38 protein-coding genes (2 of these 38 only partly in view) are annotated in these 57,671 nt (G+C 71.5%); 5 read left to right on the top strand and 33 right to left on the bottom strand.

The window, feature by feature from the left end; genetic code table 11:
• The 5 genes from BLV05_RS15820 to BLV05_RS15800 form a co-directional block, all read right to left on the bottom strand.
• On the bottom strand, window positions 1–900 hold the 5' portion of the coding sequence (locus tag BLV05_RS15820; protein WP_046769810.1) for a Gfo/Idh/MocA family protein. It extends 306 nt beyond the left edge of the window; only the first 900 of its 1,206 coding nucleotides appear in the window; it begins with the start codon at window positions 898–900; its stop codon lies beyond the left edge, outside the window.
• An 84-nt stretch (window positions 901–984) separates the two neighbouring features.
• The gene (locus tag BLV05_RS15815) at window positions 985–2,058 is read right to left on the bottom strand and encodes a substrate-binding domain-containing protein (RefSeq protein WP_046769811.1); all 1,074 of its coding nucleotides are present in this window, start codon (window positions 2,056–2,058) and stop codon (window positions 985–987) included.
• A gap of 119 nt (window positions 2,059–2,177) precedes the next feature.
• The gene (locus BLV05_RS15810; protein ID WP_197683673.1) at window positions 2,178–3,248 is read right to left on the bottom strand and encodes an ABC transporter permease; all 1,071 of its coding nucleotides are present in this window, start codon (window positions 3,246–3,248) and stop codon (window positions 2,178–2,180) included.
• On the bottom strand, window positions 3,245–4,735 hold the full coding sequence (locus BLV05_RS15805; RefSeq protein WP_046769940.1) for a sugar ABC transporter ATP-binding protein: 1,491 nt from the start codon (window positions 4,733–4,735) through the stop codon (window positions 3,245–3,247). The genes BLV05_RS15810 and BLV05_RS15805 overlap by 4 nt, the downstream gene beginning before the upstream one ends.
• Window positions 4,736–4,752: 17 nt before the next feature.
• Complete coding sequence (locus tag BLV05_RS15800) at window positions 4,753–6,018, bottom strand: ROK family transcriptional regulator (protein WP_046769812.1); 1,266 nt, start codon at window positions 6,016–6,018, stop codon at window positions 4,753–4,755.
• A gap of 685 nt (window positions 6,019–6,703) precedes the next feature.
• Here BLV05_RS15800 and BLV05_RS15795 point away from each other — a divergent pair.
• Window positions 6,704–7,087: a VOC family protein gene (locus BLV05_RS15795; RefSeq protein ID WP_046769813.1), complete on the top strand. Its 384-nt coding sequence runs from the start codon at window positions 6,704–6,706 to the stop codon at window positions 7,085–7,087.
• Window positions 7,088–7,168: 81 nt separating this feature from the next.
• Here the strand turns inward: BLV05_RS15795 and BLV05_RS15790 are convergent, their stop codons facing one another.
• The 13 genes from BLV05_RS15790 to BLV05_RS15730 all read right to left on the bottom strand — a co-directional run bounded on the left by BLV05_RS15790 (window position 7,169) and on the right by BLV05_RS15730 (window position 34,375).
• Window positions 7,169–9,301 carry a PQQ-dependent sugar dehydrogenase gene (locus BLV05_RS15790; RefSeq protein WP_046769814.1) on the bottom strand — a complete coding sequence of 711 codons (2,133 nt, stop codon included), beginning with the start codon at window positions 9,299–9,301 and terminating at the stop codon, window positions 7,169–7,171.
• A gap of 210 nt (window positions 9,302–9,511) precedes the next feature.
• Window positions 9,512–12,841: a PQQ-dependent sugar dehydrogenase gene (locus BLV05_RS15785; protein WP_046769815.1), complete on the bottom strand. Its 3,330-nt coding sequence runs from the start codon at window positions 12,839–12,841 to the stop codon at window positions 9,512–9,514.
• Window positions 12,842–12,855: 14 nt separating this feature from the next.
• On the bottom strand, window positions 12,856–13,803 hold the full coding sequence (locus tag BLV05_RS15780; RefSeq protein ID WP_046769816.1) for a sugar phosphate isomerase/epimerase family protein: 948 nt from the start codon (window positions 13,801–13,803) through the stop codon (window positions 12,856–12,858).
• Window positions 13,804–14,071: 268 nt separating this feature from the next.
• The gene (locus BLV05_RS15775; RefSeq protein WP_046769817.1) at window positions 14,072–15,265 is read right to left on the bottom strand and encodes an ROK family transcriptional regulator; all 1,194 of its coding nucleotides are present in this window, start codon (window positions 15,263–15,265) and stop codon (window positions 14,072–14,074) included.
• Between the two features lie 578 nt (window positions 15,266–15,843).
• Window positions 15,844–16,608, bottom strand: a complete 765-nt coding sequence (locus BLV05_RS15770) for a hypothetical protein (protein ID WP_052762640.1) — start codon at window positions 16,606–16,608, stop codon at window positions 15,844–15,846.
• A 93-nt stretch (window positions 16,609–16,701) separates the two neighbouring features.
• A complete protein-coding gene (locus tag BLV05_RS15765; protein ID WP_172860657.1) occupies window positions 16,702–21,381 on the bottom strand; it encodes a ThuA domain-containing protein in 4,680 nt (1,559 codons plus the stop codon).
• Window positions 21,382–21,513: 132 nt separating this feature from the next.
• Entirely contained in the window at window positions 21,514–27,246 is a 5,733-nt protein-coding gene (locus tag BLV05_RS15760; protein WP_052762641.1) for a ThuA domain-containing protein, read from the bottom strand.
• Window positions 27,247–27,368: 122 nt separating this feature from the next.
• On the bottom strand, window positions 27,369–28,232 hold the full coding sequence (locus BLV05_RS15755) for a sugar phosphate isomerase/epimerase family protein (protein ID WP_046769818.1): 864 nt from the start codon (window positions 28,230–28,232) through the stop codon (window positions 27,369–27,371).
• A gap of 90 nt (window positions 28,233–28,322) precedes the next feature.
• Window positions 28,323–29,546, bottom strand: a complete 1,224-nt coding sequence (locus BLV05_RS15750; protein WP_046769819.1) for a substrate-binding domain-containing protein — start codon at window positions 29,544–29,546, stop codon at window positions 28,323–28,325.
• A 29-nt stretch (window positions 29,547–29,575) separates the two neighbouring features.
• The gene (locus BLV05_RS15745; protein WP_046769820.1) at window positions 29,576–30,640 is read right to left on the bottom strand and encodes an ABC transporter permease; all 1,065 of its coding nucleotides are present in this window, start codon (window positions 30,638–30,640) and stop codon (window positions 29,576–29,578) included.
• Complete coding sequence (locus tag BLV05_RS15740) at window positions 30,637–31,719, bottom strand: ABC transporter permease (protein ID WP_046769821.1); 1,083 nt, start codon at window positions 31,717–31,719, stop codon at window positions 30,637–30,639. Before BLV05_RS15740 ends, BLV05_RS15745 begins: the two co-directional genes overlap by 4 nt.
• Window positions 31,716–33,239, bottom strand: coding sequence for a sugar ABC transporter ATP-binding protein (locus BLV05_RS15735; RefSeq protein WP_046769822.1), 1,524 nt, complete (start codon window positions 33,237–33,239; stop codon window positions 31,716–31,718). The genes BLV05_RS15740 and BLV05_RS15735 overlap by 4 nt, the downstream gene beginning before the upstream one ends.
• Window positions 33,236–34,375: a Gfo/Idh/MocA family protein gene (locus tag BLV05_RS15730; RefSeq protein ID WP_046769823.1), complete on the bottom strand. Its 1,140-nt coding sequence runs from the start codon at window positions 34,373–34,375 to the stop codon at window positions 33,236–33,238. Before BLV05_RS15730 ends, BLV05_RS15735 begins: the two co-directional genes overlap by 4 nt.
• Before the next feature lie 174 nt (window positions 34,376–34,549).
• On the opposite strand from BLV05_RS15730, the gene BLV05_RS15725 reads away from it, so the two are divergent.
• Entirely contained in the window at window positions 34,550–35,722 is a 1,173-nt protein-coding gene (locus BLV05_RS15725; RefSeq protein ID WP_152690846.1) for an ROK family transcriptional regulator, read from the top strand.
• A gap of 15 nt (window positions 35,723–35,737) precedes the next feature.
• Here the strand turns inward: BLV05_RS15725 and BLV05_RS15720 are convergent, their stop codons facing one another.
• The 7 genes from BLV05_RS15720 to BLV05_RS35820 form a co-directional block, all read right to left on the bottom strand.
• Window positions 35,738–36,871 carry a hypothetical protein gene (locus tag BLV05_RS15720; RefSeq protein ID WP_046769825.1) on the bottom strand — a complete coding sequence of 378 codons (1,134 nt, stop codon included), beginning with the start codon at window positions 36,869–36,871 and terminating at the stop codon, window positions 35,738–35,740.
• Window positions 36,868–37,389: a SigE family RNA polymerase sigma factor gene (locus tag BLV05_RS15715; RefSeq protein ID WP_046769826.1), complete on the bottom strand. Its 522-nt coding sequence runs from the start codon at window positions 37,387–37,389 to the stop codon at window positions 36,868–36,870. The genes BLV05_RS15720 and BLV05_RS15715 overlap by 4 nt, the downstream gene beginning before the upstream one ends.
• Before the next feature lie 60 nt (window positions 37,390–37,449).
• Window positions 37,450–38,106, bottom strand: a complete 657-nt coding sequence (locus BLV05_RS15710) for an FMN reductase (protein WP_046769827.1) — start codon at window positions 38,104–38,106, stop codon at window positions 37,450–37,452.
• A complete protein-coding gene (locus tag BLV05_RS15705) occupies window positions 38,103–39,272 on the bottom strand; it encodes an LLM class flavin-dependent oxidoreductase (protein ID WP_046769828.1) in 1,170 nt (389 codons plus the stop codon). Before BLV05_RS15705 ends, BLV05_RS15710 begins: the two co-directional genes overlap by 4 nt.
• A 373-nt stretch (window positions 39,273–39,645) precedes the next feature.
• The gene (gene xylB, locus BLV05_RS15700) at window positions 39,646–41,025 is read right to left on the bottom strand and encodes a xylulokinase (RefSeq protein ID WP_046769829.1); all 1,380 of its coding nucleotides are present in this window, start codon (window positions 41,023–41,025) and stop codon (window positions 39,646–39,648) included.
• Between the two features lie 48 nt (window positions 41,026–41,073).
• Window positions 41,074–41,724 carry a DsbA family oxidoreductase gene (locus tag BLV05_RS15695; RefSeq protein ID WP_046769830.1) on the bottom strand — a complete coding sequence of 217 codons (651 nt, stop codon included), beginning with the start codon at window positions 41,722–41,724 and terminating at the stop codon, window positions 41,074–41,076.
• 28 nt (window positions 41,725–41,752) lie between these two features.
• A complete protein-coding gene (locus BLV05_RS35820) occupies window positions 41,753–41,893 on the bottom strand; it encodes a hypothetical protein (RefSeq protein WP_157524259.1) in 141 nt (46 codons plus the stop codon).
• 66 nt (window positions 41,894–41,959) lie between these two features.
• Between BLV05_RS35820 and BLV05_RS15690 the strand changes: the two genes are divergently transcribed.
• Window positions 41,960–42,631 (top strand): RraA family protein, encoded by a 672-nt coding sequence (locus BLV05_RS15690; protein WP_082155377.1) that lies wholly within the window; start codon window positions 41,960–41,962, stop codon window positions 42,629–42,631.
• 125 nt (window positions 42,632–42,756) lie between these two features.
• Window positions 42,757–43,128, top strand: coding sequence for a hypothetical protein (locus BLV05_RS15685; RefSeq protein WP_046769831.1), 372 nt, complete (start codon window positions 42,757–42,759; stop codon window positions 43,126–43,128).
• A gap of 26 nt (window positions 43,129–43,154) precedes the next feature.
• Here the strand turns inward: BLV05_RS15685 and dnaG are convergent, their stop codons facing one another.
• Both dnaG and BLV05_RS15675 read right to left on the bottom strand, forming a co-directional pair.
• Entirely contained in the window at window positions 43,155–45,086 is a 1,932-nt protein-coding gene (gene dnaG, locus BLV05_RS15680) for a DNA primase (protein WP_046769832.1), read from the bottom strand.
• 60 nt (window positions 45,087–45,146) lie between these two features.
• A complete protein-coding gene (locus BLV05_RS15675) occupies window positions 45,147–46,373 on the bottom strand; it encodes a deoxyguanosinetriphosphate triphosphohydrolase (RefSeq protein WP_046769833.1) in 1,227 nt (408 codons plus the stop codon).
• Between the two features lie 79 nt (window positions 46,374–46,452).
• On the opposite strand from BLV05_RS15675, the gene lhgO reads away from it, so the two are divergent.
• Window positions 46,453–47,655 (top strand): L-2-hydroxyglutarate oxidase, encoded by a 1,203-nt coding sequence (gene lhgO / locus BLV05_RS15670; RefSeq protein WP_046769834.1) that lies wholly within the window; start codon window positions 46,453–46,455, stop codon window positions 47,653–47,655.
• A 77-nt stretch (window positions 47,656–47,732) separates the two neighbouring features.
• On the opposite strand, the gene BLV05_RS15665 is transcribed toward lhgO, so the two are convergent.
• The 6 genes from BLV05_RS15665 to BLV05_RS15640 form a co-directional block, all read right to left on the bottom strand.
• A complete protein-coding gene (locus BLV05_RS15665) occupies window positions 47,733–48,494 on the bottom strand; it encodes an LPXTG cell wall anchor domain-containing protein (RefSeq protein WP_152690840.1) in 762 nt (253 codons plus the stop codon).
• Window positions 48,495–48,648: 154 nt separating this feature from the next.
• The gene (locus BLV05_RS37025; protein ID WP_046769835.1) at window positions 48,649–49,359 is read right to left on the bottom strand and encodes an LPXTG cell wall anchor domain-containing protein; all 711 of its coding nucleotides are present in this window, start codon (window positions 49,357–49,359) and stop codon (window positions 48,649–48,651) included.
• A 142-nt stretch (window positions 49,360–49,501) separates the two neighbouring features.
• A complete protein-coding gene (ppdK, locus tag BLV05_RS15655; protein WP_046769836.1) occupies window positions 49,502–52,249 on the bottom strand; it encodes a pyruvate, phosphate dikinase in 2,748 nt (915 codons plus the stop codon).
• Window positions 52,250–52,475: 226 nt separating this feature from the next.
• The gene (locus tag BLV05_RS15650; protein ID WP_046769837.1) at window positions 52,476–52,724 is read right to left on the bottom strand and encodes a hypothetical protein; all 249 of its coding nucleotides are present in this window, start codon (window positions 52,722–52,724) and stop codon (window positions 52,476–52,478) included.
• Between the two features lie 81 nt (window positions 52,725–52,805).
• Window positions 52,806–54,308: a glucoamylase family protein gene (locus tag BLV05_RS15645; protein WP_046769838.1), complete on the bottom strand. Its 1,503-nt coding sequence runs from the start codon at window positions 54,306–54,308 to the stop codon at window positions 52,806–52,808.
• Window positions 54,309–54,336: 28 nt separating this feature from the next.
• Window positions 54,337–57,671: the 3' portion of a ThuA domain-containing protein gene (locus tag BLV05_RS15640; RefSeq protein ID WP_063932578.1), read on the bottom strand. It continues 994 nt past the right edge of the window; 3,335 of the gene's 4,329 nt are visible here — the last part of the coding sequence; the start codon falls outside the window, past its right edge — the gene reads right to left on this strand; the stop codon is at window positions 54,337–54,339.

The following is a 57,671-nucleotide window of genomic DNA, read 5'->3' as shown; positions in this document are numbered from 1 at the left end:
GTCGAACGCGAGGCTGCCCTTCGCCCCGTTGATCTCGATGCGGATCGCGTTCTTCCGGCCGGTGGCGAACCGGGTGGCCTCGAACGTGGCCACCGCCCCGCCGGTGAACCGGGCCAGGAACAGCGCGGTGTCGTCGACGGTGACCTGGCCCAGGCGTGCCGCGACCGGCGCGTTCCCGGCAAGTCCGGTGAACGACTCAGGGATCGGCCGCTCCTTCACGAAGGTCTCGAGCATGGCGCTGACGCCGGTGATGCGCTCGCCGGTGATGTACTGCGTCAGGTCGATGATGTGCGCGCCGATGTCGCCGAGCGCGCCGGAGCCGGCCTTGTCCTTCTGCAGCCGCCACGACAGCGGCGCGTCCGGGTCGGCGATCCAGTCCTGCAGGTACTGGGCACGGACGTGGTGCAACTGCCCGAGGCGTCCCTCGGCCACCAGCTGCCGAGCCAGCGCGATGGCGGGCACCCGGCGGTAGGTGAAGCCGACCATGCTGCGCACGCCCGCCTCCGCGGCCTTCTCCGCCGCCTCCACCATGGCCTCGGCCTCGGCCACGCTGTTGGCCAGCGGCTTCTCGCAGAGCACGTGCTTGCCGGCCTCGAGGGCCGCGATCGCGATCTCGGCGTGCGTGTCGCCGGGCGTGCAGACGTCGACCAGCCCCACGTCGTCGCGGGCGACGAGCCGCCGCCAGTCCGTCTCGACGCTCTCCCACCCGAAGCGTCTGGCGACGTCGCCTGCTGCTTCGACGTTCCGGCCGCCCAGCGCCACCAGGCGCGGGACGACCGGTACTGCGAAGAAGCTCGGCGCGTTGCGCCAGGCCTGGGAGTGGGCCGCCCCCATGAACGCGTAGCCCACCATCCCGATGCCCAGTGACGTGTCCTGAGTCGGCGTGTCGTCAACCGTCATGTGCTGTGCCTTCCTTGTCTGCCCCCGTGGTGACGCGGTGGTTCCGGGTTCGGGCGCCCGAACCCGGAACCACGCGTCCTGTCGTCAGGAGTCGAAGCCCAGGTGCAGGTAGTCCTCGACGTTGTCGGCGTTGACGACCGGCGCGTTCAGCACGATCCGGCGCGGCACCTCGACCTGGACCAGGTCAGACATCCCCTTGTTCTGCGCCAGCAGCCGGGCGAGCCGGATGCCGTCGGCGGCCTGGGTCGGCGGGTAGAGGATGGTGGCCTCCATCTCGCCGTCCTGGATCCACTGCATCGCGTTCGACGAACCGGCGCCACCGATGAAGAAGAACTCGTCGCGGCCGGCGTTGTCGAACGCCTGCTTGACGCCGACGCCCTGGTCGTCGTCGTGGTTCCAGATGATGTCGATCTGCGGCGCGGCCTGCAGCAGGTTCGCGGCCTGCTCCTCGCCGGACTCGACGGTGAACTCGGCGGCCACGCGGTTGTCGACGGTCTGACCACAGGCCTCCAGCGCCTGGGCGAAGCCGTCCGAGCGGTCCTGGGTCAGCGGCAGCGAGTCGATGCCGGCGATCTCGGCGATCACCGGGTCGGCGATGCCGTTGTCCTCGATGAGCCCGCAGGCATAGGTGCCGGCCGACACGCCCATGCCGAAGTTGTCGCCGAGGATCGTGGTGCGGGCGGCGAACGGCGTGGAGAACTCGCGGTCGACGTTGACGACCGGGATGCCGGCGTCCATCGCCCGGGTGGCCACCTCGGTGAGCTGCGCGCCGTCGGTCGGGAGCAGCACGATCGCGTCGACGCCCTCGTTGATGAACGTCTCGATCTGGCTGATCTGCAGGCTGGCGTCGTTGGTGCCCTCAGCGGTGCGCAGCTCGACGTCGTCGTAGGACTCCGCCTCGGCGATGGCGGAGTCGTTGACGGCGGCCAGCCAGCCGTGGTCGGCCTCCGGACCGGAGAACCCGATGACGACGGTCTCGCCCGGCTCGTCGTTGCTGTTGCCGCCGGATCCTTCGTCACCGCCGGTCTCGGCCGCCGGCGCGTTGTCCTCCTCCTCGGGCTCGTTGCTGGTGCAGCCCACTACGAAGGCCCCGGCCGCGAACACGGCGGCCATGGAGGTCAGCAACCGGCGTCGCGGCCGATTCGTGTGTACGGACATGGGTCTCTCCTCGTCATTGATTCGGTTCCCGGACTGTCCGTCCGGAGGTGCGCTCTTGGGGTGGGTCAGTGTTTCGGGGGTGAGGTCGGGGGGTGAAAGGCGGGGCCGGCGGCCCCTGGCTAGCTCGAGTCGGTGCTCCGGACGGCGACCCGCTGCTGCAGGAACACGGCGATCACGATGATCGCGCCCTTGGCGACGTTCTGGGTCGAGCTGTCGAGGTTGTTCAGCGTGAACACGTTCGTCAGCGTGGTGAAGATCAGGACGCCGATGATCGTGCCGACGATGGTGCCGCGGCCGCCCGACAGCAGCGTCCCGCCGATGACGACGGCGGCGATCGCGTCCAGCTCGTACAGCGAACCGTGCTGAGCGGTGCCGGTGCCGGTGCGGGCGGTCAGCATGATCCCGGCGATGCCGCAGGCAAGCCCCAGCACCACGTACAGCAGGACGGTGTGCCGCTTGACCGAGATGCCGGCCAGCCTCGCGGCCGTCGAGTTGCCGCCGACGGCGATGGTGCGGCGCCCGAACGTGGTGCGGTTCAGCAGCACCCAGCCGATGGCGCTGACGATGGCGAAGATCCAGATCAGCACCGAGATGCCGAGGAGGTCGCCGTTGATGGCGTCGACCAGCCCGCGGACGTCGACGAGCTGGTTGCGCCGATCAGAGATGATCTCGGCCAGGCCGCGGGCGGCGGCGAGCATCGCCAGCGTGACGATGAACGGCGCCATCCGCCCGTACGCCACGAGTATGCCGTTGACCAGCCCGCAACCGACGCCGACGGCGCAGGCGACGAAGACCATGAAGAGCCAGTGGATGTCCTCGGCCATCGTCTGCGTGGCCAGGGTGGTGGCCCAGACCGACGAGAGCGCGACGATGGCGCCGACCGACAGGTCGATGCCGCCGCCGATGATCACGAAGGTCATGCCGATGCTGATGACACCGATGATGGAGGCGAACCGCAGGATCGTCACCATGTTGTCGGCGTCGACGAAGCGGTCGCCGGCGGTGATGGCGCCCACGGCGCACAGCACGAGCAGCGCGATCACCAGGCCGAGGTTCCGGCCGAACGGACTGCTCATGAACCGGACGAAGCCGGACTGGGTCTCGCCCTCGGCCGCGGCGGCCGCCTCGATGCGGCGGTGTTCGTCGGCAGGTGGGGTGGTCGGCGGTGCGGCCGGAGTCTGGTCGCTCACGCTGCGCTCCCTTCCATCACCAGGTCGAGGACCCGGTGCTCGTCGATGTCGTCGGCCGGCCCGGTGTGCACGACGACGCCTTCCCGCAGGACCAGCACCCGGTCGGCCAGGCCGAGTACCTCGGGAACCTCACTACTGACCAGGACGACGGCCACGCCCTCGTCGGCGAGCCGGCGGACGAGCGCGTAGATCTCGCTGCGCGCCCCCACGTCGACCCCTCGGGTCGGCTCGTCGAGCAGCAGCACCCGGCACTCCCGGAGCAGCCACCTGGCGAGCACGATCTTCTGCTGGTTGCCGCCCGACAGCGTGCGGACGGCGCGGTCGACGTCGGGCGGGCGCACGTCGAGCGACTTCACGTGCTCGGTGGCGGCGCGCTTCTCGTCGCCGCGGTTGATGAAGCCGCCACGGGAGAACCGGCCCATGGTGGCGAGGCTGACGTTGCGGTAGACGGCCTCGTCGAGCAGCAGGCCCTGGCTCTTGCGCTCCTCCGGGCAGAGCCCGACGCCGGCGCCGACGGCCGCGCGAACGTGCCCGTTGCGCAACTGCTTCCCGTCGACGGTGACGGTGCCGGTGGTCGCCTTGCGGGCGCCGTAGATGGTCTCGAGGATCTCCGAGCGGCCGGAGCCGACCAGCCCGGCCAGCCCGACGATCTCGCCGGCCCGGACCTCGAAGTCGACGCCGCTGAACCGCTTGCCGCCGGAGAGCTCGCGGACCGACAGCACGACCGTGCCGTCACCGTCGCCGTTGTGGGAGGTGCGCTGCGGGAACACGTACTCGATGTCGCGGCCGGTCATCCGGCGGGTCAGCTCGCGGGTCGGGGTGTCTCGGGCCGGCAGGCCGGTGGCGACGGTGCGGCCGTCCTTGAGGACGGTGACGCGGTCGCCGATCTCGCGGATCTCCTCCAGCCGGTGCGAGATGTAGACGACGGCGACGCCCTCGGCCTGCAGGTCGCGGATGACCTTGAACAGCCGGCCGACCTCCTCCTGGTCGAGGACCGCCGACGGCTCGTCCATGATGATCAGCTTGACGTCGTGGGACAGCGCCCGCGCCATGCTGACGATCTGCTTGCCGGCCGCCGACAGCGTGCCGACCTCGCGCCGCGGCGAGATCTCCGGGTGGCCGAGCCGGGCCAGCAGCTGCGCGGCCTCCTTCTGGGTCTCGCCGCGGTGGGCGAACCCGCCCGAGGACAGCTCGTGGCCGAGGTAGATGTTCTCCGCGACGGAGAGGCCGTCGACGAGGTCGAGCTCCTGGTAGATGGTCGCGATGCCGTTCTTCATGGCCGCCAGCGGCGTGCTGAGCCGCAGCTCCTCGCCCTGCCACCGGATGACGCCCTCGTCGGGCTGGTGGGCGCCGGACAGCACCTTGATCAGCGTCGACTTGCCGGCGCCGTTCTGGCCGAGCAGGCAGTGCACCTCGCCGGCGCGCACCTCGAGGTCGACGCCGTCGAGGGCCCGCACGCCCGGGAAGACCTTGACGATGCCGTTCATCTGCAGCAGCGCGTCGCTCACGCCACACCTCCGGAGAGTGGGGTCGGAATCGAGGACGCGGCCGCCACGCCCACAGTCGCGGGGTCGGTGAAGACGGCCTCGAGCGCGACATGCGCGCCGCCGCGGCAGGCCGCGGTGAACCCGAGCGCGGACAGCTCGATGCGGCAGCCGCCGCGCGCCGGCGCGACGACCCGCTCGTCCAGCTCGGTCTCCATGGCCGGCAGGAAGAACTCACCGAGGGCCGCGAAGTAGCCGCCGAGCACGATCACCCGCGGGTTGAACAGGTTGACCAGGATGGCCGCGCCGAGCCCGAGCGCGGTGCCGACCGCCTCGATGCCGCGCAGCGTCCGCCCGTCGCCGAGCGAGGCGCGGCGGCGGATCTCGGCCAGCCGGACCTCGAGGTCGACCGCGGGGTCGGTGACCGGGTCGTCCTTGTCGGCCACCTCGCGCAGCAGCGCCGCGAGGCCGACCGACGCCTCCCAGCAGCCGAGCTTGCCGCAGCCGCAGCGGTGCGCGGGGTCGCCGATCGGCATGTGCCCGATCTCGCCGCCGTAGCCCTCGGTGCCGCGCAGCAGCACGCCGTCGGAGATGACGCCGCCGCCGACGCCGGTCTCGCCGGTGACGTAGACGAGGTCGGTGGTGCCGGCCGACGAGCCCATCGCGTACTCGGCCAGCGCGCTGAGGTTGGCGTCGTTGTCGACCCTGATGATGGTGCCCGGGCCGGCCAGCCGCGCGGCCAGCTCGTCGGCGATGCGCACCTCGCGCCAGCCGATGTTCGGCGCGTGCCGCAGCACGCCGGGCGCGGTCTCGACCATGCCGGGGATGCCGACGGTGATGCCCGCGACGTGGTGCCCCTTCGCCGCGGCGTCGTCGACGGCGGCCGCGATGGCGGCGGCCAGCTCGTCCAGCGTCTTCTCCACGCCCAGCCGCGGCACGTCCAGCGGGGTGCGGACGTAGCGGACCTCGTCGCCGCGCAGGTCCAGCACCAGGACCGCGACGTAGTCGACGTTGACCTCGGCGCCCAGGCCGCAGGTGCGCCCGTCGATCTCGACCGTCTGCCCGGGCCGGCCCACGCCGCCGCCGCGCTCGACGTCGCCGTCGCGGACCAGGCCGAGCTCGGCCAGCTCGGCGACCAGGCTGGAGACGGTGGCCTTGTTGAGCCCGGTGTCGGCGGCGATGCGGGCCCGCGAGCGCGGCCCATGGTCGCGCAGATCGCGCAGCACCATCGCGAGGTTATGCCGGCGTAGGAACACCTGGTCCGCGGGCGCGGATGCGTCCGTCATCGGTGCCCCCTCTCCCGGCGTGACCTGCATCACGAGTGTTCGTCGGTTGGAACAACAAACTAGGAAGGGCGGCCACCCAAGGTCAAGAGTTACGAACGAGTTTCTTCCGGTGACCAGGCGATGACGCCCGGGCGACGACGGGCGTTGGCGCGGCCGATGGAACGGCCGGATGATCCGGTCTATACCAGGCGATATACGTCCTGAGCTGCGGGTTGTCGGTTGCGCGCCGACGCGGGGCTCGGCGCCGCCGACGGCTGCGGCGGAGAGGTCACGGTTCGGCAACATCCGGCGCCGCGACGGCAGAACGACAGCACTGAATCCAGGTTTCGCGCATACGAATGTCGAACTTCTGACTTTCATTGGACAAAGTGGCGAACCGTTTCAAGGCTCCCGCCGCCGGCGGGCGATGACGGAGTCGCCGGCCAGCGACCTGGCCATCGGCCGGTTCTGGTGGCGTGCGGCGGCTTTGCAATGAGCACCTCCACGCACCACTCGCGGCCGGGCGCAGCTTGGTAAGGCTGGTCGCCGCTCGGAACCGGGCATTCCGGGCGTCCGCGCGATGACCAGCCTTGCCAAGGTGATGGTCAGCCGAGCCAAGTCCCGATCCTGCTGCCGCGGACAGGTGGTGCGTAGAGGCGTCCATTGCAAAGCGGTGCGGACAGCCTGGCGGGTAGCGTCACGGGGCATGCATCGCAGCCGTCTCTCCACCCTGCTCATCGACGCGCCGGCCGAGGAGGCCGGGCGGAGCGTGGCGTTCTGGACCGCCGCGCTCGGCACGACCAGCCAGAGCCCGCCGGGCGAGCCGCAGTTCCGCGGGCTGCCCGGCGCTGTCCCCGGCCTCGTGACCGCCGTCCAGGCCCTCGAGGACGGGCCGGCCCGCTACCACGTCGACATCGAGACCGACGACGTCGCGGCCGAGGTGGCGCGGCTCACCGGCCTCGGCGCCGTCGAGGCCGGCAGCTGGCAGGGCTGCCACACGCTGCGCGTTCCGGGCGGCCACCTGCTGTGCGTCATCCCGGTGCACAGCGACCCCGCCGAGTTCGCCGCCGCGGCCCGCGTCTGGGAGTAGGGCCCCGGGACGCGGGGCCGGCCGGGTTCTCGCCCCGTGGACGAGAACCCGGCCGGCGTGTGCGTCCGGACGGTCAGGGCGTCAGCCCTCCGGAACCAGCACCACCTCCGCGCTGTCTGTCAGCGCCGGCACTCCCTCGCCGGGGTCGTCGGTGTACGTGACGTTGAAGACGCCGGTCAGGTTGTCGCCGGGGTCGTGACCGCCCGGCAGTGTGGTCAGCAGCGTGCCGCTGCAGCCCAGGGCCGTCGTCTGCGGGTGGCCGTGCTCGTCGTGGCCGAGGATGTACGTCACCCGCACCCGGGCGCAGTCCACCGGCTGGTCGTCGGTGACCTGCACCTCGTAGGCCACCTGGTCGCCGAAGTTGAACGTGTCGCCGTCGGACGGCGTGACGAACGAGACCTGCGGCGTGAGGTTGCCGACGATGATGTCGACCTCGGCCGACGCCGACTTGCCGCGGTGCCGCCCGCCGAGGTCGGTGACCTTCAGCGTCGCGTGGTACAGGCCGTTCTCCTCGTAGGTGTGCGAGGGGTTCGGCTCACGCGAGTCGATGCGGCCGTCGCCGTCGAAGTCCCACTCGTAGCGGATCCGGTCGCCGTCGGCGTCGGCCGTACCGGCGCTGGAGAACTGCACCGCCATCGGCGCGTGCCCCTCGGTGACGTCGGCCGCGACCACGGGCGTCGGCGTGTGGTTGCCGCCCACGCCGATGTAGTCGATGCGCGACAGCTGAGCGTCGGGGTTCTCGGCGAAGTAGCCGTCGCCGTACTCGAGCACGTAGAGCGCGCCGTCGGGGCCCCACTCGAGGTCCATCGGGTTGTCCGTGACGACGGACGGGATGAACTGCTCGATCTCCTCGACGTTGCCGCGGCGGTCCAGGTGGATGCCCTGGATCCAGTCGCGGGTCCACTCGTAGAGCAGCGGGACGCCGTCGTAGTACTTCGGCCAGGCGATCGGCGCGCGGCCGCGGGTGTCGCGCGAGTCGTAGTCGTAGGCCGGGCCGCCCATCGGGCCGATGCCGCCGGTGCCCAGCTCCGGGAACTCCGCCGACTCGCCGTAGCCGTACCAGATGTCCGGCTGCACCACTTCCGGCAGCTCGGTGCGCCCGGTGTTGTGCGGCGACTCGTTGACCGGCGCCGCGCAGTCGAACGCCGCGCCGGACGCCCCGGTGCCGAAGTCGAAGTCGACGTACGGCAGCTCGGCCGTAGCGCAGTAGGGCCAGCCGTAGTTGCCCGGCTCGCGGACGACGGTCCACTTGCCCTGGCCGGCCGGTCCGCGTGCGGGGTCGGCCTCGCCCGCGTCGGGCGAGTAGTCGCCGACGTAGACGTCGCCGGTCTCCGGCTGCACGTCCAGGCGGAACGGGTTGCGCAGGCCCATCGCGTAGATCTCCGGTTTGGTGCCTTCGGTGCCGGCCCTGAACAGGTTGCCCCTGGGGATCGTGTACCCGCCGTTGCGCCCCACCTTGATGCGCAGGATCTTGCCGCGCAGGTCGTTGGTGTTCGCCGACGTGCGCTGGGCGTCGAAGGCCGGGTTGCGAGTGGTCCGCTCGTCGATCGGCGCGAACCCGTCGGACTCGAACGGGTTGGTGTCGTCGCCGGTGCCTAGGTACAGGAGGCCGTCCTCGTCGAAGGCGATGTCGCCGCCGACGTGGCAGCAGATGCCGCGGTCGACCGGGACGTCGAGGATGTGCTGCTCCGTCCCCAGGTCGATCCGGTCGCCCTTCAGCTGGAACCGCGCCAGCGTGATGTGCCCCTTGAACGGCTCCCAGTCCGCGGGCACGCCGTCGAACAGCGCGTCGCCCTCGTTGACGGTCGGGGTGTCGGGGTTGTCGAGCGGGGTGTCCAGCGGCGGCGAGTAGTAGAGGTAGATCCACCGGTTGGTCTTGCCGAACCCGGGATCGATGGCGATGCTCTGCAGGCCTTCCTCGTCGTGCTCGTAGACGTCGAGCTCCGCGGCCAGCGTGTTGAGCCGGGTCTCGGGGTCGTGCAGCCACACCTCGCCGGCCCGGGTGGTGTGCAGCACCCGGCCGTCCGGGAGGACCGCGAGGTCCATCGGCTCCCCCGGTGTGTCGTTGAGGGTGACCTTCTGGAACGCCGAATCCGGCGGTGCCGCTTCTGGGCCACCGGCTGGGGCTGGTGCCCCGGACGCCGCCAGCCCTGGTGCCGCAACGAGCGTGGACGCTACGAGCGCCCCCGCCGCCATCACTACGGCTTTGCGCATGCTGCCCTCCGATCACAACGGTTCGGACGGCCTCAGATAAACGTCCTGTTTCCTCTATGTCAAGACGTTTGAAACAGTTTCACCATAAACCGTGCAATCTTGGCGGCGACGTGACGAAAGTGCGCACCGCGCGACGGCCGGGAAGCGGGCATGGCGAAGCGCCGGTGGGCCGGTCTGCGGCCCGGCCCACCGGCGTCGCGAGCTGAACCGTCAGCTCAGCTGGGCGCTCACCACCTCCGTGTGGTGGGTGAGCGCCGCGCGCGCCCCGGCGTCGGTGACGAACGTGGCGCTCCTGGCTGTGGACAGGAACTGGCCCAGCGACCGGACCGCGCTCTCGTTCCGGCCGGCGTCGGCGTGCCGCACTGCGGCGTCGAGGTGCAGCCGCAGCCGGCTCTCACCACCCGATGTCAGGACGCCCGCGCCGTCGTAGTGATCGAGGATCGCGGCGAGGTCGGCCAAGGACGTCGTGACGGTGAATGCCGTCGTCGCGGTGCCCTGACGGCCGGCGTTGTCGGTGGCCGTGGCGACCAGCGTGTGCTGGCCGACGGTCAGCGTCCACAACTGCACCGTGGCGCCGGACGCCAGCGGCGCGCCGTCCAGCGTCCCCGTCACCGAGGCGAGCCCGGAGACCGCGTCGGTGCCGGCGAACGACGGCGCGAGCGTGCCGCTCGCGGCGTAGCTGCCGCCGTTGTCGACACCGGTGATCGACGCGGCCGGCGGGGTCTTGTCGATCTTCACCGTGACGGAGCCGACGGACGACACGTTGCCGCCGTTGTCGGTCGCCCGGTACTGCACCGTCGTGCTGCCCTGCGCCGTGATGGTCAGCGGGTTGTTGGCGTTGACCCAGGTGACGCCGCCGTCGGTGGAGCGCTGCCGGCTGGCGACGGTGCCGTTGTCGGTGGCGTTGACGGTCAGCGTGACGTCGCCGGTGTACCAGCCGTTCTGGCCGTTCGGCGCCGCCGGGTTCAGCGTGTGGCTGACCGTCGGCGGGGTCATGTCGGCCACGCCGTCACCGACGAAGCGCACCTCGTCCAGCTCGAACCCGCTGGTCGACGTCAGGTACAGCCGGCCGGAGCCGGACGGCGCGTTGGCCAGCGCCTGCTCCACCTCGAACCAGCCGGTCCGGTTGCGGAACGAGAGCTGCGCGAACGGCGGCGCCTTCGGGTCGTTCCAGCGCAGGTGCAGCGTGCCCCGTCCCCAGGCGCGGGCGATGACGCTGTCGATGTTGGCCAGGTTGACCGGGTCGAAGGCGATCCAGTCGCCGGCGTCGAACGAGGTCACCTTGCGCAGGCCGTTCGCGTCGGGGTCCTCGGTGATCTGCACGCCGTTGCTCGCATCGAACCACTCCGCCTGCTGCGTCTTCGGGTTCAGCAGCAGCGACGCCTCGCCGCGGGCCGGCGGGACGCCCAGGTGGCCGTTGTCGGTGTAGCCGACCACCAGCGCGCCGTAGATGTTCTCCGTCTCGCCGTGCTCCGGCGCGTCGGCCGGCGTCGGGACGCCGAACGTGCAGCCGGTGCCCGAGCTGAGCGGATGCGCGTGCTCGTCGTGACCCAGGCCGAACGCCCAGCTCACCCGCGAGCAGACCGGGGTGTTGCCGTCCTCGGGGTCGCTGACGGACGTCGTCACCGGCACCGCCTGGCCCCAGTCGAAGAAGCCGCCGGTCGGGGTGTCCAGCGTGACCGTCGGGGCCACGTTGCCGACCGTGACCTGCGTCGACCGGACGCCGAACTTGCCGGACGGGTCGGTGACGCGCAGCGCGGCGTTGTACTGGCCGAGCTCGGTGTACGTGTGCGTGACGGTGGCGCCGGTGGCGTCGAACGTGCCGTCGCCCTCGAAGTCCCACTCGTAGGTCAGCGCGGCGCCCTCGGGGTCGGCCGACGCCGAGGCGTCGAACGTCACCGTCAGCGGGGCGTTGCTGCTGGAGATCGGCGTGGCGGTGAACCGGGCCTGCGGCGACTTGTTGCCCTCGGCGTAGTCGACCCGGTACAGGCCGGCGTCGGGGTTCTGCCGGAAGAAGCCGTCGCCGTACTCCAGCACGTACAGCGAGCCGTCCGGGCCGAACTCCATGTCCATGACGTTGTCCCAGATCGGCTGGGCGACGTGGTTGAGGTGCGCGTTCGGCAGGAAGTCGGTGATGTCGGTGACCGGGCCGGCGGTGGCGAGGTCCAGGGTGAGCGCGACCACGTAGTCCTGGGAGAACTCGGCGAAGAACGGGTGGCCGTCCCAGTACTCGGGGAACTTGGCCGGCGACGGGTTGTCCGGGTCGAACCGGTACACCGGGCCGCCCATCGGGCCCTGGCCGCCGCCGCCGAGGTCGGTCAGCTCCGGCCACGGCTGGTGGCTGGCGTTGTCGCCGTAGTACAGGTGCGGCGCGGTGGCCGGCGGCACGACGTCGAGGCCGGTGTTCCAGCGCGAGTTGTTCTCGGCGCCGGCCTCGCAGTCGAACCACTCGCCAGGCGTCGCCGTCGCGTAGTTCCACTCGTTGTAGTTCGCGTTCGGGCCGTGGCAGTACGGCCAGCCGCCGTTGATCGGCTCCAGCGTGGTCTGCCACTCGACGTAGCCCATCGGGCCGCGGTCCGCGTTCGGCGCGCCGGCGTCGGGCCCGTAGTCGCCCCAGAGCAGCGCGCCGGTCTCGACGTCGTAGTCGATGCGGAACGGGTTGCGCACGCCCATGACGTAGATCTCCGGGCGGGTCTGCGCCGTCTCCGGCGCGAACAGGTTGCCGTCCGGGATGGTGTACGACCCGTCGTCCTCGACGTGGATGCGCAGGATCTTGCCGCGCAGGTCGTTGGTGTTGCCGGGGCCGCGGCGGGCGTCGAAGCCCGGGTTCATGCCCGGCGCGTCGTTGTTGGGTGCCATGCCGTTGGCGCCCGGCGTGCTGGCCGGTGTGTTGTCGCCGGTCGACAGGTACAGGTTGCCGTCCTCGTCCCAGGCCATGTCACCGGCGACGTGGCAGCACTGGCCGCGCTGCGTCTCGACCTTGATGATCTGCTGCTCGGTGGACAGGTCCAGCGAGTCGGTCGCCTCGTCCCACTTGAACCGGGACAGGACGTTGTAGCCCTTCCAGCGGTCCCAGTAGGCCTCGGTCTCGCCGCCCGGCAGCGAGTTCGGCGCGCTGCCCGTCGGCGTCGTCTGCGGGTACGGCGCCTCCATGACCCGCGGCGCGTACAGCAGGTAGACCCACTGGTTGGTCGCGAAGTCGGGGTCGATGGCGATGGTCTGCAGGCCGTCCTCGGAGTTCGCGTAGACGTCGATCGTGTTGACCACGCGGGTGATGCCGGTGGACGGGTCGGTCAGCCGCACGTCGCCGTTGCGGGCGGTGTGCAGGACGCGAGAGTCGGGCAGGATGGCGAGGTCGATCGGCTCGCCGGTGCTCTTGCTGATCAGGATCTTCTCGTAGTTGTCCCAGTCGACGGCGGGGTCGGCGGCGCCGGGGTCGTGGTCCTCGTGGGCGATCGCCGGCGCCGTCGCCGTCAGTGCGGCTGCGGGGAGGACGACGGCGAGGAGAAGGGTGGTCAGACTGCTGCGGATGCGGCGCATGGAGTGTCCTCTCGTCAGCCGCGGAGCTCGTAGATGGCGTCGAAGCTGCGTTCGGCCGCGCCCAGCGCGCCGCCGACGTCCGGTGACGTGTTCGGGGCGTTGTCCTGCTCGTACAGCGAGTAGTGCCGGCCGCGGGAGCCGATGCTGGTGTAGAAGCGCTGGAAGTCGATGTCGCCGGCGCCGAACTCGACGATGTCGTAGCCGTTCGCCGCCGTGGACCTGCGGCCGTCCTTGGCGTGGAACAGCGGGTAGCGCAGCCGGTTGGCGATGACGTAGGCGATCGGGTCGAAGCCGGGCGCGATGTGCTGGCCGACGTAGGCCCAGTAGATGTCCATCTCGAGGAAGACCAGCTTCGGGTCCGTCTCGGCGAGCAGGAGGTCGTAGAGGCGCACGCTGGGGTCGTCGTTGGCGAACCGGAACTCGTTCTGATGGTTGTGCTGGTACCAGCACAGCCCGCGCGCCTGTGCGGCCGCGCCGAACGCGTTGAACTCGGCCGCCGCGGCCCGGTAGCCGGCCACCGTGCGGTTGGCGGCCGTCACCGGCTCGTTCGCGGTGCCGATGAACGGCAGGCCGAGGATCTCGGCGCGGTCCAACTCCAGCTCGATGTTGGTCCGGAACGCGTTCAGGCCGACGTGGCTGCCGATGCCGGTGAGGCCGTTGTCGTCGAGCAGCTGCTTGATCTGCTGGACGGTGATGCCCGGCTCGGCCGGCGAGCTGTAGCCGGCGAACTCGACGTTCTGGTAGCCCAGGCGGGCCAGCTCCTCGAAGACGGCCCGGAAGCCGAGCGAGGAGACCAGGTTGCGGATGGTGAACAGCTGGATGCCGATCTTGCCGGGCGGCACCAGCATGCCCTTCGCCGCGTTCGCGGCGGCCGGCGCGGCCAGTCCGGCCGCGGTCACCGCCATCGTGGTGCCGGCGACGGCGGCCAGGAACCGCCGTCGGTCGATCTCGGGACGTGCCATCTCGTTCTCCTCATTGAGTCGATCGACCGCTGCGGCGGGATCGGTGACGGGATGCCGGCGCGCGCCGAGCGGTGCCCCCCTCCCCTCCGACACGGGCTCGCACGAACGCGTGAAGAAAACGGCCGCAAAAGGGCCGTTGATCACGCAAACTAGACGTAGGGGAAAACTCCGGTCAACAGTTCCTCACAGGCTTTCGAAACTTGACGTGGTAAGTAACGCACGTCGCCGGAGATAGTTCACGTCTGTGCAGGTGCGAGAACGGGCCGCGTCAGGGCGCGGCGTAGATGGCGTCGCTGATCAGCGCCGCGGCGCCGACCACGCCCGCGTCGTCGCCCATCTCGCTGAGCACGACCGGCAGGTTGCCGGTGGCCAGCGGCAGCGAGCGCCGGTACACGACGCCGCGGATCTCGGCCAGCAGCGGGTGCCCGAGGCGGGCCACCCGGCCGCCGATGACGATCAGGCCAGGGTTGAAGAACGACACCAGGCTGGCCAGCACCCAGCCGACGCGATGGCCGCCGTCGCGGATCATCTGGACGGTGTACGGGTCACCCATCGTCACCGCCGCGGCGACGTCGGCGCCGGTCAGCTCGCCCTTCTCGGCCAGCAGCGACGCCAGAGCCGGCGACCGTCCGCCCCGGGCCGCCGCCAGCGCGTCGCGAGCCAGCGCCGAGCCGCCGAAGAACGCCTCGAGGCAGCCGGTGTTGCCGCACGCGCAGGTCGGGCCGAACTCCTCGACCCGGATGTGCCCGATGTCGCCCGCGCACCCGTCGACGCCCCGGTACAGCTGCCCGTCGACGACGATGCCGCAGCCGATGCCCGTCCCGATCTTGACGAACAGGAAGTCGCGGGCCGCCTTCGCCACGCCGGAGTGCTGCTCGCCCAGCGCCATGACGTTGACGTCGTTGTCGAGCAGCACGGGGCAGCCCAGCTCGCGCGCGAGCGCGTCGCGGACCGGGTAGCCGTCCCAGCCGGGCATGATCGGCGGCGAGACCGGCATGCCGCCGTGGAAGTCGACCGGTCCCGGCACGCCCACGCCGACGCCGGCCGGGCGGGTGACGCCGTGTTCGGCCAGCACCTTGTGGGTCAGTTCGAGGGCGCGGGCCAGCACCGGCTCCGGGCCGAGGCGCACGTCCATGTCGACCGATCGCTGCCCCAGCACCGTCAGCCGCCCGTCGGTGAGCGCGACGGACACCGTCGTCGCCCCGATCGCCACCCCGACGAACCGCACGTCCGACGACAGATCCACCAGCGTCGACCGCCGCCCGCCCCGCGACGCGGCGGGGCCGGCGCCCTCGGCCAGGCCCAGCTCGGTCAGCCGACTGACCTCGCTGGCCATGGTGGTGCGGGATACTCCGAGCCGGTCGGCGAGCTCCACCCTGGAGAGCGGTCCCTCGTCGCGCAGCAGCTTGAGGACTTTCGCCTGGGTGGCCGTCTCAGGCCGTCCGGCGAGCGTATGCGCCATGGAGCTATGGTGCCATACTTTCGCCGCCACCCCGCGAAAGTGTCTCCCATCGTGAACGCGTTCGTCTCATGGTTCAGTGTTGGGGCGGGGGTTGGCCGGGAGTTTGCCGAGTTGGACGTCCCCTGCTGCCCATTTTCTTAGCCGCGCACCCGCGCCTCAAGCGGACAATTTGGGCGCTTCGCGCCGACGGGACCGCTTGACCCGCGCGCCCGCCCCCGGCCCAAGGGCGCTATCAGGGGGACGGGGAAGAACCGGGCACAGCCCTGGGTGTGAGGCGCGTCCTGGGTGTGAGTCGCGCTGAACCGCCGAAACGGGCCCCAAAACGCGACTCACACCCAGGACGCGCTCCACACCCAGGTTGGTAACGCCAGACCAGGACCCGCCCGTCGCCACACCTCCCCCGTCCCCCTGATAGCTGCCCGTTCCTGGACCGGGGACGCGCGGGTCAAGTCCAGAGCCCCCAACCACAGACCACCGCAACCAGCAGAGGCGTCGGACTTGAGGCGCACGTCCACGGCTAAGACCATTGGCAGCAGGGGGACGGCCAACTCGGCAAACCCCCGCCAACCCCCAAAGCGCTACTCCGTATGACCGGCGTGGTCCTCCTGGGAGGGCTCGAAGCCGACGCCGCCGTGCGGGTCCACCTCCTCGCCGGGGCGGGACGGCAGGGTGATGTGGACGTGGCCGTTGCCGGCGTCGATGTTCAGGACGTCGAGCTGCGTCGCCGCGACCGACCAGGCCGCCACCGCCTGGTCGCGCAGCCGGCCGGCCAGCTCCAGCAGCTCCTCCTGCTGCGGCCCGGCAGGCGCCACCACGGCCGCCTCATAGGCCGTCGCGGCGGAGCCGAGGAGGTCGATGGCCAGGAGCAGGCCGTTGCGGGCGGTGTTGAACTCGGTCGAGCCGGACGGCGCGTCGCCGTAGGTGCCGATGGCGGCGCCGACGGCGGTGTGCCAGGCGGCGGGGTCGACCGACGGCGAGACGACGGCGGGCTCGCCGGTGGGCACCACGGTGTGCAGGCCCTCGATGACGCTCAGCAGGCCGGCGTGCGCCGCGGTGGTCTGTTCGGTCAGCTGGCCGACGAGTTCGAGCTGGCGGTCCGCCTCCTGGGCCTCCAGTTCGGCGACGCGGTCGGCCACCGGGTCGCTGTCGTCGTCGCCGCTGGTGAGGACCAGGGTGGCCAGCACGATGTTGGCGGCGGCGAGGACCGCCGCGACGGCGATCCAGAATCCCCGGCGCCGGGGCGGGGTCTGCTGCCCCGGCGCCGGGGACGAGGACCGGCCGGCACCGGTCCCCCGTCCGCCGCGCGCACTCGGTCTCCGTGATTCGTCGCGTCGGTTCGCCACGTTCGCAGGACGTTGAGCTTGCACGGTGACGTCTCCTCTCTGTGACGGCCGTCCGGACCAGCGGGGGGCGCCGGCCCGGACGGCCGCTGGTGGTTACAGGCGCGCCCGCAAGGCGTCGCCCATACGGAGCAGTTCAGCCCGAACCGCCTCGTCCTGGACACCGTCGGCGACGGCACCATAGCGGTCCAGCGACCGCTCGGCCTGCGCGGTCTGGCCGTCATCGGCCAGTCGCGAGGCCATGGACAGGTGCTGGGTCAGCTGCCGCTCCTGCTGCCGGTTCAGTGCCCCGGCCGCATAGTGGTCGGCGACCAGCCCGGCGCCGGAGGCGAACGTGAACTCCTGGATACGGACGTTCCGGAAGTACACGTCGTCGCCGTTGCCGTGGTTCTGGATGCCGACGAAGCTGGGCTGGTTCATCCGGTTCGGGTCGGTGTCGGTGTAGTCGTTGATCAGCTCACCGTTGAGGTACACCCTGATCCGGTCGCCCTGTACGACGATCTCGTACTCGTTCCACTCACCTGGCGCCTCAAGAGCAGCATCCCGGGCAGCAAGATCGGCGGACTGGAACGCGTAGATCGCACCGGTCGTGCGGTCCGGCGCGTCCGTCGCGTCGATCTGGATCTCGTGGCCCTGGTTCACCGCCAGCCAGGGGTCGGTGCCGGGGTCGGGGAACCCGACGAAGATGCCGGAGTTGTCGTCGCCCGGCATCATCCAGTCCAGCTTGAGCGAGTAGTCCGTGAACGCCTGGTCGTACCAGTAGAGCCCCAGCCCGCCGTACGAGACCAGCTCGCAGTCGGCGTGCAGGAACCCACCCGGACCGGCCATCCGCCACGCCGCCAGGCTGTCCGCCGTCCCGTCGAACAGGCTCTGGTAGCCCGCCCCCGGGTCGGTCGGGTCGCACTGGACCGTAGGCGCCTCACCGAAGGTGAAGTGCTCGAACGTGGCGGGCTGCCCCACGCCGTTGTACGCGGCCAGCCCGACCCGCGGTGTGGGCAGCCCCGACGTCGGACGCGGCCGCCCGAACGCCGTCCACTCCTCGCCGTCGGCCGACCAGTACGCGGTCAGCGTCGCGCCGTTGCTGACGATCTTGACGTGGGCGTTCTCGTTGATGCCCGCCGGCAGCGGCCCGGAGCGGTCCAGCGCGGCGTCGAACACCGCCTGCCCGCCCTGGTTGAGGCCGAACTCGAACCGCCAGCCCTGGCCCGGGATGTTGATGAGGACGGCCTTGGCGAAGTTCTGGTCGCCGGAGTGGACGATCAGCCCGGCCTGCTCGAAGTCGCCGCCGGCCGGGATCGCCAGCTGGGTCGACGTCTCGAAGCCGGCCGCCGGGTCGGCGATCGGCTGCAGCACGACGTTGGCGGCGGTGGTGTTGCCGCCGAACATGTCACCCTCCAGCGCGTCGATGCGCAGGTGACCGTCCTCCACCCCCATCTCAGCCGGGTTCGGCCGCAGGATCGTCGTCCACCGGCACCGGTCCAGCGAGGTGCCGTCGAACGCGTCGTTCGGGTCGACCTCGGCGCCCGGGTCCTCGCACGCCGCCGCGTCCGTGCTGAACGTGAACGCGTCGATGTCCATCAGCCCGCCGCCGTTGCCCTGGAACACCAGGTACAGCGGGGCGGTGCCCGTCCCCGGGTCGGTCAGCGGGACGGGTTCGAGGTCGACGTAGTTGTCGGGACTCCCCGTATGCGGCACGGAGACGGTCGCCGCGAGCGGGCCGTCCGGCGCACCCGTGCGCACCTCGACGGTGCCGCCGGGACCGCCGGCCGACACCCGCAGCTGCACCGACCTCGCGCCGGCGAGGTTCCACGGCTCGAACGAGATCCAGTCACCGGGGTCGATGTAGCCGACCCGGGCGCCGCCCTCGGCCCCGCCGTGGCTGACCACCTGGACGCCGTTCTGCGCCGAGAAGTGCTCGGCCTGACGGTGCATCGGCTGCAGCACCAGCTCGGCGGTCCCGGTGACGGGGACGGTGTCGGGCGACGGCGGGACGTCGGTGTACTCGGCCAGCAGCAGCCCGAAGATGTTGTCGTCGGTGCCGTGCGAGCCGTCGGTGCCGGTCGCGATGGTGCCGGAGCAGCCGTTGACAGACTCGCCGCCGTGCGTGTGCTGGTCGTGCCCGAGCGCGAACGTCACCTCGACGTCCTCGCAGTCGACCGGCTGCCCGTCCGGGTCGGTGACGCTGACCTCGAACGCGACGTCCTCGCCGAAGGTGAACAGGCCGCCGTTGGGCGGCGACACGAACTCGATCACCGGCGCGGTGTTGCCGACGATGACGTGCGCCGTGGCCACGCCGGTGTTGCCGTCGGAGTCGGTGACGGTCAGCGTCGCCGTGTACTCGCCGTTGGCGGTGTACGTGAACGACGCGGCCGGCTCGGTGGAGTCCACCGTCCCGTCCGACTGGAAGTCCCACGCGTAGGTGAGGACGTCACCCGGGTCCGGGTCGGCGGAGCCCTCCGAGGAGAACTCGACGGTCAGCGGCGCCAGCCCCGACGTCGGCGTCGCGGTGGCGACGGCGGACGGCGAGCGGGTGCCGGCGACGTAGTCGATGCGGTAGAGCGCGGAGTTCTCGTCGCCGTTGAAGAACCCGGTGCCGTAGTCGAGCACGTAGAGCGACCCCTCGGGGCCGAACTCCAGGTCCATCAGCTGGGTGTTCTGCATGAAGTCCGAGAACGGGCCGATGTGCAGCAGCCCGCCGTCGCCGTCGACCGACATGTTCTTGATCCAGCGGCGGCCGAACTCGTAGGCGAAGAACTGCCCGTCGTAGTACTCGGGGAACTTCGTCTCCGACTCCAGCTCCGGGTCGTAGCGGTAGACCGGGCCGGCCATCGGCGACTCGCTGCCGCTGCCCAGCTCGGGCACCGACCCGCCGTCGTACGGCAACCACGCGGCGACCGCGGGCGGCACCGTCGGCAACCCGGTGTTCAGCGCGGAGTCGTTCGCCGGGCCGTTGGCGCAGTCGAACTTCGCGCCGACGGGGTCCTGCGTGCCGTCGTTCGGGTCCGGCTGCCCGGTGTTCGGGTCGATGCCGTAGTACGAGGTGAAGTCGCGGTCCGCGTACGTCTCGGCCGCCGTGTTGAGGCCGGTGCAGTACGGCCAGCCGAAGTTGCCCGGCTCGGTGACGCGGTTGAACTCGACCTGCCCGCCGGGGCCGTACTGGTTCGGGCCGCCGGAGTCGGGGCCGTAGTCGCCCACCCACACGTCGCCGGTCTCCTGGTCGACGCTGATGCGGAACGGGTTGCGGAAGCCCATCGCGTAGATCTCCGGCCGGGTGTCCTCGGTGCCCGGCGCGAACAGGTTGCCGTCCGGGACCGTGTACGAGCCGTCCTCCTGCACGGTGATACGCAGGATCTTGCCGCGCAGATCGTTCGTGTTGCCCGACGTGCGGCGCGCGTCGAACTGCGGCGCGCGGGTCGTCCGGTCGTCGATCGGCGCGTACCCGTTGGACTCGAACGGGTCGGTGTCGTCGCCGGTCGACAGGTAGAGGTTGCCGTCGGCGTCGAAGTCGATCTCGCCGCCGTGGTGGCAGCAGTTGCCGCGGTCCTGCGGGACCTGCAGGATCACCTGCTCCGACGCCGGGTCCAGCACGCCGTCGGCGAAGGTGAAGCGGGACAGGTTGTTGTGGCCCTCGTACGCCTCCCAGGTCGCCGGGTTCAGGCTCGAGTGCGCGACCTCGCCCGGCGGCGTGTTCAGCGGCGGCGAGTAATAGAGGTACACCCAGCCGTTGGTGGCGAAGTCCGGGTCGACGGCGATGCCCTGCATGCCGTCCTCCCGGAAGTCGTACACCGGGATGTCCGCCGCCAGCGTCGTCTGGCCGGCCTCGGCGGTGTAGAAGACCTGGCCGTCGCGCGACGTGTGCAGCGCGCTGCCGTCGGGCAGCACCGCGACGCCCATCGGCTCGCCCATCTCCACCGGGCCGCGGGCCAGCGTGATCTGGTCGAAGTTCTCCGTGACGGTGGCGCCGCAGTCCGCGTCGGCCACGCCCGCGGCGGTCTCGATGCCGCCGGCGAGGTGCTCGCGGAACTCCGCCTCGGCGTAGGACTCCTGGGTGTGCCCGCCGCCGGTGTACCAGGACCGGCCGCCCTCGTAGTCCTGACACCAGGCGATCGGGTGGTCCGCACCCATGACATCGCCCTCGTAGCTGTCCGCGTCCAGCGACGCCAGCACGTGCACGTCGCCGCGCGGGCTGGCGCGGTAGTCGTACCACTCGTCGGTGCGCTCCCACCGGTCCGGCAGGTGCTGCGTGGACGGGTGGACGCGGTCCTCGACGACGACGGTGGCCGGCTGGATCTGCGGGTGCGACTGGAAGTACGCGCCCACCAGCCCGCCGTACCAGGCCCAGTCGTACTCGGTGTCGGCGGCCGCGTGCACGCCGGCGTACCCGCCGCCGGCGGCGATGTAGCCCTCGAACGCGGCCTGCTGCTCGTCGTTCAGCACGTCACCGGTGGTGGACAGCCAGACGACGACGTCGTACTGCGCGAGGTTCTCGGCCGTGAACTGGGCCGCGTCCTCCGTCGCCGTGACCTCCCAGCCGCGCTCGGTGCCGAGCTCCTGGATAGTGGCGATGCCGGTCGGGATGGAGTCGTGCCGGAAGCCGGCGGTCTTGCTGAACACGAGGACGTGGGCGCCCTCGTGCATGGTCTCGAAGTCCTGAGTGACGACCGGCTCGGCGGCGGCCGGCGCCGTGGTCGCGGCGAGTGGGAGGAGGAGCGCTCCGGCCGCGGCGATCGCCGCGGATCTGAGCAGGGATCGTGGGTGTCTCGGGTGGTGTGGCAACGGTGCCTCCAACGAACGTCGAACGTGCGCCCCTCGGTCCCCCGTCCACTCGCCTCGGCCGCGAATGGTGTGCTCGGCTCGGGTGCCGGGCGGCGGTGACGATGACCACCGCCGCCCGGCACGTCTGCGGTGTTAGAGCTGAGCCCGCAGCGCGTCGGCGTACGCCAGCAGCCAGCCGCGCGCGGTCTCGTCCGTCACCCCCTCTGCGAGCGCCTCGTAACGGTCCAGTGAGGTCGCCGCACCCGAGGTCCCCTGCCCGGCCAGCCGCTCGGCGTTGGCCAGGTGGGTGTTCAGCTGGGTGGCCACGGACCGCTGCACGGTCCCGTCCGCCCGGTAGCGCTGCACCAGGGCCTGGGCGCCGTCAAAGGTCGCGACGACCTCGAACGCGACGGTCGTCTCCGCGGCGTTGCCCGCCTCGTCGGTGGCGATGGCCACCAGCGTGTGCGCGCCCAACTCCGGGGTGACGGCCGACGGGTTCTCGACCGCTTCACCGTCGAGGGTGAGCAGCACCACGACGTCGCGGGACACATCGTCCGTCGCCGTCGCGCTCAGCTCCAGCGCCGTGGCCAGGTCGTAGCCGCCGCCGTCGGCGACGCCCTCGACCGTGATCGCGGGCGGGGTGGTGTCCGGCTGGTCCGTCGTGACCCGGAAGTAGTCGAACGCCACCGTGACCGGCTGGGTCTGCTGCGGGCCGATCGCCATGAGGCCGAACGAGGTGAGCTCGGCGTCGTTGGTGACCGGGTCGCCCAGCGAGGTCCAGTTGACCCCGCCGTCGCTGATCTCCGCCGCGTAGGTGTCACCGCTCCTCGTCAGCCGGAGGTAGTACCAGCCGCTCTCGCTGGTCTCCGGGATGTCGATGTTGCGGTTGCCGCCGTTGCCGAACTGGCCGCCCTTCTCCGAGACCAGCTCGGCGCGCAGGTTGGTCGCCGCGCCGGCGGTGTTGTTCGCGACGACGTCGAACTTCACGTAGTTGTCGTCATCGCCGTACACCATGAGGCCGGCCAGCTGCCACTGGTGCAGCATCGTCGGCGTCACCCGGGTCTCGATCGTCCAGTCCTCACCCTCGGGCACTTCCTGGAGGATGAAGTTGCGCGGGTTCTCGTTGGCGGCGCCGTTGATGTCGCCCGGCTGCGTCTGGATGCGCAGCTGGCCGTCGGCCACGCTCGCCGCCGTCGAGTCGTAGCGCACCACCGAGTCCCACCGGCAGCCGTCGATCGCGCTGCCGTCGAACTCGTCGGTGGGCTCGCGCTGACCGTCGTCCTCGACGTCCGGCGTGATGGTGAAGTGGTCGAACACGGCGTTCACCGCGTGCGGTGCCGTGTCACCGGCCGCCATCAGGCCGATGGTCGAGTCCTCGACCAGCGCCGCCGCGCCGGACAGCGCCGTCCACGTCTCGCCGTCGGCCGAGTACGACGCCGTCACCTGCTCGCCGTCACTGGCCAGCCGCAGATGCGCCGTCGACGGGAAGTCCGCCGGCAGCGTGACGTTGGCGTGCCAGGTCCGGGTGCCGCCGGCCTCGGTCTGGAACTCGAGGATCCGGCTGCCCGAGTTGGTGCGGGTGAAGGCCAGCTTGACGTAGTCGTCGTCGGTGCCATGCATCAGCAGGCCGGCGTGCTGCCACTCGCGGGTGTGCGCCACCGAGACCTCGGTCTCGACGGTCCACGCCCCGTCGCGGGTGGGCTGGCCGACGTAGCTGATCGGGCCGGCGACGGCCTCGTTGATGTCGCCGTTGGTGACGGGCAGCACCAGGCCGCCGTCGGCGACGCTCGCAGGCAGGCCGTCGGCGCCACGCACCGTCGTCCACCGGGTCTCGTTCAGCGCGTCACCGTCGAACTGGTCGGTCCCGGTGATCAGGCAGACCGGCGGCTCCTCCGGGTCCGGCCCCTCGCCGGGCAGGCCGTCCTCGAGCACGAAGTCGGTGAACACCGCCGCCGTGCGCGCGCTGCCGCTGTGCGCGGTGACGGCCAGGCCGATGTCCTGGACGTCTGTCGCGCCCGGCAACGCCACCGGCTCGCCCACCTGGGTGAACGTCTCGCCGTCACGGCTCCAGTACGACGTGTAGAGGTCGCCGTCGCGGACGATGCGCACCCACGCCGGGTAGCCGTTCTGGCCGGCGCTGGTGCTGGCGTCGAGCTGGCCGTTGCCGTCGCTGTCGCGCAGCCACTCGAAGCTCAGCCCCGCCCGCATCGCCATCGCCGCGTAGCCCGGCGAGACGCCCGGCTGCGTGACGTCGTTGCGGACGATCAGGCCGGCCTTGGCGGAGGCGTTGGAGTTGGTCTGGCTGACCACCTTCGCCGTCGCCGTCCACTGGTCGCCGGTGGCGCCGGCCGCACCCGGCAGGTACACGGCGCTGTACTCGTCCGTCCCCTGCCACATGTTGCCGCCGCCGGACTCGATCACCCAGGTGTTGTTGTCCGGGCGGTCGAAGGTGCCGGCCGCGCTGGCGTGCGAGTACGTCAGCCAGTCGCCGAACAGGTCACCGATCTCGACCTGCACGATGCGCGACGTCGAGCTGGCGCCGAGGTTGTTCGTGGCGACCGCGGTCAGCTGGTAGCGCTGCTCCTCGGTCACCGTCCAGGTCGCCTCGTACGGCGCCTCGGTGTCGACGCCGATGGAGTCGTCGCCGACGAAGAACTCGACCTGGGTGATCGTGTTCTCCGCGTCACTCGCGTCGGCCGTCACCTGGACCTCGCCCAGCTCCAGCTCGTCGGCCGGCGTCGGCGCGGTGATGGCGACCTTCGGCTTGGACGTGGTCGCGGCGCCCTTGCCGTCGGCCTCGATGAAGTTCAGCCGCCGCTCGCCGGCGCCCGGGAACACCGCGTAGAGCGTGAAGCTCTCGCCCGGATCGTCGACCTCGACCGCCACGTCGGCGTACCCGGACCCCGTCGCCGGGACCTGGCCGGTGCCCAGCAGCGGCCCGTCGGGGGCGTCGCGGCGCAGCTCGATCGGCCCGCCCGCCGACGACGACGCCCGCAGCACGAGCGCGTCGACGTTGAGCAGATTGACCGGGTCGAACGACGCCCACGCGCCGTCAGCACCGGCGATCGCGGTGCCGTGCCCCTCGACGTCGCGCGACGGGCCCGTGGTGACGCCCTCGGCGTCGTCGTGGAACTCCGCCTCGCGCTGCCGCGGGAACAGCAACGACGTGTCCTCGCCGGCCAGCGCCGGGATGCCGCCGGCGCCGCCGCCGTCGGTGTAGCGGGCGTTGAGGATGTAGAAGACGTTCATGTCCTCGCTGTGCCCGCCGCCGAGCGCCGTCTGCACCTGCCCCGTGCGCCCGCTGAGCGGGTCGGCCGGGTGCGGGTGCTCGTCGTGGCCCAGCGCCGGCTGGATGATGACGTCCTCGTCGGCGATCTCGGCGTCCTCGGCGTCGGTGACCTCGACGTCCCACGCGACCGTGTCGCCGAAGTCGAAGAACGCGCCGTCCGGCGGCAGGTCGAAGGTCACCTCCGGCCGGGTGTTGCCGACGGTGATCGGCACGGTCGTCGTGCCGGTCTTGCCGTGCGGGTCGGTCACCGTGAGCCGGGCGTTGTAGACCCCGTTCTCGGTGTAGGTGAACGACGCCTGCGCCTCGGTGGAGTCGACGGTGCCGTCGTTGGTGTAGTCCCAGGCGTACGTCAGCGCCTCACCCTCGGGGTCGGTGCTGCCGGAGCCGTCCAGCTGGACGGCCAGCGGCGCCTGGCCGGAGTCCGGCGTCGCCGTCGCGTGCGCCACCGGCGAGCGTGAGCCGGACACGTAGTCGACGCGGTACAGCCCCGAGTTCGGGTTGTCACGGCCGAAGCCGCCGCCCCAGTCGAGGACGTACATCGAACCCTCGGGGCCGAACTGGGAGTCGATCGGCGCCATCCACTGCTCGTTCGGCGGCGGCAGGAACGGGTTCACCTTCTCGACGTCGCCGGTCTCCTGGTTGAGGTCGATCGAGTAGAGCCGGTTCTTGGCCCACTCGTAGAAGAACGGCTTGCCGTCGTAGTACTCGGGGAACTTCGTGTCCGAGTCCAGCTCCGGGTCGAACTGGTAGAACGGGCCGCCCATCGGGGCCAGGCCGCCGCCGGCCGGGATGACCCCCGGGACCGAGGACGAGTCGTAGCCGTAATACATCTCCGGCTCCTGCACCGGCGGCAGCTCCGTCAGGCCGGTGTTGCGGACGGAGTCGTTGACCGGGTTGTCGCAGTCGAACGGGGCGCCGACCGTCACCGGGTTGGTCGTGTAGTCGACGTCCAGGTACGGCTCGTTCGGCCCGATGCACAGCGGCCAGCCGTAGAAGCCCGGTTCCTTGATCAGGTTCCACTCGACCATTCCGGCCGGACCACGGGTCGCGCTGTCGCTGCCGTTGTCCGGGCCGTAGTCGGCGAGGCCCACCCAGCCGGTCTCCGGGTCGATGGAGAACCGGAACGGGTTGCGGAAGCCCATCGCGTAGATCTCCGGGCGGGTCTGCGCGGTCCCCTCCGGGAACAGGTTGCCCTCGGGGATCGTGTAGCTGCCGTCCGGCTGCGGGGTGATGCGCAGCAGCTTGCCGCGCAGGTCGTTGGTGTTCGCCGACGTCTCGCGGGCGTCGTGGAACGTGCCCGCGCGCTCGGACAGCGGTGCGTAGCCGCCCGACGGCTCCGAGTGCGGGTTGACGTCGTCGCCGACGGACAGGAACAGGTTGCCGTCCGGGCCGAACGCCAGGCCGCCGCCGGTGTGGCCGGGCTCGTCCGGGAGCCGGCGGGCCGGCACCTCGAGCACGACGACCTCGGACGCGGGGTCGATCTGCGAGTTCGCGCCGACCGTGTACCGCGACAGCGTGCTGATGAAGTTCGCCGGATCCGAGTCGTTCGCGCTCGCCTTCGAGTGGTAGACGAACAGGTGCCCGTTGGTCTCGAAGTCCGGATCCAGCGCGATGCCGAGCAGGCCGTCCTCACCGCCTGAGTACACCGGGATGGTGATGGCCGTCGACGTGGTCTGGGTGGCGGGGTCGTAGACGCGGATCTGCCCGCGGACCAGCTCGGTGAAGAACACCCGGCCGTCCGGCGCGACGTCGATCGCGAACGGGGCACTGGTGTTCTGGTCCAGCGGCACCTTCTCGTACTGGTCCCACACCGTGCCGCCGCAGTCGCCCTCGGCCACGCCCGCGGCCCACTGCACGCCGCCGAGGATGTGCTGCACGAAGTCGGGTTCCTGCGTGTAGTGGGCGCCGAAGTGGCCCATCGCCGTCACCCAGGCGCGGCCTCCGTCGTACGGCTTGCACCACGAGATCGGGTGGTCGTAGCCCTGGGCGTTGCCGCCCGGGTCGTAGGTGGTCTCGTCCATGGTCGCGAGCACGTGCGCCGTGCCGCGGACGTTGGCCGAGAAGTTGTACCACTCGTCGGCGCGCTCCCAGCGCTGCGGCAGGTGCGTCGTCGACGGGTGGACGCCGTCCTCGATGCGGACGGTGCCGGGCAGGCCCGGGCTGGAACCGGTGGCCGCGTGGCCCGGCATCAGCGAGCCGATGAGGGTGTCCCACCAGGCGTAGTTGCCGCGCATGTCGGCGGAGTTGTGGATCGCGACGATGCCGCCGCCGGCCTGCTGGTAGCGCTCCATGGCGGCCTTCTCCTCGGCCGTCCACGGGTCGCCGGACGCCTGGAACATGATCAGCGCGTCGAAGTGGGAGAGGTCCTCGTCGTTGAAGATCGACGAGTCCTCGGTGTGCTCGGAGGTGATGCCGGCGGCCTCGAACGCCGCCTGGAGCACGGGCACACCCTGCGTGATCGCCTCGGTGTGCCGGAACTGGGTGGTCTTGGTGAAGATCAGGACGTGCGCCTCCTCGCCGTGCTCACCTTCGTGAGCCGTCGACGGGAGCGCGGTCAGGAGTGGTATCGCTAACACTGCGGCGAGCGCCACGGCCATGAGCCGCGACCATCGCTGGCGTAGAGCCACGAGCATGAGGGGTTCCTCCAGGGAATGAGCGACGTTGCTTCTCGAAACCCCGCGGCGTGCCGGCGCCTGCGGTCGAACGTGACGACTGCTGATCAGGCGGGCTGCTCCACCACTCCTCTCAAGAAGGACAGGCCGTCGACGGCGATCGCGTCCTGGCTCGCGGCCAGCGGCCGCCAGATGGAGGCGGCCGTCGCGATCGTCGCGTTGTCGGCGGTGAAGGACTCGATGACCAGCGGGCCGGTGTAGCCCGCCGCGTCCAGCGCGGCGACGATGCCGGGCCAGTCGAGGTGGTCCGCACCCGGCGCGCCGCGGTCGTTGGCGCACACCTGAACGTGCGCGATGCGGCCGGCCGCCCGCGCGATCGCGCCGATGATGGACTGTTCCTCGATGTTCATGTGGTAGACGTCCAGCGCCAGGCCGATGCCGTCCTCCGGCAGCCCGTCGATCGCCTCGAGCGCCTGGTCGACCGTGTTGATCAGGCTGGTCTCGTAACGATTCAGCGGCTCGACGGCGACGGTCACGCCGGCGGCGCGGGCGTGCTCGACCACCGGGCTCAGGCCGTCGCGCAGCTCGGCGTAGTGGCCGGCCCGCTCGGCCGGGGTCATCCGCCAGGTCCGCCCGACCGACGCGTACGCCGGTCCGGCGATTGCCGGTGCGCCTACCGTCGCGGCGACGTCGACGACGTGGCGCAGGTAGTCGCGGGTGCGGGCGACGGTGCCCTCGTCCGTGCCGACCAGCTCGCGGCCGTCGCCTATGACCAGGGCGACCGCCGCCGTCAGGCCGTGGTCTCCGAGCACCTTCGCCGCCCGGACGGGGTCCCAGTCGCCGGGGTTCTCGACCGGCAGCTCGACGACGTCGAACCCCCAGCCACTGATCCGCGGCGCCAGCTCGGCGAGGGCAGCGTCCGTGAGCGGTGACGTCCACACCCAGGTGTTGACCCCGAAGCGTCGGGTCATCGGTCGTCAGCTCCCCTCCCCCGGGTCCCGCCGATCACCGGCACGCTGCGGCGTACCGGTGATCGGCGGGTGGCCGGGTGCGTCAGCGGGTCAGCGGTCCTGCCAGGCCGTCGGGAACCCGGGCAGGTCCTCGCCGCCGAACTTCGCGTAGTGCAGGGCGGGCATGTCCGCGTTGCGGTCGAGGAAGTCGTCGCGGTCGTCCTCGGTGATCGGGTCCTGCGGGAGCACCCACTCCGAGGGCACCTGCTCGCCGGCCCAGATCATCGTCGCGGCGAGGATCGGGGTGCGCCACTGGAAGTTCGAGTAGACGGGCGCGACGGCGGTCATGCCGGTCTCCTGCCACTTGCGCATGAAGCTCAGCTCGTCCTCGCCGGCCATGACCGGGTAGTCGTTGCCGGTGTCCTCGAACGCCTCGATGGCCGCGACGGCGCCGTCGCCGGCGTCCATCCAGATGCCGTCGACCTCGCCGCGCTGCAGGTACTGCGTGACGATGTTCTTGATCTCCGCGCCGTCGCCGCCGGTGAACTCGTCGCCGAGGACCTCCAGCTCGCTGTCGCCGAAGATCTCCTGCGCCGCCGCCCAGCGGTTCTCCAGCACGTCCACACCCGGGAGGATGCGCAGCGCCAGCACCGTCGAACCCGGCTCCAGGTTCTCGACCAGGAACTCCGCCGCGTCGGCGCCGTAGGCGTAGCCGCCGATCGGGTGGATGAACGTCACCATGCAATCGGTGTTGACGCCGCGGTCGAACACGATGACCGGCACGCCGCTCGCACAGGCCGCCTCGACCGCCGGGGTGAGGGTGGCCGTCGTCGACGGCGAGATGATGATCGCGTTGCAGTCCCCGGCGTCGATGAACGCCTGGATGTCGGAGATCTGCTTGTTGTCGTCGTCGGCGGCGTCGGAGACGCGGAACTCACCAATCAGGCCCTGCTGCTGCAGCACCTCGACCTGCTGCTGCATGGTGATCCAGCCGGTGACCCGCCACGGGTTGCTCACCGAGGCGTTGGAGAAGCACAGCGTGTTGCCGTCCTGCGCGAACTCCGCGGTGTCGACGTACTCGGGCTCGATCGCCTGCAGCCACGGGGTGGCCGGGTCGCCCTCGGGCTCGATGTCACGCTGGGCGAGCTGACGGTCGAAGTCGGCGCGGACGAAGAACTCGCCGTCGGCCGTCTCCTCCTCCTCGCCCCCGGCGCCCGCGTCCTCGGTCGCGGTCTCATCGGGCGCCGCGGTGTCGGATGGCTCGTCGGTGGTACAGGCCGCGAGCATCAGGGCCGCGGCAGCCGACGCCGCCAGTAGAGCGCGCGTTGTGCGCATCGTTCCCCCTCCTTGGGTGACGAGCGAATTCAGACGTGGTTCGGTTGCGGTTGGGTCGGGACTTCCTGGTGGTGCCGGGGGCGCGCTCGCTCGCGGGCCGCATAGGCGACGGCCGCGATGATGATCGCGCCTTGGACCGCCGGCCGGATGGTCGACGGCATGCTCAACTGGTTGAACAGGACGAACAGGGCCTCGAGGGTGAGCGCGCCGGCCATGGCCGCGACGACCGAGCCGCGGCCGCCGCCGAGCGCGACGCCACCGAGCACCACCGCGGTGATCGCGGTGAACTCCAGGCCCTGGCCCACCTGTGCTGTGACGCCCGCGTAGCCGCCGATGAGGATCGCGGCGAGCGTGGCCAGCACGCTGGAGACGACGAACGCCAGCGTGCGTACCCGCCAGACCCGGACGCCGGAGAACCCCGCGGCGCGCTCGTTGTCGCCGGTGGCGATCAACGTGCGGCCGTACGAGCTGCGCATGACCGCCACGGCGATGAGGGCGATCCCGATGAGGATCATCAACGCCCACGGCAGTTGCCGTACGACCGACATGTCGATGCCGCCGCGTCCGGGCTGGCGGAACGCCTCGGACAGTGCGCCGGTGGGTGCGCCGCCGGTCCACAACCGGATCGCGCCGTAGAGCACCAGCATCATGCCGAGGGTGGTGATGAAGGACTGCACCTTGAGCAGCGTCGTGATCAGCCCGTTGACCAGGCCGACGAGGATGCCGAAGCCGATCATGAGCAGGATCACCGGGACGGTCCGGCCGTCCTCGCCGTCGATCAGTGCGGCGGCGATGACCACCTGCGCGCCCACCAGCGACCCGACCGACAGGTCGAACTCGCCGGACACGATGACGAAGTACTGGCCGATGGCCAGGATCATCAGCGGCGCCGCCTGCTTGAGGAACGCCATCAGCGACGGCGGTTCGGCGAAGCTCGGGTTCACGATGAAGATCGCCACGAACACGACGATCAGCAGGGCGAACACGGTGGCGCTGCCGCCGCCGAAGACGCGGGCGAGCAGGTCGCCGGCGCGCGCGCCGGCGCTGCGCTGCGGCGCGGGCCCCTGGGCGGGCTGCTGTGTCGTGACGCTCATCGCGCACCTCCCGTGCTACCCGCGGGAACAGGACTGTCAGGGACGGGATCGGGTGGCGCGGAGCCGCCGTCGCCGCCGAATCTGACCCGGCTGGCCTTCCGGTCGATCTGCCGGCGGGCGTAGATCGCGACGGCGGCGACGATGATGGCGCCGCGCAGCACGTCCTTGAAGAACGGGTCGACCGCGAGGATGTTGAAGACGGTGTCCAGCACGGCCAGGATCAGCACGCCGGCGATCGTCCCGCCGATGCCGCCGCGGCCGCCCATCAGCAGCGTCCCGCCGAGCACGACGGCGGCGATGGACTCCAGGTCGTAGCCGGAGTTGTAGACCAGTGCGCTGCCGGTGCCGAACCGGGCGGCGATGAGCAGGCCGCCGAGCCCCGCGGCGATCGAGCAGAGCACGTGCGCGGTGACCAGGACGCGGCCGGTGCGGATGCCGGACAGCCGCGCGACGTCCGCGCTGCCGCCGACGGCGAACATGTGGTAGCCGGTGCGCGTCTTGCGCAGGAACAGGATGCCGGCGACCGCCACGATCAGCATGACCAGCGTCGACACCGGGATCGGGCCGATGCGGCTGAAGCCGAACTGCTGGAACGAGCTGGGCACGTCGCCGGCCGGGCCCTGGTACTCGGTGTCCAGGTAGCCCTTGATGATGAGGCCGACGCCGAGCGTCGCGATGAACGGGTTGACCTTCAGCACCGTCACGATGAGGCCGTTGCACAGGCCGATCGCGCCGGACACCAGCAGCACGGCGACGATGGCCAGTGGCACCCGCGCGGGGTCGCCGTTCATCGTCGTCGCGGCGATCAGGCTGCTCAGCGCCATGACGTAGCCGACGGACAGGTCCAGCGACCGGCACAGGATGACCAGCGTCTGGCCGATCGCGACGAACCCGAGCAGGCTGGAGCGGCTCAGGACGTCGCGGGTGTTGGCGATGCTGAACAGGTTCTGGTCGTCCAGCGCCACCAGGATCGCGCCGATGACCGTCACCCCGACCAGCGCCAGCCACACCAGCTCGGTGGCGCCCAGCCGGCGGCGGGCGGCCTTCCCGGTGCCCGTGACCGCGACAGCCCGGCTCATCGCTGCTCCTCCTCGACGTCGTGGCCCGTGGCCAGAGCCATCACGCTCTCCTCGTCGGCGCCCCCAGGACCGCCGGGCAGCTCGCCGGCGACGCGGCCGTCCCGGAGGACGACGATGCGGTCGGCCATGCCGAGCACCTCGGGCAGCTCGGACGAGATCATCAGGATCGCCACGCCCTGCGCGGACAGCTCGCGCATCAGCGTGTAGACCCGCTCCTTCGCGCCGACGTCGATGCCGCGGGTGGGCTCGTCGAGCACGATCACCTTGGGCTCGGTGGCCAGCCACTTGGCCAGCACGACCTTCTGCTGGTTGCCGCCGGACAGGAAGCGCACCTCCTGGCCGCTGCCCTGCGAGACCAGCTCCAGCGACGACAGGATGCCGGGGATCCGGCGGGTGCTCTGCGACGCGCGGCGCGGCAGGACGGCGTCCAGCACCAGCCGGGCGTTCGCGGCGATCGACTGGTTCAGCACCAGGCCCTCGCCTTTGCGGTCCTCGGTGACCAGCGCCAGCCCGGCCCGAACGGCCTGCCGCGGCGTCCGCGCGGTGAGCGGGCGGCCGTCCAGCCGCACCGTGCCGCGGGTGAACCGGTCGACGCCGAACAGCGCGTGCGCGATCTCGGTGCGTCCGCTCCCCTGCAGCCCGGCCAGCGCGACGATCTCGCCGCCGCGGACCCGCAGGTCGATGCCGTCGAGCTGCTCGTTGCCGCCGCCCTGGATCTCGAGGCGGACGTCGCCGGCTTCGGTGCCCGGCAGCTTGTCCGGGAAGAAGCTCGAGATCGGCCGGCCGACCATCTTGCGGACCAGCTCGTCGGAGGTGATCTCCGCGGTGGCGGCGGTGTCGACCAGCGCGCCGTCCTTGAGGATCGTCACCCGGTCGGAGAGGTCGAAGATCTCCTTGAGCCGGTGCGAGACGTAGAGGATGGCGACGCCGCGCTCCTTCAGCCGCACGATGAGGCGGTAGAGCAGCTCCACCTCCTCGTCGGCCAGCGCGGCGGTCGGCTCGTCCATCGAGATGATCCGCGCGTCATAGGACAGCGCCTTGACGATCTCGACGATCTGCTGGCCGGCCACCGACAGCGAGCGGACCCGGGTCTCCGGCGTCAGCCAGGTCAGCCCGAGGTCCGCGAGCAGCGTGGCCGTCTCGGCGTTCATCCGGCCGGCGTCGACCAGCCGGTTGCGGCGCGGCTCGCGGCCGAGGAACACGTTCTCGGCGACGGTCCGCTCCGGCAGCAGGTTGAACTCCTGGAAGACGGTCGACACGCCGGCCTGCTGGGCCAGCAGCGGGTGCTCGAACCGCACGTCCACGCCGTCGAGCTGCACGGTGCCGCCGTCGGCCTGGTAGACGCCGGCGAGGATCTTCATCAGCGTCGATTTGCCGGCGCCGTTCTCGCCGATGAGCGCGTGCACCTCGCCCGCGCGCAGGTCGAGGTCGACGCCGTGCAGGACGCGGACGCCGAGGAAGGACTTCTCGATGCCGCTCATCCGCAGCAGCGTCGTGGCGGGGCTCGCCACCTCGGTCATGTGGGCACCTCCACCCACTCGCTGTCGCGGGCCGACGTGATGACGGCCTCGGCCAGCCGGGCCGCGCGCAAGCCGTCGTCGAACGTCGGCAGGCCGTCGGGGACGTGGCCGCCGATGGCCGCCTGGGTGTCCGCGACGAACGCGTCGAAGCAGTCCTGGTAGCCCTGCGGGTGGCCGGCCGGGACCCGGGCGTACCGGGCGGCGGCCGAGCTGAGCGTCTCGGGGTCGCGGACCAGCTGGCTGCTGCGCGCGCGGCCGCCCCACCACAGCTGCTCGGGGTTCTCCTGGTCGAACGCGAGCGAGCCGCGCGACCCGGACACCTCCAGCAGCAGCCGGTTCTTGCGCCCGGCCGACACCTGGCTGACGACGACCGAGCCGATCGCGCCGCTGCGGGTGGCGAACTGGACGACCACGACGTCCTCGGTGGTGACGTCGCGCAGCGTCTCGACGCCACGCAGCTTGTTCACCGTCGACGACTGGGCCGACAGCCGGGCGATCCGTTCCCCCGTCACGAACTCCATCAGGTCGCACCAGTGCGAGCCGATGTCGCCGAAGGCGCGGGTCGGGCCGCCGAGGTGCGGGTCGACGCGCCAGTTGTCGTCGGTCGGGTGCAGCAGCCAGTCCTGCAGGTAGCTGCCGTGGGCCAGGAAGATGGTGCCGACCTCGCCGGCGCGGACCCGCTCGCGGGCCTCGCGGACCATCGGGTGGAAGCGGTAGACGAACGGGACGGCGGCGATGCGGCCGGCCTCGCGCGCCGCGGCGGTCATCGCCTCGGCGGCCGGGGTGGACGTCGCGAGCGGCTTCTCGCACACGACGTGCTTGCCGGCGGCCAGCGCGGCGAGCACCACCGACTCGTGCAGGTGGTTGGGGGTGCAGACGTGGACGACGTCGACGTCGGCGCGGTCGAGCAGCTCGTCGAGCGTCGCGTAGACCGCGTCGGCCTGCAGGTCGCTCTGCGCCGCCGCCGCGCGCTCCAGCGTGGAGCCCACGGCCCCGACCACCCGGCCGCCTGCCACCTGGACCGACCGTGCGTGCACACGGCCCATGAAGCCGGTGCCGACGATCGCCGCCCGATAGTCCGTTTCGGGAAGGGGGTTCTCACCGGCCGCGCGGTCTGTGATCGGAGTCACTGCCATGGCAGAGGAACTTAGAGGCACTTTTGCATGCACGTCAAGCAAAAGTTGCGTGGTCGTTACCGCATGTGCGGATGTTGCACAGATGGAAGTCTGGTGTGTTTCACTAGTGCCATGCTCGAAGGCGTAGGCGTCACGACGTCACGGCCGGCAAACTTCCAGCCAGACGGCTCCTCGATGTACTCGCCGGGGTCCCTGTTCCAGCTGCTGCGCGACGGCCGGCCGCGCACGCGCGCCGAGCTCGCGGCCGAGACCGGTCTGGCCCGCTCGACCGTCACCCAGCGCGTCGACGCCTTGCTCGCGAGCAACCTGATCGGCCCGGCCGACAAGGCCGCCTCCACCGGAGGACGGCCGCCCACCCGGTTCGCGTTCAACCCCAACGCCCGGTACGTGCTGGCCGCCGACATCGGCGCCACGCACGCCCGGCTGGCGCTCACCGACCTCGCTGCCGAGGTGCTGGCCCAGTCCGCCGACGACCTGCTCGTCGCCGCCGGCCCCGAGGTCGTCCTCGACTGGGTCGACCGCGTCGGCCACGAGCTCATCCGCGAGGCCGGCCGCGACCCCGACGACCTGCTGGGCGTCGGCATCGGCCTGCCCGGCCCGGTCGAGCACTCCACCGGCCGCCCGGTCAGCCCGCCGATCATGCCCGGCTGGGACGGCTTCGACGTCCAGGGCTTCCTGCAGGACCGGTTCGGCGCGGTCTCGCTGGTCGACAACGACGTGAACATCATGGCGCTGGGCGAGCACCACGTCGTCTGGAGCGACGCGCCGCACATGATGTTCGTCAAGGTCGCCACCGGCATCGGCAGCGGCCTGATCAGCGACGGCCGGCTGCACCGGGGCGCGCAGGGCGCCGCCGGCGACATGGGCCATCTCCAGCTGCCGCACGGCACCGACGTCGTCTGCCGCTGCGGCAACACCGGCTGCCTCGAGGCCGTCGCCAGCGGAGCGGCCATCGCCGCCAAACTGGCCGCCCGCGGCACCGCGGCTTCGTCCAGCTTCGACGTCGTGGGGTTGGCCCGCGGCGGCAACATCGAGGCGCTGCAGCTGCTGCGGCAGGCCGGCCGCGACATCGGCGAGGTGCTGGCGGCCGCGGTGAGCCTGTTCAACCCGTCGGTCATCGTCATCGGCGGGTCGCTCTCGCAGGCCGGCGAGCACCTCATCGCCGGCGTCCGCGAGATCGTCTACCGGCGGTCGCTGCCGCTGGCCACCCAGGACCTGCGGATCGTCCAGTCCAGCACCGGCGACCGCGCCGGCATCATCGGCGCCGCCGTCATGGTCATCGACCACGCGCTGGCGCCGGTCCAGGTCGACCTGCTGATGTCGGCCGCGCCCGCGGCGATGAGCTGACCCCGTCCGCGCAGGTCAGTCACCGGTGCGCGGCAACAGCTCGGCCACCCGCTCCACCGCGGCGACCATGCTGTCCAGCGCCTGGTCATAGCTCGCGATACGGAGTGCCACGACGGCACGGGAGCCGAGCTGCGTGCTGACCTCCTGGCCGGAGCGTTCGTCCTGCCCGGTCTCCACGCTCTGCCCGGGCAGCGGACTGCACGCGTTGGTGACCGTGAGGCACACCGCGTCGTACGGTGCCGCACGCTGCCAGACCTCCACCTCGACCTCGACGCCGTCGGGCAGCACGTACCGCCCGATCACCTGGCCGCGGCCGGTGTCTTCGATAGCGAAGTCCGGCGGACTCAGCTCCGTAAGGGCGCCCCGGTCCAGCTCGGCCTCGACGGCCGACCGGAGCTCGTCCCAGCCGGCCTCCGTCGCCTCCAGGTCCACCCCCGTCGACCACGCGATCGTGCCCTCCGCGGCGACCGAGAGCGCGGCCTCGGCCAGCGCTGTCCCCTCGTCCCGGGTCAGCGTCACGCCCTCCAGGACGTCCCAGGTGACCAGGACGCCGTTGGTGCCGTCGACGAGCGAGACCAGCCCGGTGCCGCCGCCCAGCACGTCGGCCTGGACCCGCCAGCGCCCCGCGTCGTCCTCGCCCTCGACGCACGGCCACGGGGCCACGGTGACCCCCAGCTCGGGGGTCGGCTCGCTGCACGGCCGGAACGCCTCGGCGGGGTCCTCGTGCACGATGACGGTGGCGGCGAACCGCTGGTCGCCGCGCCGCAACTGCAGGGCGAGACTCGGCTCGACCGGATCGCCCACGATGTCGGCGACCGGTTCGACGTCGGGCGGCAGCGCCTCGTCCACCGCCGCCCAGACGGCCGACTTCATCGGGTCGTCGGCGACGACCGGAGCCACCACCGGCTGTGGGACGTCCTCCGTGCGCGGCTGCCGGGCCGCCTCGCCGTCGAACACCGAGGCCGGCGACGACGGCAGCGCGAGACCGGCGGCGACCGCGACCGCCGCGGCGACGACGCCCGCGCCGGTCCTGCGGCGGCGCCGGACCCGGGCCCGTCCGCCCCGCACCGCCGCGTCGAGGTCGAACGGTGCCGGCGGCTCGGTCGTGGCCGCCGCGCCGCGCAGCTGGGTGATCGTCTCGTCCGTCATCGCACACCTCCGCCGTTCTCCGCCAGGTACTGTCCGGTCAGGTCGCGGCGCAGCCGGGCGAGCGCGTCGTGGCTCTGCCGCTTCACCGTGCCCGCCGCGATGCCGAGGATCGCCGCGACCTCGTCCACCGGCCGGTCCTCGAGGTAGCGCAACACCACGACCGCGCGCTGCTTGACCGTCAGCCCGGCCAGTGCACCGGCGAGGTCGAGGCGGTGGGCGACACCACCGGCGTGGTCGCCCGCGGACGACTCGGGCAGCTCGTCGCGCGAGTGCTCACGCCGCCGCCACGGCCGCCGCGCCTCGCTGAACACCCGCCGCACCAGTGTGGTGCGCAGATAGGCGCCCGGGTCGGTGGCGGTGTGGGCGCGCGGCCAGGCGGCGTACACGCGTTCCAGCGCCTCCTGCACCAGGTCGTCCGCCCGGTGCCAGTCACCGCACATCGCGTAGGCGAGCCGGCGCAGTGCCGGCAGCTCCCGCCTCGCGAGGGTGACGAACGACTCTTCGAGGTCCGCCCGCATCCACTTCCACCTTCCTCGGCCGCTGCAGGATAGACGCCGCGGCGAGGGCGGGCGGTTGTGTCAGTTCTCGGCGAGGAGCTGCTCGAACGGGGTCGGGACGGCGAACGGGTCGGCCGCCTGCCGGGGTTCGCGGCCGGTCACCAGCTCGGCGAACTCACGCGCGCCGCGCTCGATGCGGCGGGTCAGGCCGGTCGGCGCGCCCGGGTTGCCGTCGGGGTCGCCGGCACCGTCGCCGCCGGTCTCCGAACCCCAGTCGGAGGTGGCCGCGTAGACGCCGGTCGGCACGACGATCGCGTGCAGGTACGTGAACAGTGGCCGCATCGCGTGCTCGAGCGCCAGCGAGTGCCGCTCCGTCCCGCCGGTCGCGCCGAGCAGCACGGGCATCCCCTCGAGCGCGTCGGCGTCGACCACGTCGAAGAAGGTCTTGAACAGGCCGCTGTAGGAGGCGGTGAAGATCGGCGACACCGCGATCAGCCCGTCGGCCGTCGTCACCGACTGGATCGCCCGCTCCAGCGACGCGCTCGGGAAGCCGCTGAGCAGGTGGTTCGTCAGGTCGTGCGCGTGCTCGCGCAGCTCGACGACCCGCAGGTCGACGTCCACCTCGCGGAGGGCGAACTGTCGGCCGGCCGCGTCGGCGAGCCGGTCGGCCAGCAGCCGCGTCGACGAGGGCTGGCGCAGCCCCGCCGACACGACCGCGATGCGGCGCGACGTCTTCATCGGGCGGCCTCCGCCGTCGTCTCCGTGTCCTCCGCGTTCTCCGCCGCCCGGCCGGTCACGTCGTCCTCGGCATGCACCGTCGTGTCGCGTGCCCCGCCCGCCGCCGCGACCAGCGACGCATGCGTCGGCGCGTCGGGCACGTGCTCGGGCCGGCCGATCGCCATCTCCTTGCGCAGCACCGGCACGACCCCGGTGCCGAGGATCTCCAGCTGCTCCAGGACGATGTCCAGCGGCAGGCCTGCGTGGTCCATCAGGAACAGCTGGCGCTGGTAGTCGCCGACGTCGTGGCGCATGGCCGCGTACCGGTCGATGACCTGCTGCGGACTGCCCACCGTCAGCGGCGTCTGGTCCATGAACTCCTCCAGCGAGGGGCCGTGGCCGTACACCGGCGCGACGTCGAAGTACGGGCGGAACTCGCGGATCGCGTCCTGCGAGTTGGGCCGCATGAACACCTGCCCGCCCAGCCCGACGATGGCGGTGTCGGCCGCGCCGTGGCCGTAGTGCTCGAAGCGGCGGCGGTAGAGGCTCACCATCTGCTTCGTGTGCGACATCGGCCAGAAGATGTTGTTGTGGAAGAAGCCGTCGCCGTAGTAGGCGGCCTGCTCGGCGATCTCCGGGCTGCGGATCGAGCCGTGCCACACGAACGGCGGCACCCCGTCCAGCGGCCGCGGCGTGGACGTGAAGCCCTGCAGCGGCGTGCGGAACCGCCCCTGCCAGTCGACGACGTCCTCCCTCCACAGCCGGTGCAGCAGCGCATAGTTCTCCACAGCCAGCGCGATGCCGTCGCGGATGTCCTTGCCGAACCACGGGTAGACCGGGCCGGTGTTGCCGCGGCCCATCATCAGGTCGACCCGGCCGTCGGTGAGGTGCTGCAGCTTGGCGTAGTTCTCCGCGATCAGCACCGGGTCGGTCGTCGTGATCAGCGTGGTGGCCGTCGAGAGGATGATCCGCTCGGTCTGCGCGCCGATGTAGGCCAGGGTCGTCGTGGGCGCCGACGCGATGAACGGCGGGTTGTGGTGCTCGCCGGTCGCGACGACGTCCAGGCCGACCTCCTCGGCCTTCTTCGCGATCGCCACCGTCGCCTTGATGCGCTCGTGCTCGGTAGGCGTCCGCCCCGTGGTGGGATCGGTGGTCACGTCCCCCACCGTGAAGATCCCGAACTGCATCTCGCGTCACTCCCTCTCGCCGACTGTTGACGTGTCAACCAAATCTAACCGCCACAACCGGCCGGCGTGTGCCCGTATTCCACCATGCCCAATGACGGGGGTCGCGCGAAAGAGAAGGACGCCTCAACTCCTCAGACAGGCGCTCGCGGAGGTAGGCATTCCGCCACGAACGCCCCGAGCGCCTGCCATCGTCGCCGAGCTTTCGCGCCACCCACCAGGGGTGACACGCCGAAGGTCGGCCGTGCAGCAGCCGCCGCGCCGCGGCGCATACCCCCACTCCGCGTTGATCTTGGAGTTGTTCGGGCATCAAACGGACGAATCGCCCGGCAATCGCCGAAGAACTCCAAGATCAACGGGGCCTGTCAGGCGGAGGTCAGCCGTGCAGCCGCTGCCGCGCGGCGGCGTAGGCCTCCCGGACCCCCGTCCCGGCCCCCGCGTCGACCGTCGTCTCCACGTCCAACGGCCAGGCCGGCGGCGTAGCGGCGCCGGAGAGCGCCCAGGCCGCCTGCCGGGCGGCGCCGAGCGCGACGTACTCGCCCGGCGCCGGGACGACGACCGGCGTGCCGAACACCTCGGCGGCGACGGCGCGGACCGCGGCCGACTTCGCGGCGCCGCCGATCAGCAGCACCCGCCGCACGGACACCCCCTGCGCGGCCAGCGCGTCGACACCGTCGGCGAGGCCGCAGAGCATGCCCTCGACGGCGGCGCGGGCGAGGTTGCGCGGGGTCATCGCGGCGCGGGTGAGATTGACCAGTGAGCCGGTCGCGTCCGGCAGATCGGGCGTGCGCTCGCCGTCGAGGTACGGCAGCAGCACGAGGCCGCCGGCGCCGGAGTCCGCCTCCAACGCGAGCCGGTCCAGCCCGGCGAGGTCGGTGCCGAGCAGCGTCGCGGCGGCGGTCAGCACGCGGGCGGCGTTGAGCGTCGCGACGAGCGGCAGGTGCCGGCCGGTGGCGTCGGCGAACCCGGCGACCGTGCCGGTGCGATCGGCGACGGGCGCCTCGGAGACGGCGAACGCCGTGCCGCTGGTCCCCAGTGAGACCACGACGTCGCCGGGCTCGAGCGTCAGGCCCAGCGCCGCGCCCATGTTGTCGCCGGTGCCGGGTGCGATGGCCGCGCCTGACGCCGTCGAACCCGTCACCTCGGCCGGAGCGGCGACCCGCGGCACGCCGATCGTCCGGCCGAAACCGAGTTCCAGCAGGTCGGGGCGGTACTCGTTGGTGGCAGCAGACCAGTAGCCGGTGCCCGAGGCGTCGCCGCGGTCGGTCACCGCCTCGTTCGGGCGGCCGGCCAGCTGCCAGCTGAGGTAGTCGTGCGGGAGCATCACCTGCTCGACGCGGGCGGCGTTGTCCGGTTCGTGCCGGGCCAGCCAGCGGAGCTTGGTGACGGTGAAGCTGGCGACCGGCACCAGCCCGACGGCCTCGGCCCAGGCCGCGGGGCCGCCGAGCTCCGCCGTCAAGTCGCGGGCGGCGCCGGCCGAGCGGGTGTCGTTCCACAGCAGCGCCGGCCGCACCACCTCGCCGGCGTCGTCGAGCACGACCATGCCATGCTGCTGCCCGCCGACGGCGACCGCCGCGGCCCGCTCCAGCAGCCCGTCGCCGGCCTGTTGGAGGGCGTCCCACCAGGCACGGGGGTCGACCTCGGTGCCGTCGGGATGGTCGGCGCGCCCGGTCGCGACGACGGCGCCGGAGTCGGCGTCGACGAGCACGACCTTGCAGGACTGAGTGGACGAATCGATGCCGGCGACGAGGGTCATGCCCGCATCATGCCCGCCGCGGCGGCTTGTCCGCGACGGCGGGTTCTGTCAGCCGGCCGGCGCCGTCGCCCGCTGGTACGCCTCGGCGAGCGCACCGTCGAAGACCTCGACCGGCTGCGCCCCGGAGACGCCGTGGGTGCGGCCCATCACGAAGAACGGCACCCCGTTGGCGCCGAACTGCCGCGCCAGGTCGATCTCCGCCCGCACGTCGTCGGCGTAGTCGTCCCCGTCGAGCACCCGGCGCGCCTCGTCGGCGGGCACGCCCACCTCGGCGGCCAGCCGGACGATGTTCTCCGGCGTGCCCAGGTGCACCGACTCGATCAGGTGCGCCCGCATGAGCCGCTCGTGCAGCTGCGGCCCGGCCCCGTGCTCGCGGGCCAGGTGCGCCACCCGGTGCGCGTCGAACGTGTTCGCGACCCGCGCGGTGTCCAGGTGGTAGTCCAGCCCCTCGGCCGCGGCGAGCGTCGTGACCCGCTCGTTCATCTGCACGACCTGCTCGGCGCTCGCACCGTACTTGGTCCGCAGGGTCTCCGACACCGGGCCGTCCGCCCCGGGCGGCGTGGACGGGTCCAGCTGGAAGCTGCGCCACACGATCTCGACGTCGCCGGCGTGCTCGAACCGGCTCAGCGCCGTCTCCAGCCGCCGCTTGCCGATGTAGCACCACGGGCAGACGAAGTCCGACCACACCTCGACCAGCACTGTTGTTCTCCTCGTTCTGGGGAATCGCTCAGAGGGCGCAGAAGCCGTCGGCACACTCGCCGGCGTCGCCGTCGGCCGTACCGCTCGCGCTGCCGAGGACGATCAGACCGTTCGGCTGGACCTCGTCCGTGGTGCTTGCGGTGGCCGCCGTGTCCCGGATCTCGCTCATGATGATTGAAGCGTCAACGGGTAGCGGCGCATTCCCTCGCGGCCGTCGAGTGTTGGAGAATCCACCGTGCACACCACCGAGCAGCGAGCAGAGATCCGCCGGCGCTTCGCCGCCGTCGACACGTCGAACGTCGCGGACGCTCTCGACGTCCTGGGCCGGACCGGCCAGGGGCTGTCCCCGTCACTGGCAGCCGTGTCCGGCGAGCGGGTGGCCGGCTGGGCCTACACGATCCGCGGCCAGCTGCGCCCGTACGAGGGCGCCGGCGACCCCGCCAAGATGGAGGCCTGCCAGGGCATCGGCCCCGACGAGGTCGCCGTCTGGGCCGGTGACGGCGACGGCGTCTGCTACTTCGGCGAGCTGATCGCGCTGGGCCTGCGCGAGCGCGGCTGCGTCGGCGCGGTGGTCGACGGTGGGGTGCGTGACCTGCGCTGGCTGCGGAAGCACGGGTTCCCGGTGTTCGCGCGGTATCGCACGCCGGTGCAGTCGATCGGGCGCTGGGCGGTCACCGGCTGGCAGGACCCGGTCTACCTGCGCGGCGCGACGACGGCCTGGGTGGAGGTGCGGCCGGGCGACTTCGTCCTCGCCGACGAGGACGGCGGCATCGTGGTCCCGTCCGAGCTGGTCGACGAGGTGCTGGCCGCGGCCGAGCGACTCACGGCCAGGGAGGTGTCCATTCGGGCCGCGCTGGCGGACGGCCTCACGCTGGCCGAGTGCCTGGCCCGCTTCGGCCACGTGTAGGCCCGGCTCCGTCGTCCACAGGGGCGATGCGTTCCGGTGGTTATCCACAATGTCCGATTCGTCCTCCACGAGCTGCGCCGCTCCCGGGCAGGGTCGTACCATGACGATCCACGAAGGAGCAGTAGATGAACGACGCGCAGACCTGGACGCTGATCGGCAGCTTTCTGGCCGCGATCAGCATCGGTGCCACCTTGCTGCTGCGTCTGATCGACGCAAAGATCGACGGGCTCGGGGCGCGGTTCGACACCATCGACCACCGGTTCGACACCATCGACCACCGGTTCGCGGCGATGGACGAGAAGTTCGACGCGCGCTTCCAGTCCATGGACGCGAAGTTCGGGGCCATGGACGCCAAGTTCGGCGCCATGGATGCGAAGTTCGACTCTATGCGCGCGGAGATGAACACCCGGTTCGACGAGGTCAATCGACGCGTCGACCACCTCGACAGCGACGTCCAGGCGCTGACCCGCACCGCGTTCCGGCGCGAGGACGGCTGAACCCGCCACCCGCGGCCGAGCGGCGGTCAGCCGGCGGTGCCGATGCCTCGCTCGCGCAGGTCGCGGCGGTGTTTCTCCAGCGCCATCAGCTCGCCGAAGAGCCGGTTGTAGACCTCGACCTGTGCCGACGGGTCGGTGCGCTGCAGCTTGGCCTTCAACGCCACCAGCTGGCGCGACACCCACACCTCATGCAGCCGCAGCACGACTGAGTCGGCGTAGCGCTGCACGGCGTTCTCGTCGACGGGCATGGCCTCGACAGCGAGCTGGGTGACGATGTGCCGGGCGGAGTCGTCCGGCGCGACGGCCAGCAGCGCCTCGACCCAGTCGTGGCCCCCGGCCTGGGTCGCGCAGCCGCCGGCCTTGGCGACGGTCTCGCGGACGGCGCGGTAGGCCGGCGACAGGAACGCCTCGGGCGCGAGGTCGTCGAACGTGGGTCCGGCCAGGGCCGGGCGCTGGACGCCGACGCGCAGCGCGGCCCGCTCCAGCTCGAGGGTCTGCGGGTCGACGTTGCCGTGCACAGGCACGCCGAGCGCCTGCTGTCCGGCCGCGGGCGGCGCGGCGGCCCGGCCGCCGCGGCCTCCCCCGGCGCGCCGGTCGGGCACCCCGGCGGCCGCGCGGACCCGGGAGACGACGTCGCGCTCCCAGTTCTCCGAGTGACCCAGCGGCGGGCCGACCCACCCGGACATCCGGACGGCGTACTGGTCGCGGACGGCGCGGTCGCGGATGCGCGCGATGAACGGGATCGCCCGGTCCAGCGCGTGGGCCCGGCCCTCGGCGTTGTCGAGGTCGTACTCGTCGATCATGCTGCGGATGGCGAACTCGAACAGCGGCCGGTGCCGCGCGATCAGCTCGCGCACGCCCGGATCGCCGGAGGTCTGCCGCCGCTCGCACGGGTCCAGGCCGTCGGGGTCGATCGCGACGTAGGTCTGGCCGACGAAGCGCTGGTCGCCCTCGAACGCCCGCAGCGCCGCCTTCTGGCCCGCGGCGTCGCCGTCGAATGTGAAGATCACCTGGCCGCGGTACTCGTCCTGGTCGCGCAGCAGCCGGCGCAGAATGCGCGCGTGGTCCTCGCCGAACGCCGTCCCGCAGGTGGCGACGGCGGTGGTGACGCCAGCCAGGTGACAGGCCATGACGTCGGTGTAGCCCTCGACGACGACGGCCCGCGACGTGCGGGCGATGTCCTTCTTGGCGAGGTCGACGCCGTACAGGACGTGGCTCTTCTTGTAGATCGGCGTCTCGGGGGTGTTGAGGTACTTCGCCTCGATGCGGTCGTCGTCGAACAGGCGGCGGGCGCCGAACCCGACGACGTCGCCCATGAGGTCGTGGATGGGCCACACCAGCCGGCCGCGGAAGCGGTCGTACGGCGCGTTACGGCCCTGTGCGACCAGCCCGGCGGTGATGATCTCGTGGTCGCTGAAGCCCTTCTGCCGCAGGTGCTTGCGCAGCACCTCGCCGCCCTGCGGTGCGTAGCCGACGCCGAAGCGCTGCGCCGCCTCGTGGTCGAACCCGCGCTCGTCGAGGAACTGCCGGCCGGTCACCGCCTCCGGCGACCCCGCCAGCGCCTCGGCGTAGAACTCCGCCGCGACCCGGTGCGCCTCGACCAGCCGCGTGCGCTGCTCACGGTTCTGCCGCGGCGCCGTGCCGGACCCGGTCTCCTCGTACCGCAGCTGCATCCCGACCTTGTCGGCCAGCCGCTCGATCGCCTCGGTGAACGACAGCTGGTCGATCTTCTGGACGAAGCTGATGACGTCGCCGCCTTCTGAGCAGCCGAAACAGTGGAAGAATCCGCGCGCGGGCGTGACGTGGAACGACGGTGACTTCTCGTCGTGGAACGGGCACAGCCCTTTGAGCGACCCGCCGCCGGCGTTGCGTAGCGCGACGTACTCGCCGACGATGACGTCGATCCGGGCGCGCTCGCGGATGGCTGCGATGTCCTCGTCCCGGATTCGACCTGCCACGCGCCGAGTCTACGACCGCTGCCGCCTCAAGCCCATTCGACCGGCGGTCCTGCGGTGCGGTCAGTGGGTGAGGCGCGTGTGCAGGGCGACGGCGGAGTCGTCGGTGAGGGAAGCGACCTGGTCGACGATCACGCGCAGGCGGGCGGCGTCGTCGGGGGCGTCTCCCCAGAACTCCTGGAAGGCCGGTTCCAGCGAGTCCGGCGCGCGCAGCCGCAGCGCCGACACCAGCTCCTGGATCAGCTCCCGCTGGCGGGCGTAGATCGGCTTGCGGTCCGAGGCCGTCATGACGTAGACGGCGGCCAGGCCCTTGAGGACCGCCACTTCGACGCGGGTGTGGCGCGGCACGACGAGGTCGGCGGCGTACCGGGTGAGCCGCCCACCCCCGTAGGCGGCGTGGGTCGCCCGCTCGGCGTCGTCGCAGAAGCGGCCGATCAGCTGGCTGGTCATGTCCTTCAGCGCGGCCAGCGAGCGGAGCCGGCCGTCGTACGCGGCCACCCAATAGGGCAGGGCGCGCAGCCGGTCCAGCGCCTCGGTGATCTCGTCGGCCGACGCGTCGGGCAGGTACCACTCCTGGGTCAACTCGGCGACGTGTGAGCGCTCCGACGCGTCGTCCAGCCGCTCCCCCGGCTGCAGCCAGCCGCCGACGATCGCGTCCTCGACGTCGTGGACGCTGTAGGCGACGTCGTCGGAGAAGTCCATGACCTGCGCCTCGAGGCAGCGGCGGTCGCCGGCGGCGCCGTCGCGCAGCCAGCCGAACACCTCGGCGTCGTCGTCGTAGACGCCGAACTTGCGGCCGTCGCGCTCGCCGCGGCGCCACGGGTACTTGGTCGACGCGTCGAGGCTGGCGCGGGTGAGGTTGAGGCCCGCGGACCGGCCGTCGGGGTGGACGGCCTTGGCCTCCAGGCGGGTGAGCAGCCGCAACGTCTGGGCGTTGCCCTCGAACCCGCCGATGCCGGCCGCGATCTCGTCGAGCACCTGCTCGCCGTTGTGCCCGAACGGCGGGTGGCCGATGTCGTGCGCGAGGCAGGCAGCGTCGACGACGTCGGGGTCGCAGCCCAGCTCCTTGCCGAGCTCGCGGCCGACCTGCGCCACCTCGAGCGAGTGCGTCAGCCGGTTGCGGACGAAGTCGTCGCTGCCGGGCGCCACCACCTGGGTCTTCGCCGCCAGCCGCCGCAGCGACGCGGAGTGCACGACGCGGGCGCGGTCACGCTCGAACGCCGTGCGCACCGCCCGCTTCGGTGGCTCGGCCGCCCACCGTTCGCGGTCCGCGTCGTCGTAGCCGCTCATCACGGCCAGAGGTTACGCTGCCCGCCGCCACGGCGCGTTCGGTACCCTGGCGCCACTGTTCACTCGGGGGGAGTGGCGCATGAGCGTCCCGTCCAGCTTCGCCGTCGTCGGCGGCGGCATCGTCGGTTCGGCCGTCGCCCGCGCGCTGGCCCGCTCGTCCGACGGCGCCACCGTCACCGTGCTGGAGAAGGAGCCCGAGCCGGCCCGGCACCAGACGCGGCGCAACAGCGGCGTCGTGCACGCCGGCATCTACTACGCGCCCGGCTCGGCGAAGGCCCGATTCTCGCGCCGCGGGGTCGGGCTGCTGCGCGACTACTGCACCGAGAAGGGCCTGACGTACGACGAGTGCGGCAAGGTCATCGTCGCTCTGGACGAGTCGCAGCGGCGCCGTCTCGACGACCTGCACAAGCGGGCCATCGCCAACGAGGTGCCCGGCGTGCGGATGCTCGACGCCCGCGAACTGGCCGAGCTGGAGCCGCACGTCCGCGGCGTCGCCGGGCTGCACTCCCCCACGACGGCGATCGTCGACTTCGCCGCCATCGCGGCCGCGCTCTTGGCCGACGCCGCCGAGGCGGGGGCGACGCTGCGCACCGGCTTCGAGGTGACGCGGTTCCACCAGTCCGACGACGAGGTCCGGGTCACCGGCGCGTCCGGCGAGACGCTCGCCTTCGACCGCGTCGTCGTGTGCGCGGGGCTGCAGTCCGACCGGCTGGCCCGGCTGGCCGGCGACGACACGTACCCGCGCATCGTCCCGTTCCGCGGCGAGTTCGCGCTGCTGCGCCCCGAGCGCCGCCACCTGGTCAACGGCCTCGTCTACCCGGTGCCGGACCCGCGCTACCCGTTCCTCGGCGTGCACCTGACCAAGCGCGTCGACGGCGAGGTGATGGTCGGCCCGAACGCCGTCCTCGCACTGGCCCGCGAGGGCTACCGCAAACGCGACGTCGACCCGGCCGAGCTGATCCGGCTGGCCCGCTGGAGCGGCTTCCGCAGGTTCGCCTGGGCCAACCGGCGCACGGCGGTCAGTGAGCTGTACGGGTCGATGAGCCGGCGCCGGTTCGCCGCGGCCGCCCGGCAGTACCTGCCCGCGCTCACGGTCGACGACCTCGTGCCCGCCCCGGCCGGCATCCGCGCGCAGGCGATGAACGCCGACGGCACCCTGGTCGACGACTTCCGGTCCAGCCGGCGCGGCAACGTGCTGTGCATCCGCAACGCCCCTTCGCCGGCGGCGACCGCGTGCCTCGCCATCGCCGACGACGTGGTCGGCGAGCTGCTGGCCGGCTGACGCATTCGTGCGCGGAGGTTGACTTCAGCGCCAGCTGGTGGCGCTGAAGTCAACCCGCGGAATCGAGAGCGTCGGTGTTACAGCTTCACGAGGCGGTGCCGCAGCACGAGCAGACCGGCGAGCAGCAGCCCACCGGCCAGCGCCAGCAGGACGCCCGGCGCACCACCGGTGTCGGGCAGCTCCCCGTCGTCGTCATCGGTCGGCGACGGCGTCGGGCTGTCGGTCGGCGACGCGCTGGGCGACTCCGACGGGGACTCGCTCGGCGTTTGCGACGGCGACTCGGACGGAGACTCGCTCGGCGACTCCGACGGGGACTCCGACGGCGTTTCCGATGGCGACTCGCTGGGGCTCTCGGACGGCGACTCCGACGGCGTCGGTGTGGGCGACGGCGTCTCGTCCTGGTAGCCGCAGACGAACCAGTGGCTGATCCCCGGGTACTTGGCATCGCCGTCCAGCGGCGGCGAGTGCAGGCCGGTCCACGGCGACTCCGTCTCGCCGACGACGTACAGCGTGTAGGCGGGCCCGCCCTTCACCACGATGGCGGTGATGACGTACGAGTCGTCGAGCTGCTCGACGTCGAGGAACTGGTCGTCGTCGCCGTAGACATCGCCGCTGACGATGTCGTTGGCGGCGTCCGCGCCCGGGTCGACGTCGATCAGTGTCTCGCCCGGGCTGGGGAGCCCGACGAGTGCGGCGTTGGCCAGGAACTCCAGGTCCTCGCAGTCCTGGGCGTTGCCTTCGAAGTAATAGGAGTCGATGGACTCGCCGGCGGCGGCCGGAACGGCGGCTCCCACGGCGATCGCCGCGCAGGCAGCGGCAAGGACAGTGATGCGACGCACGATATGCCCCTCGATGTGAAGAGTTCACTGATGACACAAGCCGTTGCGGAGGCAGACGGAACATATCGGACGCGGGCGTCGCTGGCAACGCGCCGGACACAGACACGCCGGGCGCGCGACCGTGAGGTCGCACGCCCGGCGGCGTCAGTGACGGTTACTGCTTGACGAAGCGCTGCCGCATCGCGATCAGACCGGCGATCACCAGTCCACCGGCCAGCGCCAGCAGCACGGCCGGGGAGCTACCGGTGTCGGGCAGGTCCTCGTCCGGCGTCTCGGTCGGCGTCGGGGTCGGGCTGTCCGAGGGGGTCTCGGACGGGGTCTCCGACGGCGACTCGCTCGGCGTCTCCGACGGGGTCTCGCTCGGGGACTCCGACGGAGTCTCGGACGGGGTCTCGCTCGGCGTCTCCGAGGGGGTCTCGGACGGCGTCTCGCTCGGGGTCTCCGTCGGCTCTTCCGTCGGCGGCTCCGTCGGCGGCTCGGTCGGCTCTTCGTTGAAGTGGACCTTGCAGATCGTGTAGTTGCTGATCTGCGCAGGGTTGCCGGACGCGTTCTCCGGCGCGTGCAGGTGCGTCAGGTCCGGGCCGAGGTACAGGGCGGTGTCCTGTCCACCCTTGACCAGGACGGCGAGGTCGATGCCGCTGTTCTCACCATCGGGCGTGAGGACGACGTCGAGCCACTGGTTGTCGTCGGACAGATCCACGGTGAACCAGCCGTGCTGGATGATGTCCGGGACGTCCGCGCTCTCCTCCCAGATGACGTCGCCGTCGACGACGCCCTCACAGGACTTGACGTTGCCATCGAGGATCTGGTCGGGCTCGGTGTGGTCGGCGGCGGCGGGCAGGGTGCCGAGCAGGGCAGCACCCACGGTTACGGCAGGTAAAACGGCAGCAAGGTACGCAAGACGGCGCATGGTGCCCCTCAAGTATTAAAACGCTCTAATACGACACAATCGGGGCAGAGGTTATCGGACTGGGCCGCCTGGTTGCAATGCACCCCGTCCGCGAGTCTCAGCGGCTGTCGGAACCTTCCGTGACCAGCGCGGCACGACCCGCCTCCAGCCGTGCGACGGGCACGCGGAACGGCGAGCAGGACACGTAGTCCAGCTTGATCGACTCGAAGAAGTGGATCGAGTCAGGGTCGCCGCCGTGTTCCCCGCAGACGCCCAGCTCGAGGTCTTGCCGAGTCTCTTTACCCTCCCAGGCGGCGATCGAAACCAGCCGGCCCACACCGTCCGCGTCGATCGACTCGAACGGGCTCACGCCGAAGATGCCGCGCTCGAGGTAGGCGGGGAAGAACGTCGCCTCGACGTCGTCGCGGGAGAAGCCCCAGGTGGTCTGGGTGAGGTCGTTGGTGCCGAAGGAGAAGAACTCGGCCGCCTCGGCGATCGCGTGCGCGGTCATCGCCGCGCGCGGCAGCTCGATCATCGTCCCGATCGGGAACCGCAGCGCCGTCCCCGTCTCGGCGGCGACCTCGGCGACCGTCGCCTCGGCCATGTCGCGGATCGCCTCCAGCTCCTGGACGGCGGCGACCAGCGGCACCATGATCTGCGGCTGCGGATCCAGCCCGCGCGCGAGCAGCGACGCGGCCGCCTCGGCGATCGCCCGCACCTGCAGCTCGAACAGCCCCGGCACGACCAGCCCGAGCCGCACGCCGCGCATGCCGAGCATCGGGTTCTGCTCGTGCAGCCGCTGCACCTCTGCCAGCAAGGCCGCCGCCTCGGCGTCCGGCGAACCGGTCGCCTCGCCCACGGCCACCCGCACGGACAGGTCGGTGAGGTCGGGCAGGAACTCGTGCAGCGGCGGGTCGAGCAGCCGGATCGTCACCGGTTGACCGTCCATCGCCTCGAGGATCTCGGTGAAGTCGGCCCGTTGCAGCGGCCGCAGCTCGTCCAGGCCGGCGTCGCGCTGCTCCGGCGTCCGCGCGAGGATCACGTGCTCGACGATCTTGCGCCGCGCGCCGAGGAACATGTGCTCCGTCCGGCACAGCCCGATCCCGGCGGCGCCCAGGTCGCGGGCCCGGCGGGCGTCCTCGCCGGTGTCGGCGTTGGCGCGCACCTCCATCCGGCGGCGGACGTCGGCGTGCCGCATGAGCCGCAGGACGGCGGACACGACCTCGCGGCGGACGACGTCGCTCGACTCGCCCTCGGCCTCGGCCTCCGACTCCGGCCCCGACGACGCCGACGGCGGCGCCGCCGCTCTCCCGTACAGCGCGTCCACGACCGCCGACGGCACCACCGGGAGGGCACCGAGGAACACCTCGCCGGTCCCGCCGTCGATGGAGATGACGTCGCCCTCGGTGACCCGGGCGCCGTCGGGCGTGGTGAACGCGCGCGCCCGCGGGTCGACCCGCAGCGCCTCGACGCCGACGACGCAGGTGCGGCCCATGCCGCGGGCCACGACGGCGGCGTGCGACGTCTTGCCGCCGCGCGAGGTGAGCACGCCGCGCGACGCGACCATGCCGCGCAGGTCGTCGGGGTTGGTCTCGCGCCGGACGAGGATGACGTCGTCGCCCCGCTGCGCCCACTCGACCGCCGTCGCCGAGTCGAACGCCGCCTTGCCCACGGCGGCGCCCGGGCTGGCGGCCATGCCGCGGGCGATCGAGGTCCGCGAGGCGGCCGGGTCGAACTGCGGGAACATCAGCTGCGCCAACTGCGCGCCGGTGACCCGCGAGAGCGCCTCGTCCTCGTCGATGAGGCCCTCGTCGACCAGCTGACCGGCGATGCGGAACGCCGCGGCGGCGGTCCGCTTGCCGACCCGGGTCTGCAGCATCCACAGCTTCCCGCGCTCGATGGTGAACTCGATGTCGCAGAGGTCGAGGTAGTGCTTCTCCAGCGTCTCCATGATGTCGAGCAGCTGGTCGTACGACGCCTTGTCCAGCCGCTCCAGCTCGGCCAGCGCCAGCGTGTTGCGAATGCCGGCGACGACGTCCTCGCCCTGCGCGTTCGGCAGGTAGTCGCCGTAGACGCCCTGCTCGCCGGTGGCGGGGTCACGGGTGAACGCGACGCCGGTGCCGGAGTCGGGGCCGAGGTTGCCGAACACCATGGCGACGATGTTGACCGCCGTGCCGAGGTCGTCGGGGATGCGCTCCTGGCGGCGGTAGATGCGGGCCCGGTCGGTGTTCCACGACTCGAACACGGCCCGGACGGCGAGGTCGAGCTGCGTGCGCGGGTCCTGCGGGAAGTTGGTCCCGCTCTCCCCGCGCACGATCTCCTTGAACTCGGCGACGAGGTCGCGCAGGTCGTCGACGGTGAGGTCCACGTCGGAGTCGACGCCGCGGTCCTTCTTGCGGGTCTCGAGCGCGTGGTCGAACCGCTCGCCGTCAACGCCGAGCACCGTCTTGCCGAACATCTGGACCAGCCGGCGGTAGGAGTCCCAGGCGAACCGCTGGTCGCCGGCGACCGCCGCCAGCCCGGCCACCGAGAGGTCGGTGAGGCCGACGTTGAGGACGGTGTCCATCATGCCGGGCATCGAGAACTTGGCGCCGGACCGCACCGACACCAGCAGTGGGTCGGTGGCGTCGCCCAGCCGCTTGCCCATCCCCGACTCGAGGCCGGACAGGTGCCGCTCGATCTCGTCGGCGAGGCCGTCGGGCTCGCGTCCGGTCGCCAGGTAGCTGCGGCAGGCCTCGGTGCTGATGGTGAAGCCCGGTGGGACGGGAAGCCCCAGGGAGGTCATCTCGGCGAGGTTGGCACCCTTGCCGCCGAGTAGGTCGCGTTGGTCCTTGCTGCCCTCGGTGAAGTCGAAAACGTACTGCACAGGCCGGCCCTCCGTGTCGCGTACGGCATCCAACGAGCGAGTTTCGCGGAGCCTAACGACGCGGCCCGAGCGGCCGCATGGACCACTTCGGGACCAATCACACGGAACGCGAACGCACGAGCGTCCCCTGCACCGATGACCGCGTCGGACCCCACTGCCATGGTGGGTGGCGCGTGACGCACGGCACACGTGCTGGTACGGACCTCTCCCTACCAGTGGGAGCCGGTCAGCCGGGCGCGGACGTCCCGCCCGGGAGGTCCTCGCCGATGGTGTCGCTGAGCTGGTCGACGTTGAAGACCAGCCAGATGAAGATGCCGGCCGCGAGCGCGGACACGATGATCGTGCCGAGCGAGAACTTCGACTGCACGGCCTTGTAGATGACGAACACGACGGCCACCGTGACGGCCACCGTCTGCAGCACAGGCTGGAGGTCCACCGCGGTGGTGGACGCCCAGTCGAGGAGCCCTGTCTGCATACCCCCACGATACGGACGGACCCGCTCCCCCGCCGCCCCTCGCTCAGTTCGCGGGACGAGGGGCGGCGGCCGGGGACGCGCTCAGCGGTAGTTGGTGAACTCCTCCATCGCGATCACGGGCTTGACGCGGGACTGGAACTGCGGCGTGACGAACGCGTCGCGCAGCAGGTCGTCGGCCAGCGCGTTGCCGATCGCGCCCATGACCATGCCCTGGTCGAGGGACAGGAAGTACTCGTCGACGGTGCCGCTGTCGACGTTGACGGCGTCGCGGAAGCCCCAGTCGGAGTAGATGTCGAAGTCGCTCTCCAGGTTCGCGAGGTTCTCCATCGCCTCCTCGGGTGCGTACCGCAGCGCCAGGAACGCCGCGTGCGGCGTCACGACGCCGTTGGTGTAGTCCTCGGGTTCGGGCAGCGGCTGGGCCGGCTTGTCGCAGCCCTCCCAGCCGTAGTCGACCAGCGTGGCGTCGTTGTTCGACGGGTAGCCGTTCGGGTCCATCCCGATCGCCTCGACGCCGTAGACGTTGTAGCCGCCGTTGGTGTTGTTCGACGGCGAGAATCCCCAGTAGCCGTACTGCGCCTCCTCCAGTCCGTGCTCGATGTGCGCCTGGACGTAGTTCGGGTGGTTCACGGCCCAGCTGCGCCGGCCCCACTCCTCCTCGGGCACGAACAGCGTCGGCATCAGCGCCTCGAACATGCTGCCGCCCCAGGCCGGCACGATCTCCATGCCGCGGTACTGGTAGGCGCCCTCCCAGACCTGCTGGCGCAGGTAGTTGCGGTGCTCGCCGACCGACTTCTGCTCCGTCCAGTTCCAGTCGCAGGTGTTCGGGAAGCTGCGGAAGGTGCCGAAGTAGGCCTTGCGCGGGATCTCGTCCTTCGCCATGCCGATGTAGGTGGCGATGCGGCTCTCGCTGACCAGCGTGTCGTAGCAGCACGGCGCGGCGCCGGTGCTGGGCGCGTAATGGAACAGGATGCGGTTGACCTCGGGCCGGTAGTAGAACCCGAAGTCCATGCTGTCGAACAGCGCGCCGGCGGGCTCGGCCAGCTCCGGGACGGCCTCGCGGACGACCTGCAGGCCGGTCGCCAGCCAGCCGTTGTCGACCGACGAGTAGTGCGGGATGACCGTGCTGCCGTCGTCGGGCCAGACGGTGATGACCTCGCCCGTGCGGTGGTCGTACCAGTTGAAGAACTGGCCGCTCCCCTCGTCGCGCTCCAGCCCGGCGAGCGTGTCGAGCGTGACAGAGAGTCGCTCGACCAGCTCGTCGCGGTCGATGATGTCCAGTTCCTCGGCGACGACGGCGCTCCACATGTAGGCGCCGATGTTGGTGGTCGACGTCTGCGGGCTGGTGCTGCCGTCGGCCTTCAGCTTGTCCGCGGGCATCCCGCTGGCCTCGTCGGTCATCGCGACGAACGACGCCCAGGTGTCCTCGGCGTAGCGGTGCAGCGTGGCGCGGTCGTCCTGCGACAAGCCGTCGGCCGGTCGCGCGGCGGGCGCCGTCGGCGCGGCCTGGGTGGGCAGCGCCAGGCCGGCGACCAGCACCGTCGCGGCGGCCGCCGCAACGGCCTTCGCTGTCGGTCGAATCTGCATGGACAGTCCTTTCCGGGGGTGGACGGGGTCAGCTGCGGCCGGCGGCGGCGATGACGGCGTTGCGTTCGGCCCGGGTGAGCACGCCGTCATGCACCAGGTGCTGGGTCACGCTGCGGACGTGCATCATGAACCGGCCCTCGTTCGGCCACTCCATCTCGTCCTCGATGAGGTCCTCGACGGTGCAGCCGTCGTCGCGCTCGTAGTTGGTGACGCCGGAGTCGACGGCGCGGACGACGACCGTCGGGCTCTCGTCGGAGTCGGGGCAGGCGTCCGGCGGCTCGGACTCGAGCACGTGGAAGTAGTCGAACGCGACGGTGGTCGCCTGCGTCTGCTCCTGGCCGAACGCGTAAAGCCCGACGTCGGCCGTCGCCAGGCGGTCGTTCTCGATGACGCCCACCTGCTCGAAGTTCACGCCGTCGGAGCTGTAGTAGCCGGTGTAGGTCGAGCCGGACTTCTCCAGCCGCAGCCACCAGGTCGTCACGCCGTCGGGCAGGGTGACCTCGGGGAACGCGGGCTGGAAGATGTCGTCGATCTCGTGCCGCATCTCGATCTTGCGCTCGCACGGCTCACCGACCGGCGACGTGCCGACGTAGTCGAGCTTGAGGAAGGTCTGGTCGCTCTCGTAGACCAGCAGGCCGCCCTGCTGCCAGCGTTCGCAGACGTCACCGGACACCTGCGTCTCGATCACCCAGTCGCCGGCCGGCAGCGTCTGCAGCATGAGGTTCGGCGCGTTGTTGTGCTGGTCGAACAGGTTGGTCGGGGTGGTGTCGATCTTCAGCTGGCCGCCCTCGACGCGGAACCGGTTGAGGTCGGGCCGGACCACCTGGTCCCAGCGGCAGCCGTCCAGCCGGTCGCCGTCGAACTCGTCGTCCGGGGGCGGGTCGCTGCCCGGGTCGGCGCACTCGATCGGCGGCGACGCCTCGGGCACGGCCTCGACCCGGACGGAGTCGTGCGCTTCCGAGCCGGCCGCGTCGGTGACGGTGACCGTCGGGCGGTACACGCCGGACAGCTCGTAGGTGTGCGTGACGGTCGCGCCGGTCGCCGTGGCGCCGTCGCCGAAGTCCCAGGCGTAGGTCAGCTCCTGGCCCTCCGGGTCGGTGGCCTCGACGCTGAGCGTCACCTCGTACGGCAGCTCGCCGGACGGTGGCGTCGCCTCGACCGACCACACCTCCGGCCGCGCGTCGACGGACACGCCCTTGCCGCGGAACTTCAGGTAGTTGAGGTTGAACAGGCCGGTCGACCCTGGCTCGTGCTTGAACACGAAGAACAGCTCGTGCGTGCCGCCGGGGTCCTCGATCGGGACGGTGACGTCGGTCCACGACTGCCAGCCGCCGGTCGGCGCGATGAAGCCACTGTCGGAGACCAGCGGGCCGTCCGGCGCGCCGGAGCGGACCTCGATCCGCCCGCCGCTGCCGCCGGACGCGAGCCGGTAGGTGATCGCGTCGATCCCGGCGAGGTTCATCGGGTCGTAGGAGATGTAGTCGCCGTCGTCGATGAAGCCGATGTTCTGCCGGCCGCCGCGCGGGTCGCTGGTGGCCTCGAGCTGGATACCGCTCATCGTCTGGAAGTGCTCGGCCTCCTTCAGCTTCGGTTGCAGGACGTGCAGGTCGCGGCCGGTCAGCGCGCCGACGCCGGCCCCGCCCGCGTCGGTGTAGCGGGCCTCGAGCACCCAGAACAGGTCCTCGCCGGCCGGGTGACCGGCGTCGGTGCTGGTGGCGACGGTGCCCTCGCAGCCGGGCAGTACCTCGACGGGGTGCGCATGGCCGGCGTGGCCGAACAGCACCTGCAGGTCGACGCCGTCGCAGCTGATCGAGCCGTCGCCGGTCGAGCCGTCCTCGGCGTCGGTGACGTCGATGCCGTAGGCGATGTCGTCGCCGAAGTCGAAGAAGCCGCCGTCGACCGGTGGATCGAGCGTGACCTCAGGCGCGGTGTTGCCGGCGGTGATCTGGACGGTCTGCGAGCGGGTCGCGCCGTCCTCGGCCGTCACCGTCAGCCGGGCGGAGTACTGGCCGGCGACGGTGAACGTGTGGCTCGGGTTCGGGTCGGTCGACTCCGCGCCGTCGCCGAACGCCCAGTGGTACGTGACAGGCAGGCCGCCCGGGTGGCCGGAGCCCTCGCTGCTGAACTGCACCGTCAGCGGCAGCGCCCCGGACGTCGGGTCGGCGCCGGCCTGTGCGACCGGCCGGGTGCCGCCACCGGCGTACTCGATGCGGTAGATGCCGGAGTCGGCGTTGTTGCCGCCGAACCCCGTCCCCCACTCGATCAGGTACAGCGCGCCGTCAGGCCCGAACGTCATGTCCATCGGGCGCAGGAACTGCATGGTGCTGAGGAGCGGGTTGATGTCATGGACGGTGTCGCCGTCGAGCCGGAGCTCCCAGACGTCGTTGTCGAAAGGCCGCACGTAGCCGTCCTCGGTGTTGGTCCACTCGTAGAACAGCGCGGCGCCGTCGTAGTAGGCCGGCCACTTGACGTCGGAATCCAGCGCTTCGTCGTAGCGGTAGACGGGGCCGGCCATCGCGCCGCCGCCGGTGCCCAGCTCAGGCGCGTTGGTGCCGGTCTCGGAGCGGCCGTAATAGAGGTCCGGCGCGACGACCGGCGGGAGCTGCGTCAGGCCGGTGTTGTTCGGCGAGTCGTTGACCGGGTTGGCGCAGTCGAAAGCGGGGCCGGCGGTCTGGCTGGCGAAGTTCCAGTCGCGGAACGGGCCGGCGCCGTGGCAGTACGGCCAGCCGTAGTTGCCGGCGGCGGTGATGCGGTTCCACTCGACCTGGCCCTCGGTGCCGCGGTCCGGGTTCGCCGACGGCGCGTCCGGCCCGTAGTCGCCGACCAGCAGCGCGCCGGTCGCGCCGTCGACCTCGATGCGGAACGGGTTGCGGAAGCCCATGGCGTAGATCTCCGGCCGGGTGCTCGCCGTTCCCGGTGCGAAGAGGTTGCCGTCCGGGACGGTGAAGGTCCCGTCCGGCTCGGGGTGGACGCGCAGCACCTTGCCGCGCAGGTCGTTGGTGTTCGACGAGCTGCGCTGGGCGTCGAACGAGGCGCGGCCGGGTCGCTCGTCGATCGGCGCATATCCCTCGGACTCGAACGGGTTGGTGTCGTCGCCCGTGGCCAGGTACAGGTTCCCGGCGGCGTCGAAGCTCAGGCTGCCGCCGGCGTGGCCGGACACCGCGCGGTCGACCGGCACCTCCAGCAGCTGCACCTCGCTGGCGAGGTCGAGCGTCGTGCCCGTGAGCGTGAACCGCGACAGCCGCTGCTCCGCCTCCGTCCCGTCCGGCGAGTAGTACAGGTAGATCCAGCCGTTGCTGACGAAGTCCGGGTCGAGCGCGATGCCCAGCAGGCCGTCCTCGCGCTGCGTGTACACGTCGAGGG

The organism is Jiangella alkaliphila, from assembly GCF_900105925.1.
GTDB classification, from domain to species: domain Bacteria; phylum Actinomycetota; class Actinomycetes; order Jiangellales; family Jiangellaceae; genus Jiangella; species Jiangella alkaliphila.
The sequence above is the reverse complement of the archived record's forward strand: the minus strand, read 5'-3'. Positions and strand labels throughout refer to the sequence as shown.

Bases quoted from the DNA above. Each gene is read 5' to 3' on its own strand.
- BLV05_RS15815 (WP_046769811.1), bottom strand. From the start codon at position 2,058: ATGTCCGTACACACGAATCGGCCGCGACGCCGGTTGCTGACCTCCATG.
- BLV05_RS15805 (WP_046769940.1), bottom strand. From the start codon at position 4,735: ATGAACGGCATCGTCAAGGTCTTCCCGGGCGTGCGGGCCCTCGACGGC.
- BLV05_RS15800 (WP_046769812.1), bottom strand. From the start codon at position 6,018: ATGACGGACGCATCCGCGCCCGCGGACCAGGTGTTCCTACGCCGGCAT.
- BLV05_RS15795 (WP_046769813.1), top strand. From the start codon at position 6,704: ATGCATCGCAGCCGTCTCTCCACCCTGCTCATCGACGCGCCGGCCGAG.
- BLV05_RS15790 (WP_046769814.1), bottom strand. From the start codon at position 9,301: ATGCGCAAAGCCGTAGTGATGGCGGCGGGGGCGCTCGTAGCGTCCACG.
- BLV05_RS15785 (WP_046769815.1), bottom strand. From the start codon at position 12,841: ATGCGCCGCATCCGCAGCAGTCTGACCACCCTTCTCCTCGCCGTCGTC.
- BLV05_RS15780 (WP_046769816.1), bottom strand. From the start codon at position 13,803: ATGGCACGTCCCGAGATCGACCGACGGCGGTTCCTGGCCGCCGTCGCC.
- BLV05_RS15775 (WP_046769817.1), bottom strand. From the start codon at position 15,265: ATGGCGCATACGCTCGCCGGACGGCCTGAGACGGCCACCCAGGCGAAA.
- BLV05_RS15760 (WP_052762641.1), bottom strand. From the start codon at position 27,246: ATGGCCGTGGCGCTCGCCGCAGTGTTAGCGATACCACTCCTGACCGCG.
- BLV05_RS15755 (WP_046769818.1), bottom strand. From the start codon at position 28,232: ATGACCCGACGCTTCGGGGTCAACACCTGGGTGTGGACGTCACCGCTC.
- BLV05_RS15750 (WP_046769819.1), bottom strand. From the start codon at position 29,546: ATGCGCACAACGCGCGCTCTACTGGCGGCGTCGGCTGCCGCGGCCCTG.
- BLV05_RS15745 (WP_046769820.1), bottom strand. From the start codon at position 30,640: ATGAGCGTCACGACACAGCAGCCCGCCCAGGGGCCCGCGCCGCAGCGC.
- BLV05_RS15740 (WP_046769821.1), bottom strand. From the start codon at position 31,719: ATGAGCCGGGCTGTCGCGGTCACGGGCACCGGGAAGGCCGCCCGCCGC.
- BLV05_RS15735 (WP_046769822.1), bottom strand. From the start codon at position 33,239: ATGACCGAGGTGGCGAGCCCCGCCACGACGCTGCTGCGGATGAGCGGC.
- BLV05_RS15730 (WP_046769823.1), bottom strand. From the start codon at position 34,375: ATGGCAGTGACTCCGATCACAGACCGCGCGGCCGGTGAGAACCCCCTT.
- BLV05_RS15725 (WP_152690846.1), top strand. From the start codon at position 34,550: ATGTACTCGCCGGGGTCCCTGTTCCAGCTGCTGCGCGACGGCCGGCCG.
- BLV05_RS15720 (WP_046769825.1), bottom strand. From the start codon at position 36,871: ATGACGGACGAGACGATCACCCAGCTGCGCGGCGCGGCGGCCACGACC.
- BLV05_RS15715 (WP_046769826.1), bottom strand. From the start codon at position 37,389: ATGCGGGCGGACCTCGAAGAGTCGTTCGTCACCCTCGCGAGGCGGGAG.
- BLV05_RS15710 (WP_046769827.1), bottom strand. From the start codon at position 38,106: ATGAAGACGTCGCGCCGCATCGCGGTCGTGTCGGCGGGGCTGCGCCAG.
- BLV05_RS15705 (WP_046769828.1), bottom strand. From the start codon at position 39,272: ATGCAGTTCGGGATCTTCACGGTGGGGGACGTGACCACCGATCCCACC.
- xylB (WP_046769829.1), bottom strand. From the start codon at position 41,025: ATGACCCTCGTCGCCGGCATCGATTCGTCCACTCAGTCCTGCAAGGTC.
- BLV05_RS35820 (WP_157524259.1), bottom strand. From the start codon at position 41,893: ATGAGCGAGATCCGGGACACGGCGGCCACCGCAAGCACCACGGACGAG.
- BLV05_RS15685 (WP_046769831.1), top strand. From the start codon at position 42,757: ATGAACGACGCGCAGACCTGGACGCTGATCGGCAGCTTTCTGGCCGCG.
- BLV05_RS15675 (WP_046769833.1), bottom strand. From the start codon at position 46,373: ATGAGCGGCTACGACGACGCGGACCGCGAACGGTGGGCGGCCGAGCCA.
- lhgO (WP_046769834.1), top strand. From the start codon at position 46,453: ATGAGCGTCCCGTCCAGCTTCGCCGTCGTCGGCGGCGGCATCGTCGGT.
- BLV05_RS15650 (WP_046769837.1), bottom strand. From the start codon at position 52,724: ATGCAGACAGGGCTCCTCGACTGGGCGTCCACCACCGCGGTGGACCTC.
- BLV05_RS15645 (WP_046769838.1), bottom strand. From the start codon at position 54,308: ATGCAGATTCGACCGACAGCGAAGGCCGTTGCGGCGGCCGCCGCGACG.